This window comes from Vreelandella indica (assembly GCF_037070225.1).
Lineage (GTDB): Bacteria > Pseudomonadota > Gammaproteobacteria > Pseudomonadales > Halomonadaceae > Vreelandella > Vreelandella arctica.
This window is the reverse complement of record NZ_JBANSO010000011.1, coordinates 57,672-115,342: the sequence shown is the minus strand read 5'-3', so window position 1 is coordinate 115,342 and position 57,671 is coordinate 57,672. Positions and strand designations below refer to the sequence as shown.

Genomic DNA, 57,671 nt, shown 5'->3' with positions numbered 1-57,671 from the left:
GCGACCAGCGGAAAATTCCAGAAACGCTCAGCTTCTGGGCGATCAGCGTGTTTTGTTACGCCCTCTTTTAAATAGTTGCGATTAATGTAGTCCAACGCCGTACGGGTTATGCGCCCCAGCGGGCCCTTGAATATTTTCTCTTCAAAATGGTCGCCACCCGCACCGTCTGGAAAATACACCACACCTATCTGAGTCGCCGGGAAAAACTGCTCGGGTTGCTCGTTAAAGAACAACAGCCCCACATTTTTGGGAAAGGCCATCTCGCTTGGCCCACCGACCACATTCATTCGGCGGCCCAGGGTTTCAATATCCAGCTCGCGGGCTTCAGGTGCCAATTCGCTATTAATATCGTGGAGAAAGTCGCGCATCAAATAGGAGGAAAGGTCATTTAATGTCGCGGTTTGTCGATAGCGATCATCAAACGGTACCGTAGCCGCCAAACTTAACAGCTCACGCTCATCCCGCCCCGATGCTTTCACCGTGCTGGTATGTTTACGCAGGTAATAGGCCCAATCACTCTTCTTGCTCAAGCTGGTTTTAGCTTTATAGGGCCGTGTTTCACCGCCCGGCGCCCATAGCACCAGAATGGTTTTGCCCTGAATCTCATAGGTCGCGGTTAATGGGTGGTAGTGCGGCGCAAGCGCTGAGTGCCCTAGATTTAATAACTCTTTTTGAACGGCATCGATTTGCTCCGGCAATAAACCGGCAGGCGGCAATTGCGGTTGACCATTCTCTTCAGCAATACCAACCAGGACATACCCGCCACCCAAATTGTGGAAGTCATTAGCGAACGCACACAAAGTATGCAGGATGGATTCAGGGTTCCAGCCTTCTTTATATTCAATGCGTTCACTTTCCACCGTGCGGTGATGAAGCAAGTCATCGATGTTGATGGGGAGTTTAGGTGTCATGCCGTTTTTTCAGCCGTTTGGTTGACGTCATATCGCACTAGTCAGGCCTTATAACGTTTAAGTTAACCTAATAATGTAGAACGATGCCTGCAAATGCAATTCTCGGAAAGCAGGCTGTGGCTAAAGCGCTAGCGGCTCATTTCTTTTTCATACCCATCCCGCCTGATTTTCCTGTCGGGGTTTTGTTTTGAGCGTAACGGCCCCATCAATAAGGGAATGACATAGTCGTTGGCGTTAACTAGTAAACTGGTCTATTCTGTAGCGTACTATTTATCGAAGCATTCAAAAGGAGCTTACTTGATGGCTTTCGAAACACTATTTACACCTACATCGCTTGGTAGCCTGACGATTCCTAACCGCGTTATCATGGCGCCGCTGACTCGTGCGCGTACGCCTGATAGCGTGCCGGGCAAGATGCAGGAAGCCTACTATGGGCAACGTGCTGGATCTGGGTTGATTATTAGCGAAGCCACCAATATCTCCGCGACCGCCCGTGGCTATGTGTATACGCCAGGCATCTGGACCGATGAACAGGAAGCTGGCTGGAAAGACGTCGTGGATGCTGTACATGCCAAAGGTGGTCGTATGGCACTGCAGCTTTGGCACGTTGGGCGCGTTTCACACGAAATGGTTCAACCCGATGGCCAACAGCCGGTAGCGCCAAGCGCGCTGAAAGGCGAAGGCGCGCAGTGTTTCGTCGAGTTTGAAGACGGTACCGCTGGTCAGCACCCCACCAGCACACCGCGTGCGCTGGAAACCGATGAAATCCCCGGTATTGTCGAGGACTATCGCCAAGCGGCCGAGCGTGCCAAGCGCGCGGGCTTTGATATGGTCGAAGTTCACGCAGCTAACGCTTACCTGCTTAACCAGTTCCTGGCGACCGGCACCAATAAGCGTACCGACCAGTATGGCGGCTCGCTGGAAAACCGCGCTCGCTTCCCGCTGGAAGTAATTGATGCGGTGATTGAGGTTTATGGTGCAGACCGAGTCGGCATCCGTATGACGCCGTTTATTGAGCTATTTGGTTTGACCGACGATGAGCCGGAAGCAATGGCATTTTACATGGCCGAGCAGCTTTCCAAGCGTGGTCTTGCCTACCTACACTTGAATGAACCCAACTGGGCCGGTGGCGACATTACCTTCCCTGACGGTTTCCGCGAGCAGATGCGCGAACGCTTTAGCGGCAGCCTGATCTACTGCGGCAACTACGATGCCGAAAGCGCCGAGACACGCATCAGCGAAAACTCCACTGATGCCGTCGCCTTTGGCCGCCCTTACATCGCTAACCCGGATCTACCGGAGCGCTTCCGTGTTAATGCGCCGCTCACCGAGCCGAACCACGAAACGTTCTACGGTGGCGATGAGAAGGGCTACACCGATTATCCGTTTATGGATAATGGCTACGACCGCAAAGGGTAAGCTAATCTAACTTTAGCCCATGGCTGAATCCTTTCCTCAGAAAAGCATCACTTAGGTGATGCTTTTTTATGTCTGATTATTATCAAACGCTGCTAGGCTATTGATTCTTTCGTTTTAACGAAAAGGTGATACATGGTTGGTTCCTTGTTTTCTCTACTGGTGTCGCTCTTGCTGGTTGGCCTAACCGCCAGTACCGGTGCGCGTTTTCGCCCTGATAGCTGGTACCGAGAGTTACGCAAGCCGACCTGGACACCACCGGATATCGCCTTTCCTATTGCGTGGGGCATACTGTATTTATTGATGGCTATCGCTGCGTGGCGGCTTTACATGGCCGATGACTCGGCGTGGCGCACCGCCAGCTTAGCGGTTTACGTGCTACAACTTTTCGCCAATGCGGCGTGGTCCTGGCTGTTCTTCGGACGCAAACAGATTGCCATCGCACTGATCGATATTGTGGTATTACTAGGATTAATTATTATCGCCATTGCGCTGTTTTCCCAAGTAAGCACGCTAGCTGCGTGGCTAATGGTGCCTTATGGGTTGTGGGTAGCGTTGGCGCTGGCATTGAATGCGACGATTTGGCGGCTCAATCCAAATCCAAAAGAGGCTACGAGGAGGTAGAGGAGATGGAAAATTCATCAATGGTGACCCTGTTGGCGGGCGGATCCTTGCTCTTAGGGCTGATCGCAGCGGCGCTATTCTTCTACTTCATGCTCTCTCAGCGCCGGAAACGTTCAGAAAAAAAGCCCCCTTCTGTGACGGAAACCAAGCAGGCGGCGCCAGCCCCGGAGCCAACGTCAGTACCAGCGGCTAGCGAAAGAGAGCCTCAAAAAACGCATAAACTGCACTCTTTGTTTGTGATATTTGCTAACCCTTCGCCTGAAACCACGCAACAGCTAACCGATTGGCTACGCCAGGTAGAGGCCATCTACGACCCGGTAACCAAAGTTTACCATGTGCCGGGCAAACAACCTTCCAATCCGGTGACGATAGCCAATGCTTTCCTACCTGGCGAAATGCCTGACCTCTACCGTGATTCCAATCACGAAGTAAAAGGCATAAGCCTGTTGGTAAAACCCCCGCTGCATAAGCGGCGCAATCAGCAAATGATTGTGTTTGTGGATCTTGCCAAACAGGCCGCTGAGGTTTTTCAGGGCAAGCTGCTCAATGCTGAGCGTGAACCTGCCACTGACGCCACTTACCAACGCATCATCGGTTAAGCTTGTTTACACGACCCCTTGGCTGCGCAGGTAGTCGTCATAACTGCCGCTGAAATCGACAATACCTTCCGGCTGCATATCAATAATGCGCGTCGCCAGTGAAGAGACAAACTCGCGGTCGTGGCTGACAAACAGCAGCGTACCGGGGTAGTTCTCCAAAGCCAGGTTCAACGCTTCGATAGACTCCATATCCAGGTGGTTGGTCGGCTCATCCATCAGCATGACGTTGGGCTGAGTAAGGATTAACTTACCGAACAGCATGCGCCCCTGCTCGCCACCGGAAATCACCTTCACCGATTTGCCAATATCATCGCTGGAAAACAGCATCCGCCCTAACGCGCCCCGAACAACCTGCTCGCCGCCGGTGGTCCAGCTCGACATCCACTCAAACAGCGTGGCATCGACGGCAAAATCATCGCTATGATCTTGGGCGAAAACCCCGACATCAGCGGCTTCTGTCCACTTCACTTCACCGACGTCCGGGTGTAACTCGCCCGCCAGGGTTTTCAGCAGCGTGGTTTTACCGATGCCATTGGGGCCGATGATGGCAATACGCTCGCCGGCTTCCACGGTCATGGAGAGGCGCTCAAACAGCGGCTTCTCGCCGTTATAGCTTTTAGTGATGCCATCTACGTTGACAGCATTACGGTGAATTTTCTTGGCCTGATCAAAACGAATAAACGGACTGACACGACTGGAAGGCTTGATATCTTCCAGCTTGATTTTGTCGATCTGACGCGCTCGCGAAGTAGCCTGTTTGGCCTTCGAGGCATTGGCAGAGAAGCGGCTAACGAACTGCTGCAGCTCGGCAATCTGGGCCTTTTTCTTGGCGTTATCCGAGTGCTGACGCTCGCGAACAGCGGTGGCGGCGGTCATGTAGTCATCATAGTTACCCGGGAACAGGGTGATTTCACCGTAATCCAGATCCGCCATATGAGTACAAACGCTGTTCAGGAAGTGGCGGTCGTGAGAGATGATGATCATGGTGCTGCTTCGCGCTTTGAGAATATCTTCCAGCCAGCGGATGGTGTTGATATCCAGGTGGTTGGTCGGCTCATCCAGCAACAGTACATCCGGGTCAGCGAATAGCGCCTGGGCGAGCAGCACACGCAGCTTCCAGCCGGGAGAGACTTCGCTCATCGGGCCCGTGTGTTGCTCAATGGGGATGCCCAAGCCCAGTAGCAATTCGCCGGCGCGGGGCTCGGCGGTGTAGCCATCCAGCTCGGCGAAGCGCACTTCTAGATCAGCGACGGCCATGCCGTCCTCTTCGCTCATCTCTGCCAGCGAGTAAATACGCTCGCGCTCGGCAGCCACCGACCAGAGTTCGACATTGCCCATGATCACGGTGTCGATGACGCGCTCGTTTTCAAACGCAAATTGATCCTGACGCAACTTACCCAGCCGTGTACTGCTATCCAGCATCACCTGGCCAGAAGTGGGCTCCAAATCGCCACCGAGAATTTTCATAAAGGTGGATTTGCCGCAGCCGTTCGCGCCAATCAGGCCGTAGCGATTGCCGTTATTGAATTTAACGGAGACATTTTCAAACAGGGGCTTGGCCCCAAACTGCATGGTGATATTGGCGGTTGCGATCACAAAAGGAGCCCGGTTAGCGTGTTATTTACAATACGAAAGGCTCGCGATTCTACGCGCTATTGGGCAGGCATTCATCCATCATCCGCTAGGGCATTCAGTTGATTGCCGGGATATCGAGAAGAAAGCGTTCACCATCAAGCGCTTGGCGCAATCGAGTAGCAAGAATATCGACAATATCTGGATGTTCGCCCACCAGCTTGGTCGTAGTAACGGAAAGCTCTGGATGCTGCTGTTCAGCCGCCGCGCATATTTCAGCGATATCGCCTCCCTCTCCCGCATGGCGACCCGGCGAAAGAAACAGCATCGCCAGGATGACCGGGCCTGCATTGAACTCGGGTGACAACAGCAAGTTTTCCAGCAGCGGCTCGTTAAAACGGTACTCATCACCCTCGCGGCGTTCCATAGAAGCAGCAGCAACACACGCTACGTCATCGGCTAACAGCACACTAAGCTGCCCCGCTAAGCGGTTACGCACGGCGGTGACGTCAGGAATCGGGCTGCCGTGATCGACCAGCGCCACATGGGGCTTAGTACCTAGCCGAAGCTTCTCGCGCACGTTATCTGCCAGTAAATGGGCTAGGCGCAGGTCGTTATCCCCCAATTCATCCACCAAGGGCTGGGCCACACGCACCTTCACGTGGGGAAAGCGCTCTTGCAGCGTGGCCATGCGCTCAGGCAGGTAGCCGGTCAGTGCTTTGCTAGGGCCAAAAAAGAACGGCAGGATCAAGATCTCTGTCGCCCCTTGTTCGGCACTGCGTTCAGCGGCGGGGCCAAGCGTGGTGGCGGGAACACCATCAACCTCTTCCACGGGAATCTTATTGGAGTGCAGTAGTGAGGCCGCCTGTACGGTTTCACCCATAAGCTCACTAAGCGACGCCGCCACGCGACGTAAATTAAGCGTTGCCTGCGCTCGTAGCGAGCCGTTATCGACCAAAAAAATCGCGCGCATGGCAGCCTCCTGTTGTGGCCTTGGCGATCAAGTAGGTGATCATCCATGACATGTTAAGATGGTGGTTTTACACCGTCGTTGCCCACCATGTTACTTGAAAAATGTGACTTAAAAACGTTGCCTGATACCGATGCTTGATACCACTACGCTTAACCAGCAAAGAAATTTCTTCGATGGCCATGCCGAGATTTGGCTATTTGGCTATGGTTCGCTGATCTGGAAGGCGGACTTTGCCTATTTAGAGCGCCGCCCGGCGTTTATCACCGGCTGGGAACGGCGATTTTGGCAAGGCTCCCATGACCATCGCGGTACGCTTGAATCACCGGGACGGGTTGCCACCTTAATTCCCGCTGAGGGAGCGGTGTGCCATGGCATGGCCTACCGGATTACACCGGAAGTACTGGCACCGCTGGATGTTCGGGAGAAAAACGGCTACCTACGGGAGAAAGTGCCGCTGACGTTTACCGATGTCAGCAGCGAAACGCCTGAACAGAGCGAAGGGCTTATTTATCTCGCCAGCGAAGATAACCCGGCCTTTCTAGGCGAGGCGCCGCTGGACGAAATAGCGTTACAAATAGCTAACGCACACGGCCCCAGCGGACCTAACCGTGAGTACCTGGTCAATCTGGCTGCCGCTCTACGTGAACTAGGGGCAGAGGATGCCCATATATTCGCACTGGAGCATCAACTCAGCCGCGTATGACCTCACCAGTAACGGGGATAACGACGGTGCCGAGCAAGGTTATTGACCAAAACAGCGATGATCAGCATCACTACACTGCCTGCGCCAATCGGTAACAGCGGGTACCACCAACCCAGTTGGTGAACGCTAGCTCCGCCGCCTACCGCAATCAGTGCAGCCGCGGCTCCCGGTGGGTGAACCGTGTGGGTTATTTGCATAACAAGTATCGACAGCGATACAGCCAGAGACATCGAGAGCGGTGTCGCCCCCAGCAGCTGGTAGCAAGCGACACCGATACCCGCTGATAACACGCTGCCAAACAGCACATGGCTTGGCTGAGCAAAGGGGCTTTCCGGTGCCGCATAGATAAGAACGGATGTCGCCCCGAAGGAGCCTACGATCAGCAGCTGTTGCGAGAGCCAAGCCGAGCTTAACCAGCAGATAACCGCCATACCGCTAAAGGCGCCAACCCATGACCACACCGCATCCTGCCAACCCACTCGGGTGCGCTTAATGGGCTGCCCTCGCATCTTGCCTAGATAAGTTTTCATTGCACTCGCTTTGCACAAAATGAGTGCAGATGATGGCAAAATGCACCAAATAAGCAAATGACAATCCATCATGCCTTGGATGAAGCTGACTCAAGAAGACAGGTTAGGCGGAAACGGCTTCTCTACATCATTAACCACGAAAGAATGAACAGTCCTAATAAGGTACGAAATATCCCCCCAATCAGCGAACCACGCAGGAATGCTCGCAAGCCGCCCCACAGGATCAGCAACCCCACTACGAGCACGGCAATGCTAAAAAACGAATCGTTGATCCCCAGCGAGCGGGTCAGGCCATCAATAAAATCGCCGAACGCGCCAAAAAAGTTGGTAAAGATACCCAACAGAAACTCCACCACCACGCGGATGGCTTCACCGATAGTTTCGCCTATTCCGTCAAAAAAACCGTTTGCCTGCATTGCATTTGGTTGCATCGATAGTACCCAAAGCTGAGAAGGATAAGCAGCATTGTCGGTTAAATACGCTGACTGAGCAAAGCAGAACAAATCCCGCTTCTTTTTACGCTAAATTTTTAGCGCCTTCCTCACCAAGCAACTACTATAAAAGACATAAAAACGATCGTTTAAATAAATATAATTATCTGACACTAGGTTCTCACCATGACGCACCACTATCCACTTGCCGACAAACTCCAGGCTAATACCCATCAGGTGGAAAACCAGCCACCAACGCTGGAAAACTACAATAGCTACACCGCTGACCGCGCACTTCAAGAGGGCGTTAAACGCGAAGGTGGTACTAACGATAGCGCTCTCAAGACGTTTGGGCAGTGGGCGGGCTCCGCCGAGGCCATTGCCCTGGGCTTTGACGCCAATCGTTACGCACCTCAGCTGGTCACCCATGACCGGCAAGGGCATCGAGTTGATCTGATCGAGTTTCACCCTGCCTACCATCAGCTTATGCAAACGGCGGTAGAGCACGGTTTGCATGCTAGCCCCTGGCGAAACCCTCAGCCCGGTGCGCATGTTAATCGGGCCGCCAACTACTTTTTACAGGCCCAGGTAGAAGCGGGCCATGGTTGCCCCATCACCATGACGTTTGCTGCCCTGCCAGCTTTGCGCCACCAACCCAGCTTGCTTGAGAGCTGGGGAGACAAAATCACCGCGCCCCATTACGACCCGCGCAACGTGCCTTATTTTGAGAAACAGGGCGTCACCATCGGCATGGCAATGACCGAAAAGCAGGGCGGCTCCGATGTGCGTCAGAACACCACTCGCGCCTACCCGATGGGCCAAGGCGGGCCGGGTGAGGCTTACGAGCTGGTGGGGCATAAGTGGTTTGTCTCGGCGCCGATGTGCGACGCCTTCCTGGTACTCGCTCAGGCGCCCGGTGGTTTGAGCTGTTTTCTACTGCCACGCTGGCGGCCCGACGGCAGCAAGAACCCGCTTCATATTCAGCAGTTGAAGCGCAAAATGGGCAACGTGGCGAACGCCTCCAGCGAGACGGAACTGCGCGGTGCCTTTGCCTGGATGGTGGGCGACGAAGGCCGTGGCGTGCGTACGATCATTGAGATGGTCGCCATGACCCGCTACGACTGCATGATTGGCTCAGCTGCAGGAATGCGCCAAGCCACCGCCCAGGCGATTCACCACGCCTCTCATCGGCATGCCTTTGGGGCGCGCCTAAGCGAGCAGCCGCTGATGCAAAATGTGCTCGCCGACCTAGCTATCGAGAGCGAAGCCGCCACCACCCTGATGCTGCGCATGGCCCGAGCCATGGATCATCAGGACGATGAGCATGAGCGCCTGCTTTCGCGAATCGCTACCCCTGTGGGCAAGTACTGGATCTGCAAGCGCACTCCCCACCACGCTTACGAGGCAATGGAGGTGATTGGCGGTAGCGGCGTGATGGAGACTCACATAATGGCGCGCCTGTTTCGCGAGTCGCCCATCAACGCCATCTGGGAAGGCAGCGGGAATGTCCAGTGTTTGGATATCCTGCGCGCAATTGAAAAGCAGCCCGAAGTGCTCGACGCCTACTTCGCCGAGCTTGCCAAAGCGCAAGGTGCCAATGGGCATCTTGACCGCTTTATCCACCAATTACAGCGGCAGATGCAGGATACCCAAGCGCTCCAGTATCGCGCCCGCCAGTTGGCGGACGGCATGGCCCTGGCGTTACAGGGTGCCCTGCTGGTCCAACACGCCCCCGCTTATGTGGCCGATGCGTTCTGCGCTGGTCGGCTTACCGACCGCAGTGGCCTCAATACAGGCACGTTGCCCACCGGGCTGGATTGCGCGGCGATCATTGAACGTGCCCGGCCCGTGGAATAAAACCCTTGGAATGAGCCCCGTGGAATAAGCGTTCACGACCATGGTCGACTTCCATGCTAAAACTGATCGCGTTAGAACTAATGCTGTAAAACAATAAGCAGCAACGTGATAGCGGGAGAGCTTGGAGCATCAAATTATGATGACGCCAGCGCCGAAGGAGCAACAGCCCCGGAAACTCTCAGGCAACCGGACCGCTATCACCATCACTTTCCGAAGAGCGGCTGATGACTGCGTCACTCAGCCCACCGAAGGAGCAAGCGCACCCAACGGATGCGTGAATCTCTCAGGTTCCATGACGGAAGGGGTACGCCAACAGCTACGCCGTTAGGTGGTATTCCCGACGCTCATACACTTTGGAGAGACTCATGCAACGCATTGCCGTTATCGGTGGCGGTATCACCGGCATTACCAGTGCCTACGCCTTGGCCAAACGTGGCTATCAGGTCACCGTCTTTGAAAAACATCGTTACGCCGCCATGGAGACTTCGTTCGCCAACGGTGGTCAGCTTTCGGCTTCGAATGCCGAAGTGTGGAACCACTGGCCAACCGTAATTAAGGGCATGCGCTGGATGCTCCGAAACGATGCCCCGCTGCTGGTCAACCCTCGTCCCAGCTGGCACAAGCTCAGTTGGTTTGGCGAATTTATCGCCTCGATTTCCCGCTACTCTGAGAACACTACCGAGACCGCGCGGCTGGCGATTGCGGCACGCGAGCATCTGTTTCATTGGGCGCAGGAAGAGCAAATCAATTTTGATTTAAAACAGAAAGGCATTCTGCATATTTACCGCGATAAAGCGGGCTATGACCACGCCGCCAAGGTCTCCAGGCTGCTCAGCAAAGGCGGCCTGGAGCGTCGCGCGGTAACCCCTGACGAGATGCGCACTATCGAGCCGACGCTGGCGGGCAGCTACTATGGTGGCTTCTTCACCGAAAGCGATGCCACGGGTGATATTCATAAGTTTACCCACGGCCTGGCTCAAGCCGCCGAGCGCCGTGGTGTAACGCTTAAATATGGCCACAGCGTGCAGGATCTCGGTGCGGACGAACAGCACGCATGGGTCACCGCCACCATTGAAGGCGAGGCCGACGGTGAACCGGTGCGTGAAACATTCGATAGCGTGGTGGTCTGCGCCGGGGTGGGCAGCCGTGCCCTGGCTGCCAAGCTGGGAGACCGGGTCAATATCTACCCAGTCAAAGGCTACTCCATTACCGTGCAGCTTGACGATGCCGCCTCCCAGCAGGCCGCCCCCACCGTAAGCCTACTCGATGATGAAACCAAACTGGTGACCAGCCGCCTGGGCGATGATCGCTTTCGCATCGCGGGAACCGCCGAATTCAACGGCTTCAATCGCGATATCCGCGACAACCGCATCCGCCCGTTGATCCGCTGGGTGGAAGAGTGCTTCCCCGGCGTCAGCACCCGCCGCGTAGTGCCCTGGGCAGGTCTACGCCCGATGCTCCCTAACATGCTGCCCAAAGTCGGCCCTGGCAAATTACCCACCGTGTTCTACAACACCGGCCACGGCCACCTGGGCTGGACGCTCTCTGCGATTACCGCCGATATGCTGGCGGATGCGGTGCAAGCGGCGGAAGAAGCATCGGCACCAGCGAGAGCATCACACTCAGTGTGACGTGCTGGCATAAATCAGGAGGGGCATTCCCTCCTTTTTAATTAAACGGCGGGTGCTTTGGCAATAATGCGCTTGGCTGCTTCACCGCGGGCAAGGTTGGCATGGGCGGGTGCAATGGTACACAGGCTGGCGACCTGGGCTTGAATCGCGCTCACCACTTTCGTGTGTTGGTGACCGACATTGGTATTCACTAATTGACTACTAAAATCCAAATACGACTGTCCTGCATAATCCCATACCCGGCAACCTTGAGCGCCCGCGATAACCATGGGATCTAAACTGCCTTGCTGTGCCCAGGAGTGGAACACATACTGACGGTCCAGGCTGTGTACATAGCGGTTATCCGCATCCTGTTGGGTTGGGTAAGAAGCGGCAAGATTGGCATTCATAACAAGCACCCTGTTTAATCCATAAGTAAATAGCGTGCTTGCCAGCCTAGAGAGTTCGACCCATTAAGCTGTAGGGCCAATCATCACGTACCCAGGGGACAGATGCGATGTCACACCGGCTATTGCCAACTGGCTCTAGAGGCTTGAGTCAGCGTTGCTTACAGTGAACACTGTTGTTTTAAATGTGTTTATAAACATGGAGATATTGTAATGCCTAGCGTACTTATCACAGGAGCTACTTCAGGGTTTGGTAAAGCGGCAGCACAGCGCTTCGCCAAAGCAGGCTGGTCGTTGATCCTCACCGGGCGCCGCCAGGAACGCTTAGATGCACTGGAAAAAGAGCTAAGCCAGCAGGTTCCAGTACTTACACTGGCACTGGATGTTCGCGACAGCGACGCTGTGACTGACACTATTAGCAACCTGCCGGAAAGCTTTCTGCCGCTGACGTGCCTGATTAACAATGCAGGGTTAGCATTAGCGCCGGAGCCAGCGCAAAAAGTCGCGCTGCAGGATTGGCACACCATGATCGATACCAACATCACCGGGTTGGTCAACGTCACCCACGCGGCATTGCCGCTACTGCTCAAAAACAGCGAAGGTGCGAGCATTCTTAATTTAGGCTCAGTCGCAGGCCAGTGGCCGTATCCGGGCGGGCATGTGTATGGGGCGTCAAAAGCGTTTGTTCAGCAGTTTAGTTATAACCTGCGCTGCGACCTGCTAGGAACAGGTGTCCGCGTGACCGATCTTGCCCCCGGCATGGCAGAAACCGAGTTTACGCTGGTAAGAACCAAGGGCAATCAGGCCGCGTCAGACGCACTTTATAAAGGAACAACGCCACTTCAAGCGGAAGATATTGCCGAGCAGCTTTTCTACCTAGCGACACTGCCCGCCCATATCAATATTAATCGGTTGGAAATCATGCCGGTGCGGCAAGCGTGGTCAGCATTTGCCATTGACCGCGACCCGGCTTAAGCCTGCTTCGCTGAAGACAACAAGCCGCCGGTTGATACCCGATCACGCCCTTTATTTTTAGCGAGATAAAGGGCGTTATCGACTCGCTTCATGACGCTTTTAACCGATTCTTGCGAATGAACCTCTACCACCCCAAAGCTTGCCGTGACGCTGCTTTGAAGCGGAAAAGCGGTATGTTTGATCGCGCCTCGGATTTTGTCGGCAAGCCGTACAGCCTGTTCAAGCGAGGTTTCAGGAGCTAAAAGCATAAACTCCTCACCGCCCCAGCGCGCGCAGCAGTCTGCTTTACGCAAATTACGCTTCAGCAGATCGGCAAGCTCCATTAGTACTTGGTCACCGACATCGTGCCCATAGCTATCGTTGATATCTTTAAAGTAATCAAGATCAAGCATGATTAAGGAGAGAGGGCGTGAGTAGCGGTGCTGTCGGTTGAACTCATTTTTAAGCACCATATCGAACTGCGATCGATTAACCAATCCAGTCAGCATATCGGTCGTTGCTAACCGCTCAAGCTGAGCCTCTTTTTCCATCTGCTCAGTAACATCGCGCTGCGTTAATACCAGCGTAAACTGCCCATTATGGCATGTCCCCATCGCCGTAATGCGCCACTCAACATGACGGCGTTTGCCATCATGATGGCGGGATACTTCGCGACCACTGATGCCTTCAAAAACACCGTGGGCACTGTCTTTTAGCGGGTGTAGTGCTTCATGCAGCTGTGCGAAAATCTGGCGGTTAGCGGCTTCCTGCTGCACAACCACGGGGGGAGCGCCCAACCACGCTTCGCGGCTGCCACCCCATAAACGCTGGTAGTCAGTATTGACATCGACGATGCGAACCCCTGGCGAGCCTTCCTGAACGCTCAGGATCGCCACCGCATGACCAGCCCGTTCGCCGTCTGCATCCGATCCTGGATGCGAATAGTGCTGATACATTCTATTTACTCATCCCTGTGAAATAGTCGTGCGGTCATATGGCTGAACATAGCAGCCATATTGTTAGGCATCAGCACCATTGCCATATCTATGCGGGTACTCACCTCTGCCACCGCGAGATTTCACGCCATATTTAACACCAAAGTTACTCTAATGATATTATTCATTACAATTCATTAACATAACGTAGGCTATGTCTCTCCAAAAAACAAATACCGATAGGGTCTTTTGTTCAGAACATGCTTTTCAGCAATGGCTGCGTCGAAGCAGGCATTCACCGCCAGCCTAGCGCCGCTGCTCCAATACGCCGATCACTTCAGGCACCGCCAGCGAACTATCGTCGATTGATGTATAAAGCGCATGAACGGCACCTGCAACACCGCGCTCTACCCCCAGTTCATTGGTCATGGTGTGGTAGTAACCGAGATCCTTGCTGGCGTTGGCGACCGTAAATTTGAAGCCGGAGGGGTCATTGTCAGCGATGTAGGGGCGCAACCGTTCCAGCACAACACCCCCGCCACCACCTGCGCCAAGTACTTCAAGCAAAGCAGTGTCACTGATGCCCGCTTTACGTGAAGCGGCCGTGGCCTCTGCTAATACCGCCGAAAACCCAAGCGAAACAAAATTGTGCAGCAACTTGAGGGTATGCCCCGCGCCTACATCCCCCGCGTGGGCAATATTTTCGGCAAACCCTTGCAGCAGAGGCAGTGTTTCATCGAACAGTGCCTTGGGCGCACCGACAATCAAGTTGAGCCGCCCTTCTGCGGCTTCTTTCGGCGTGCGCGTCATGGCCGCATCCATAAAGCGGCCGCCCGCGTCAGTCACTCTGGCAGCCACTTTTTCGGTTGAACTGGGCAAGGCGGTGGAGCAATCCACCACGACACAGCCGGGCTTTAATCCATCCAAAACACCGTTGGGCTCAAACAACACCGCTTCTACTTGGGGTGAGCCGGTGACGCAAAGAATCACCACATCAGACTGCTGAGCCACTTCCTGCCCTGTATTCAGCGCGGTGGCACCGGCTGCCAATAAGTCATCCACAGGCTGGTTGCCTGGATGATTAAGAAAACTGACCTGATGGCCTGCGCGTATTAGACTGCTGGCGATCCCATGGCCCATCAGGCCAACGCCGACGATGCCTACCTGGCGAGTTGTTGTCATTATGATGACTCCTTTTACTTGGTTACTGTCCTAGCCGTGTTTGATAGCGACGGTCTTGATTCGGGTATAGCTCCGCAAGCCTTCAAAGCCCTTTTCACGACCATGCCCTGAACGCCCAACGCCACCAAAAGGTAGTTCAACACCACCGGCGGCGCCGTAATTATTGATGAACACCTGACCACTGCGAATGCCTTTGGCCAAGCGCAGCTGACGTCCGCCGTCACGCGTCCAGATACCGGCACACAGGCCAAAATCGGTCGCATTAGCGAGTGCAAGCGCTTCGGCTTCGTCCTCAAACACCTGCACCACCAGTACCGGGCCAAACAGCTCTTCGCGCAGTACTTCATGCCCGTCCGGAATATCGGTCAACAGTTGAGGCAGTACAAAGTGACCACCACCCGGTGCGCTCGACGCAAGCTCGCCTATGGCCGCAACGCGAATGCCATCGGCTTTGGCCGCCGACAAACGCTCTTCCAGTTTGGCTTTTTGGCGCGCGTTGATCAGCGGGCCACAGTCGGCGTCGGCTTCACCCGCATCACAGCGTAAAGCAGCAAAGCGCTCACACAGATTAGCCATCACGCTATCGGCGATTTCACGCTGCACCAGCAGACGGCTACCCGCCGAACAGGTCTGCCCGGCGTTCTGAACAATGCCGCGCACCACTGCCGGAAGTGCCGCATCAAGATCCGCATCGGCAAACACTAGCTGGGGCGATTTCCCCCCTAGCTCCAACGTGACCGGCACATGGTGATGGGCAGCCGCTTGGGCGACATGGGTACCGGTCTCAGGTGAGCCGGTGAAAGAGAGATGATCAATTTGGGGATGGGCGGCAAGTGCTGCGCCTGCTTCATACCCAAAGCCTGGCACAACGTTGAGTGCTCCGGCAGGGAGGCCATGGCTCACCGCCAGTTCTGCCAAACGCAGCACGCTCAAACAGGCATCTTCGGCGGGCTTAAGCACCACGCAGTTACCTGCCGCCAGCGCGGCTGCCACACAGCGGCCGAATATCTGAGAGGGATAATTCCAAGGGATAATCTGGGCGCATACGCCGTAGGGCTCGCGCAGGGTCATGACCGCGAAGTCGGTCTCAAAGGGAATGGTTTCACCGTGAAGTTTGTCCGCCGCCCCACCATAAAAGCGGAAGTAGCGCGCGCAGGCAGAAATATCGCCCTTGGCTTGCGTCATCGGCTTACCGGTATCGGCGCACTCAAGCTGGGCTAACTGTTCATGATGCGCCTCAATCACATCGGCAAAACGCAGCAGCCACTCGCTGCGTTGCCGGGCAGACCAGCGAGCCCACTCGCCTAACTGGCCAGAAAAGGCCTGACGCGCTGCCTGAACGGCGGCATCGACCTCTTCCGCTTGGCTACGCGCAATACGCGCCAACGGCTCCCCCGTGGCGGGGGCTTCTACCTGTAGCGTAGCGGCGGTCTTTATCCACTCTCCACCAATCAGCGCCTGCTGTGGCGGCAAGGTCATTGAATGGGACATTAAAGGCTCCTTTTATTGTCGTTTTTTCGCTCATTTTAAATAACGACTGACTAACCATAGAAGATGTTCACCAATCCCATGGAAATCCACGGCATATAGGTAATCGCCATTAGGCAGGCCAGCACCACCAGCACAAAGCGCACCAGCCAGGGCAGCATCTGATCAATCGAAATTTTGGCGACTGCACAGGCAGCAAACAGGTTCACGCCCAGCGGTGGCGTGATCATGCCCAGAGCCAGGTTAACCACCATGACCAGACCAAAATGAACCGGATGAATACCGAACTGAATAGCAATTGGCGTTAAGATGGGCGCCAGTACCAAAATGGCTGCAGAGGTTTCAATAAACATGCCGACGATCAGCAGCAACGCATTGACCACCAGCAGAAACATCAGCGGGTCGTTGATGGTGTTGGTCACCAGAGTGGCAATTTGCGCAGGCAGCCCCGTTCGGCTGAGCAGAAAGCTGAAGAGCGAGGCGGCGGCAATAATCAGCATGACGGCAGCGGTAGAGACAACGCTCTGGCGCATAATTGGCCAGAGGTCGTCGACCTTCAGTTCACGGTAGTAGAAACCACCCACGATCAGCGCGAAAAACACGGCCACGGCGGAGGCTTCCGTCGGAGTAAATACCCCACCGTAGATACCGCCAATTACAACGACCGGCATCAGCATCGCGACCCAGGCACGCTTCACTGAGATTACAAAGCCGGTGCTGTCTTGATAGTCGTCCTTTCCGTAGCCCCGCACTTTGCAGAACAGGTAGAGAAAGAGGATCAGCGCGCTGCCAATCAATATGCCGGGGCCGATGCCCGCTAGAAACAGCTGCCCGATAGAGGTATCGGTACTCACGCCATAAAGAATCAAAGGGATCGAGGGCGGAATCAGCACCCCAAGCTCTGCAGAGGAAGCCTGTATGGAGGCGGCCAGTGGCCTGGGATAGCCATGCTTGACCATGGCCGGAATCAGAATGGCACCAATGGCAAAGGTAGTTGCCACGCTAGAACCGGAAACCGCCGCAAACATCATGCAGGTCAATACGCAGGACATCGCCAGCCCGCCCTGCACGCGGCCAACGATGGATTTAGCCAAGTCGACTAACCGCTGGGAGATGCCCCCCGCCGCCATCAAGTTACCGGCAAGAATAAAAAAGGGGATCGCCATAAGCGGGAATTTATCGATGCCGATAAACATCTGCTGCGGTACTAATAGCAGCGGCAAGCGGGTAAAAAACTCAATGCCAATAATGGATGCCAGAATAATAGAAACGGCAATCGGCACCCCGAAGGTAAATAGAATGATCAGCGACAGGCCAATAACCATATTCATGGCTGCACCTCCCGCTCAGGCCGCGGCGCATCCTGGGATGTTTCAGCCTCCGGCACGATCTCGCTATTTTCAGGACCTACCTTTTCCCGGCCAGTGAGCTGTGCGAGCAGCCTCGCCACCACGGCGACAATGGCAAAGCAGGAACCCGTCGGAATCGCCGCATACGCCCACGCCATTGAGATGTTCATTCCCGACATGGTTTGATTGCTCACCCGCATCGTCATTTGGATGCCGTAATGGATCAGCACACCAAGCACCAGCAGACAGCACACCACGATGGCGACTTCCAGTAGTGTCAGAAAGCGCGCGGGCACTACCTTATAAACCACCTCCACCGCCATCATATAGCCACCCCGAAACGTGGCAGCCGCTGCTAGGAAGACACACCAGATCATCGCCGCACGGGAGGCCACTTCCGTCCAGGTCGAGGGCGCATTGAAGACAAACCGGGTGAGCACTTGATAAAAACTGAGTGTCACCGAGATCGCCAGCATCGCCACGGCAAGCAGCATCGCGAGCCGGGTTAACTGGTGCTCAAAACGAAGAAAGACCGCTAGCATAAGAGTTCACCATGCCAAAGCGGCCTCCGGTATGCCGGAGGCCGAGGTGGGGAAGCCAGGGATACTTAACAACCGCTGGCTGCTTCCTGAACGCGCTCAAGCATTTCAGTGCCGTATTCCGAGGTAAATATCTCGTAGGCAGGCTGTACAGCCTCCTGGAAGGGGGCGATATCGATATCGGTTTTTACCGTCATGCCATTCTCTTCCAGTAGTGCCACCCCTTCACGCTCTAAGCGCGACACCTCTTCGCGGGTCGCTTCGGCAGACGCCGCAGCAGCTTCCATAAACCAACCGCGCTCCTCATCACTCAAGCCGTCCAGCAGAATGGGTGACCCCAGCACGATGGCCGGTGAGTAGACGTGCCCGGTGAGCGAGAGATAGTCCTGCACTTCCCAGAAGTTGGTAGCGACAATGACGGTAATCGGGTTTTCCTGACCATCGACGGTGCCCTGCTGAAGCGCGGTGAAGAGCTCAGGGAACGCCATCGGTGTTGGGCGGGCGCCCATCTGACGGAACGCCTCCTGATGCACGGCGTTTTCCATGGTGCGTACGCGCAAGCCCTCGGCATCTGCGGGCGTGGCGATCTCGCGTTGGCTATTGGTTAGGTGGCGAAAACCATTTTCAGACCACGCCAAACCCACCAAGTCGTGCTCGCCCATTTTTTCCAACAGCTCATCGCCCAGTTCATTATCCAACACGCAGCGAGCCTGGTCGTAGTTCTCAAACAGGAATGGCAGGTCGAGTACATAGCTTTCCGGTACGAAGTTACCCAGCGGGCCTGTGGAAGTAATGACCACATCGACCGTACCGATCTGCAGGCCTTCAATCATCTCCCGCTCGCCGCCCAGCGACCCAGAGGTGTGCTCGGTAACCGTGAACTCGCCATCGGATAATCGCTCCAGCGTCTCTTTAAACGCATCAGCACCTACCGAGTAGTGCGAGGTCGAGGAGAGTGTATGGCCCAGGTTCACTTCCGTTGCGGCGTGGGCCTGAAGTGCCATACCCGCCGTGGCAATACCACTGATTGCCGCGACCAGGACATGGCGTTTAAATACCTGTTTCACATACTGTTTAGTCATTATAGTGCCCTCTTTTATTGTTGTGAGGGTGGTCATTGAGGCAACTTACCCGATCTCGGGGGTTACCCAGGCAGTTTCCTACCGTTGCGGGTAGGAGAGGAAGTCACGGCTGTTCAGAAACGAATGCATCGATGATCTGCTTGAAGTTGTCATCGCCTACAAAGCCAAGCTGCTTGGCTTTCGTGGTTTCAAACCGGGCGGGCCAACTTGTCACAATGGCTTCAATGCGTGGGTCGGGTTCATGACGTACCAGTGAAAGCGCTTTTTCTCCCGCGACGTCACCCAGCGCTTTCAGCATTTGGGCCACCGTGACGGTGATGCCCGGCAGCATAAAGGCTCTAAAAGGCGCCAGCGCCTCACTTGGCACCTCAGCACCATGGATTAGCGCATCCACCACCTTGCCTGGCGACATCACAAACATCGGAAGCTCAACGGGCACCGGGCAAACCGCCTCTTCGCCATTGAGCGGCTCACGCAGAATGCTGGAAGCAAAGCTGGAGGCCGCAGCGTTCGGTCGGCCAGGACGAATCACAATGGTCGGTAGGCGCAGCACTAGGCCGTCGATAAGCCCACGGCGGCTGTAATCGTTGATGAGCAGCTCACACATGGCTTTTTGGGCGCCGTAGGAGTTTTGCGGATGGAGGGCCGTCATATCATCCAGTACTTCCGGCAGCTGACCGCCGTAAGCCGCCACGGAGCTGGCCATAATCAAGCGAGTATCGGTCAGTGACTGCTCCCGGCAGCCTTCCAATAGCGCCCGCGTGGCATCGAAATTAACCCGCATACCGAGTTCCAAATCGGCTTCTGCGGCAGAGCTCACTACCGCCGCCAAGTGATAAATAACGTCAGGGCGTTGCTCCAGTACACTATCCAGTGCGCCGGACTCGGTAATATCCAGCGCCCTTGATGTCACAGTGACGTTTCCGGCATTAGGCAACGGTGCTTCTATCTGATCAATTAGCGTTAGCCGAGTAATCGGCTGCTGGCGAAGCTCACCTCTAGTCAGCAGCTGTTGCACTAACCGTTGGCCTAGAAAGCCTGCCGCACCGGTAATGGCGATATGCATCGTTTTGCTCCTATGCACTGTTGTTATTGTTTGCGTTTTTCTCGTTTGTTATTTGGCCTGGCGAATATCAGTGAGTGGTTAACCCCCAAGTTTTGCCCCACCCTAGTCCCGCACGGGTTTCTGCCGTGGGGCGATACTCACAGCCGATCCAACCGGGGTAGCCCAGCGCACTCAATCGCTCAAAAATGGCGGGGTAGTGCACTTCTCCAACATTCGGCTCGTGGCGCTCGGGCACACCTGCGACTTGGATATGGCCGATGGCGCTGAACTGGCGTTCAAGGTGGCGAATCAAATCGCCATCCATGATCTGGCAGTGGTAGAGATCAAACTGTAACTTGAGTTTTTCCGCCCCCACTTCGCCCAGCACTGCCATGGCTTGCGCTTGGCGAGACAGGAAAAATCCCGGCATATCGCGGGTATTAATGGGTTCGATGAGTACCTCTCGACCGACTTTCGCCGCCTCACCCGCCGCAAAACGCAAATTGCGAATATAGGTCACCTGATGCTCAGCTTTCGTCGCGGCATCGGCACCTTCAGGTAACAGGCCAGCCATGGCATGCACGCGGGGGCAGTTGAGCGCCTCGGCATAACGCAGTGCCTCTACCACCGAGTCACGAAATTCCCCTTCTCGACCAGGTAGGCTCGCCAGCCCCCGTTCCCCGCCATCCCAATCTCCCGGCGGCAGGTTGAACAGCACCTGTTCCAATTGCGTTTCCTGCAGCGCATGGCGCAACTCTTCCGGGGAAAACGCATAGGGAAATAGATATTCGACACCTTTAAAGCCCGCGTCCGCAGCGGCAGCAAAGCGATCGATAAAGGCGTGCTCGTTAAACAGCATGCTGAGGTTGGCGGCTAATCGAATCATCGTGGTGCTCTTATTGTTAAGTACGTCATTGTTAAATGCGTCGCTAATCCCGTGGAAAGCGTGCTTCCAGCTCAGCCACCTGCTCCGGCGTTAGCCCCCGAGGGTTCTCGCCTCGCAACAGTAGATAGAGTTTGGCGGTCTCTTCCAGCTCTTCAGTGGCGTACACCGCTGCTTCGAGGGTTTTCCCCGCCACCACCGGGCCGTGGTTGGCCAGCAGTACCGCGCTATGCTTGCCCGCTAAACCCCGCACGGCATCGCCCAGTTTGGGGTCGCCGGGGATGTGATACGGCACCAGCGGCAGCTTGCCCACCCGCATCACGTAATAGGCGGTCAGCGGCGGAATGCAGTCGCAGGGATCGACTTCAGGCAAACAGGAGACGGCCACCGAGTGGGTGGAGTGTAGATGGACGATAGCGCCGGACTGCGGGCGCTCTTCGTACATGGCCATATGCAAGAACTGCTCTTTGGTGGGTTTATCGCCACTGAGCAGTTGGCCGTTGTTATCCAGATGGGAGATGCGCGACGGGTCTAGCCGCCCCAAGCAGGCATTGGTCGGCGTCATCAGCCAGCCGCCATCGTCTAACCGCACGCTGATATTGCCGCTGGAGCCCATGGTCAGGCCACGATCAAACAGCGATTTGCCCAGGGTACTGATCTGCTCCCGCAAGCTGTTCTGGGGGTGGCGATGCAAGTGGATGCTCATGCCAGCACCTCAAACGCCCGGGTAAAGAAATCGACGCCACCGAAGTTGCCGGACTTCAGCGCCAACGACAGCGGCGCATCGCGACCGGCTAGCGGGGCTTGGGTCCAGGGCACGCCGGGGTCGATCTGCTCGCCGATGCGCAGAGTGGTAATGCCCAACGCCGAGACTACCGCACCGGAGGTTTCGCCCCCGGCGACCAGTAACCGGCCTACGCCTTCGTTCACCAGCGTGACTGCCAGTTGGCTCAGCGCCTCTTCCACCAGCGCGCCCGCACGTTCTACCCCTAGGGCTTGCTGGGCATCATTCACCTTGTCAGGATCAGCCGAGGCGTAAAGTAGTACCGGCGCCTGTTCAGATAAGCGCTGTCGCGCAAACGCCAACGCATGCGTTTGCTGTTGTTCGTCTTTCGCCAGCGCCAAGGGGTCCAGGGCAAAACTGCCATTAGGATGCTTGACCAGAAAATCCGCCACCTGGGCCAGCGTGGCGCGGGAACAGCTGCCGGAGAGCACCAACGCCCCGCCCGAGGCAGGCGATAAACGCCCCGGCTCCGTGATGGTGTCTAACCAGCCCTGGGCACGGTACTGGGCAGGCAATGCCTGCCCCAGGCCAGACCCGCCTGTGACCAAGGGCATTAATACGGTGGCTTCGGCCAGTACGTCCAGATCCTGCTCATCCAGGGAGTCACAGATCACATGGCGAACGCCTTGTGCTTCCAGCGCAGATAAGTGAGCACGGGTGGCCGTTGATCCTTGGGCAAGCACTGCGCGGTTGGCCAACCCCACCGGGTGCCGCGTTTGGCGGGCAAGTACGCGCACTAAGTCCGCGTCTTGCATGGGATTAAGCGGGTGGTGCTGCATGCCGCTGTCGGTAAGCAAGCGATCACCCACAAACAGATGGCCCTGGTAGACCGTACGGCCGTTAATCGGGAAGGCAGGCACCATCACTGTTTGGTGCGCACCCAGAGCTTCCAGCAACGCATCCGCCACCGGGCCGATATTGCCCTGGTCGGTGGAGTCAAAGGTGGAGCAGTACTTGAAGAACAGCTGACGGGCACCCTGCTTTTGCAGCCAATCTAACGCAGCGAGCGAATCATTCACCGCCTCATCCACCGGGCAGGAGCGGGACTTTAACGCCACCACCACCGCGTCGATCTCTTGCAGATCAATTTCTTCCGAAGGCACACCAATCACCTGCAGGCAGCGCATGCCGCCGCGCACCAGGTTATTAGCAAGATCGGTGGCCCCGGTGAAGTCGTCGGCAATAGCGCCTAATACGATGTTCGATCCCATACCCATTTTTATCAGGCTCCCTGGGCATCGTTGGCGGCTTCCGGCAAGGCGATGCCGGAGAGCCGCTGATAAACCTTGATCACCGCTGAATCATCTTCACGGCCAAAGCCTGCACCGCTGGCAGCGGTAAACTGCTGCAGTGCACTGGACGCCACCGGCGTTGCCAAAGCCAGCTCGCGGCCGGTTTGATGCACGATATTGAGATCTTTAACGAAGATATCCACAGCGGAAAGCGGCGTGTAGTCACCACTCAGAATGTGCGGCACGCGGTTCTCGAACATCCAAGAATTGCCCGCTGAGTGGGTGATGACGTCATAAATAACCTCGGGGTCGAGCCCCATACGAATACCCAGCGCCATGGCTTCGGCAGCGGTGGCAATATGCACGCCAGCCAACAACTGGTTGACCAGCTTCATACTGGAGCCCACCCCGGGGGCATCGCCAAGGCGATAGACCTTGGCGGCCATGGCATCAAGCACTCCCTGCGCATACGTGAAGGCTTCTGGTGCGCCGGAAGCCATGACCGAGAGCTCACCGCTTTTGGCTTTCGCCGCGCCGCCGCTAATCGGCGCATCCAGCATCATTAAACCCTGCGTCGACAAGCGCTCACCTAGCTGTTTGGCTTGACTAGGCGCCACCGTAGCACACTGCATAATCAGGCTTCCCGGTGCCAATTGGCTGGCCACGCCCTGCTCTCCGAACAACACCTGCTCAACCTGTAGGCCGTTAACGACAACCACCAACACAATATGGCAGTGAGCAAGCTCGGCAGGTGTTGCAACACTTCTGCCCCCTGCCGCCACGAAGGCATCGCGAGCGTCTGCAGAAATATCGCAGCCCGTGACGTTAAACCCGTGTTGGAGCAATACCGTAGCAGTGCCCATGCCCATGGCACCCAGGCCAATAACGCCTACTTGAAGTGATTGTTGATCGTGTTGACTCACCTGCCGACACCTCGCTTTGTTGAAAGTGTTGTTGTTTTTGTTGCTATCGTCGCGGCGCTGTTCTCCTAATTCTAGCCCGTTGCTGAAAGCCAAATGGTAGCGCTGTCATGATAGCGCTACCATTTGTTTTAGATTATTCTCTGCGTAACGACAAGCTGAACATTAGGGCCCTGCGACCAATGTCTAAAGACTCACCTAACGCTGGCTCGCGCGCCAAAAATGTGAAAACGCCTGCCCTGCCTAACAACGCTAGGCAGCGACGAAGCTCAGACCAAGTCACGCTCAGCCAAGTGGCACAAGCGGCTGGGGTATCGCCGATCACCGCATCGCGGGCACTGAACTATCCCGATAAAGTTAGCGATAGCGCAAGGCGAAGCGTTCTTCAGGCCGTGGAGAACTTGGGGTACGTACCCAACTTGGTTGCCGGTAGTCTGGCCTCATCCCGATCACGGCTGATTGCCGTGATCGTGCCATCACTGATCAATAGCGTGTTTGTGGAAGTCATCAAGGGGCTGCAGGAGACACTGGAAGCCGAGGGTTATCAGATACTGCTGGGTAACACCGACTACGATCTAGACCGTGAGTATCAGTTGGTACGCACTTTTCTAGGCTGGTCATGTTCGGCGCTGGTGACGGCAGGGCTGCGCCACAACACGGCGTGCCATACGCTGCTGGCGAACTGGGATCACCCCATCATGGAAGTGATGGAGCTAGGACAAGGCATGGATCTTAACGTCGGGCTGGATCACGTGGCCGCCGGCCGCTGTATGGCTACCCATCTGATCGACAAAGGCTACCGCCATATTGTTTATGTAGGCGCACGCCTAGCTCAGGACTACCGCGCTGGCATGCGTTTTGATGGACATAAAGCGGTGCTAAAGGAGAAAGGGATCGACGCCCCACTACTGGAACTAGACACCCTGGGCAGCCTGCAAGCGGGCGCGGAAGGACTGGCCCAAGTGCTCGCGCAATATCCCCATACCCAGGCCATTCACTTTGCCAACGACGACCTAGCGGCAGGCGCCCTGCTGGCTGCTCAGCGCCAAGGGCTAAACGTGCCCGAGGATATCGCCATTGCCGGGTTTAACGGCCTGCCGCTTGGACAGCACGTGACGCCTCAGCTCACGACCATTCTCTCACCTAGAGAAGAGATGGGCCGCCTCGCCGCCAAGGAGCTTATCCGGCGACTAGGCGGCAAAAACGTCTACCGCCGCCAGCACGATGTGGGCTTTACGCTTCAAATCGGCGGCAGTACTTAGGCTCAAGCACAATAGACAGCGCTGGAGCCAGACAGATGTTCATATATCGATGTCATTAAAATATGAACTCACCCCTCCCGAAAAGCCTCCACCACCCGCTCGGCCAACACTTCGCTGGCATCGCCACTGCCAGGCCGTTTAACCAGCGCTACCTGATAATCACCCAATGGGGGTAGCGATTCGTTAGTGAGACGTTTGAGCGGGGGGCGAATCAAGCTTTTCGGAAACGGTGAAATGGCCAGATCTGCCAACATAGCGGCTTCCTGCCCGGCACAGTGGTCGCAGGAGTAGGCAATGCGGTAATTCATCCCGGCGCTATCCAGCGCATGGAGTGCAATTCTACGCCATGCACACCCCTGTTGAGCCAGTGTCACCGGTAGCGGCGAACGTTGTACGGCAACACCATCCTCCCGGCCCGCCCATACCAGCGGCTCGCTATGCACGATCTCGCCACGCGTCGCCTGCCCAGGTTCCCCCGCCATCACCAGGGCCAAGTCAAGTTCCGCCTCATCCAATCTAGCAAGCAGCTCTATGCTGCGGCCAACAACGACATCGACCTGCACGGCCGGATGTGAGCGCGCAAATTGGGCCAGTACGGTGGGCAGTACACGCCAGACAACGTCGTCGGTGATTCCCAGCCCTACACGCCCTTCCAATGTTGGCGCCAAGAATTGTGTCACTGCCTCGGCATTGAGTTTCAGCAGCCGTCGGCCATAACCAAGCAGCACTTCCCCCTCTGCCGTCAGTCGCACATGGCGCGCTTCGCGTACAAATAGCGTCTGTCCCAGTGTCTCTTCCAGGCGTTTGATCTGCATGCTCAGTGCGGAAGGGGTCCGAAACAGCTGCTGGGCAGCGCGAGTGAAGCTGCCACTTTCCGCAATCGTTACAAAGCTGCGCAGCACTTCACTATCCAGTAGCGGCAAGGCAGCCCGGCTGCTCACCACATTCGTTAGCTGATTCATCACGCCACCTTTCAGAAAAACTTAAGGCACAGTGTAGTTCTTTTCGTTTGATTGATCCAAGGTTGTGCACCAAGCTAATTATCAGAGGTCGCGACCCTCCTTCTTATTAACGATAAATGACACCCACTTCAGCAGGCGTGCAGGCGCTGTGGCTTAGGAGCAGGTGTACGATGGAGGTGTGTAATGAATCACGACAACCCTACCCGACATGCTCAGTATGCTTGGCAGCAAGCCAGCCAACTAACTCCGCCACCTAAACCGCCCCGGCTGGAGTTTTATATGCCAGCGATGCCGTCGCTGACCTTGATTCACAGGCTTGAAATGCGTTGGTGGCGCTACCGGCGTCGGCAGCTTTTTCGCCGCCATGTAGTGCCTCTATTGGCCTACGATGACCACGTACTACAGGATATTGGTCATTGCCGTGAAAATATTCACTGGGCCAATCAGTTGCCCCTGAGCGTCGATGCTGTGCAAGCGTTAGAGGAAAAAGCCAACATTGGCATTAAAACTTAACTTATATATATTTATCGCCCCTACATTCCTTGCTAGCTTTAAACCGTCGCATGGATTTGCGACGGTTTATCTTTTTATCAGCATGGAGCAAATCATGATTATTAAAAACGCTAATGAGCTTTTCGTTCGGCTACTTTCTGAAACAAATAGCGCAGAAAAGCAAATGACTCGCGCGCTGCCCAAAATGGCGCGTGCCGCGGATGACCCCAAGCTGGTCGATGCTTTTAAACATCACCTTGATGAAACCCAAGGACAGGTAGAAAGACTAGAGCAAGTCGCTGATAGCGTGCCTGATATCCGTATCAAACGGCTGAAGTGTTACGCCATGGAGAGCTTGATAGAGGAAGCGCAGGAACTGATTGAAGCGACCGAAAAAGGCGCTGTACGTGATGCTGGCCTGATTGGTGCTGCACAAAAAGTAGAACACTATGAAATCGCCACCTATGGCACGCTGTGTTCTCTTGCAGAACAGTTAGGTTATACCGAAGCTAAAAACATCCTGGCCGAAACGCTGAAGGAAGAAAAATCCGCGGATGATAAGTTGAATATGTTAGCGAAAGAGAACGTTAACAAGAAAGCTGGTTAACTTTTTATAAAATGCTTTTATAAAGTGTTTTTATAGGGTGGGCTTAATTAATCAAGCCCACCCTTTCCCGCTCGTTTTAGCAATTGGCACTATTGGCTAAGCGCTAGTGCTATCACTACGTTATGCATTAGCAACTTAATAGCTTTTACACTCCCACCGGGCCGCCGTCACGCTTCTGTATCACCACGGTCGCTGCGCGGGGGCGCACTTGACCACTGGCGGCAACTGTAGCGTCTTGCACCAAGGCGCTTGCGTCGGCTGGCCAATTGCCCGGATGCTGAATGTTGATAAACAGCGCGGTTTTATCAGGTGTGGCAAAGATGCCGGTCACTTCGCAGCCGTTCGGCCCCACCGCAAAACGTTTGAGCTGCTGCTGGTTGCTACTGTTAATGACGGGTCCGGTGCCTTGAATATCATCGAGACCGTTAGGCACGACCGCAAGCAACTGGTCGTTGGTGTACTCGGTGATACCTTCATAGCCGTTATCCGTCTGGATCCAGAGAATACCCTGCCCATCGCCGCGCTCGTCGAACCATAGCCCGTCGGGGCTGGCAAACTGGTTCATTTCCGTCAGGCCAGAGTGGTTATCCGCATCATCGGTCGCCGCACCAAACACGAAAACCTCCCAGGTAAAGGCATTCGGCAGACGACTTTCACGCCAGCGGATGATGTGTCCCGCCTCATTATTGGCACGTGGATTGGCCGCGTTGGTCGGTGCCAGATCGTAACCGACGCCATTCTGCTCAAGACGCTCGCCGTCGTTCGTGTACGTCGGCGTGGAGTCCTCAGCGGTGCGCTGGCTATTATTGGTTAGCGTGAGATAGACATCGCCTGAGGCAGGGTCAACAGAGGCCCACTCAAGACGATCCATCGGTGTGGCGCCCAACAAATCCGCCGCGTCACAGGTATTGATGATAATGCCTGCTTGATCATCGCTGGCAAGCCCCAGCGCCGCGGCCAATGTGCGGCCATCACGCGTTTGAGCACTGGGTGTTAGCGGCAGCCATTCACCGCTGCCATCAGCATGGAAACGCGCCACGAACAGCGTGCCGTTGTCCAGGTATTTGCTGCCGATGACAAGACGGTCATACGCTTCGCCGGGGCGATTGGCATCGGCGGGATCCCAGGCAGCGTCGGAGACGTATTTATACACATACTCGTTGCGGGCATCGTGTCCCGAGTAGTAGACCACCGGCTGACCGGCTTCCAGCTTGCCTAACCAGCATCCTTCATGGCGGAAACGCCCAAGCGCTGTCCGCTTGACGGCCCGCACTCCGCTATAGGGATCAACCTCCACCTGATAGCCGAAGGTGCGTGCCTCGTTGCGATAATCATCCTCCGCCCGCTCGCTACGTGGGGTGATATCAAAGCGGGCGAACTCACCATTCTCCTCGGAGGCATCGCCTGCGGATGTGTCCCAACCATAGCGGCTTTTGTCCGTGGGGATGCCGATGCGGGCGTCGTCCTGAAAGCGTTCGCCACGATTGACGAAGATATCGGGCCAGTTCTCTTCACAGGCAATATAGGTTCCCCAGGGGGTTACCCCATTACCGCAATTATTGTTCGTGCCGCGGGTTTGCATGCCTGTCGGAGAGAACTGTGTCTTGACGTAGTCACTGCCAGCCACGGGCCCGGAAAGCTCCATCACCGTTGCGCTGGTGAAGCGGCGGTTATAGCGCGACCCCGGCACATGCGACCATTGGCCATTGGCGTCTTTTTCGACTTCGACAAGCGTGACACCGTGAGCGTTGATCTCGGTGCGCGACTCATCTGCTGGCCGCTGGCCCTCTTCGGCATTGGTGGGGCCGCCCTGAGGTGCCCATAGTGCGGCTTGGTCGATATATTCGTTATTGAGCGCCAGCACGAAACGACGCGAGGCGTTGTCGGCGTCCAAGGCAAAACCGGCCATGCCATCATGGTGCATGCCGACACTTTCCGCCTGCCGCTCAGGTGTCATGGTTTGGTCGGCCTGCCACGCATCGCCTGTGCTCAATGGCGTGCCCCAAGGCACCAACACCTGGGCCACATAGCCTTCCGGCACCACAATCGCTTCGGTAAGGGATCCGCGTACCGCTTCAAAGGCGAGCGTCAGGGGTGTTTTCTGCGCACCACTGGAAGCCAACGCCTGGGCAGCGCCACCAAAACTGAGCATCGAGGCAGCAGCGACTCCCAAGCCGCCGCGCATCACATCACGTCGGGATACGTGCCGCGCTAATACCTCAGCAAAAGGCTGATTGCTACTGCGGTTAAACAGGCGATGATCTTCGATCTCTTTACTCATGGTGGTCTCCCCCTGATCGTTTGTATGCCAACGATTGAACGTTAGGAGACACTAAAGAGGCTAAATGACAGGACGATGACGGAGTGTCTGCATTTATATGAAGACTAACCACCTGCATGGCGAAGCCGTGATATAAGACCATACTTATTAACACATAATGCAATGCACTGAGTAACAGCGAGCCAATCGGGAGCAAGGATGAGACTGATCAGCATCATATGGGTGGCGTTGGCGGCTATTAGTTTCAGCCTGGGGCTGGTGGGTATTTTTTTACCGCTAATGCCCACCACTATTTTTATGCTGATCGCTGTTTACTGTGCCTCCAAAGGCTCACCGCGCTTTGAAGTCTGGATCCGCTCCCGCCACTATGTCGGGCCATTGCTGATCACCTGGGAGCAAGAGCGCGCCATTCCCCGGCGTGCCAAGCTCGCAGCCGTCAGCATGATCGCGTTGAGTGCATTGATCGTGGTCTGGTCACTCGACCAGGGCTGGCTGCGCTGGGGTGTGGTCGCTTTCCTTATAATGATCGCTCTGTGGTTAGCTACCCGTCCTGAGCCCTCTTCTTCGCCTTAACACATCACTAAATCGGCACCTGATGGGTCGAGACCACTTCCCGTAGCCCCCAATGGTCACGAGCAAATACTGCGTATCGCCCGCGATACGGCTAAGCTAGTGGGGATGAAAGGCTCAACTAGGCGGTATCCCAGCTTCTGAAGCCTGTCACTACTCTCTGCTATCTTTGTCACTGCCATCCTCGTCCCTACCTTCCTCGCCCTTGCCGCATATCAGAACTCAACGCCTCCCGACGCAGAAAATGCCGTGCAAAAAAGCCGGGATGGCTTTCAACCAAGCCTGCCGATAAGATCCATGGTGAGCCATCACGAGCTTTCAAGTGGTTGTGTTAAAAATGAGTGTTTATAAGGATGGACTCTATGCGCGATGATGAAAAATATACCAATACCGAGGAGCAACTGCTGTATCTTCAAAAGTTATTAGATGAAGAAGATACCGCTGCCCTCAAAGAGCTATTCACAGAGCTCGATATATTAGCGATTGCGCGCACGCTTGAGTCGTTCCCCGCTAAAACCCGTGATTTACTTTGGGACTACATTCCGGACGACGTGCTTGGTGAAGTCCTAGCAGAAGTCGATGAGGGTATTCGCGCTGACTATATTGAGGATCTTTCTGCCAGCGATGTCGAACAGATCGTCAGAGGCTTGGATGCCCAGGAAGTCGCCGAAGTTCTTGATGTCGCCGACGAAGAGATCAAAACCACCGTCTATGCCAGCTTGGACCAAGAGATACGCGCCCAGGTTGAGAACCTTCATGCCTATGAAGATGATGTGGTGGGTCGATACATGGACCCCGAGACGGTCAATGTAAAACAAGGCGTGTCATTAGAGGCTGTACAACGCTATATCCGGATTCATCACCTGCTCGATGATGAATCACAGCAAATCATGATTACAGACAAGGATAAACGCCTACTCGGCACCCTGAGCCTGATTGATTTAATCAAACAGCCACAAGAAGCCGTGGTTGATGATTTTATGGATGATTTTTTCACCCTAAACGATCAAATGAAAGTGAGTGACGCCGCTGCATTATTGCGCTCTAAAGAACTCCACTTTGTGCCAGTGTGCGATAGCGATGGGTTATTGGTCGGCCAGCTAAACGCTGCCGACGTATTAGAAATCACCCAAGATGATGCTGACATGACGTTGAAACACATGTCAGGCGTTAGCGACGAAGAAGAAGTGTTTACCCCCATTGCGCGCAGCGCAAAAAGTCGCGGTATTTGGCTGGGTATTAACCTGCTGACCGCCTTTTTGGCGGCCTTTGTGATTGGGCAGTTTGAAGCCGTGCTGGATCAAATCGTTGCGCTCGCCATTCTCATGCCTGTGGTCGCCAGCATGGGCGGAATTGCAGGTAGCCAAACCTTAACGGTGGTCATACGCGGCTTGGCGCTTGGGCAGCTTGCCGGTAACAATAAACGCTGGCTGTACAATAAAGAACTATGGGTGGGGATGAGTAATGGCCTGGTATGGGCCCTGGTGGTCGGCGGCATTTCCTACCTGTGGTTTAGCGACCCGCTGATTACTCTGGTCATTACTCTGGCGATTTTCATCAACATGAGTCTCGCCAACCTATCCGGCGTCCTCATTCCCCTGGTGTTGAAACAACTACAGATTGACCCTGCCCTCTCCGGCGCGGTAATTCTCACCACCGTCACAGATGTGGTGGGCTTTCTATCGTTCTTGGGGCTCGCGACGCTGATTATTTTGTGATCAAAGCCATTGAATGGTGCAAGCGGCGTCGCCACTCACTTCGCCCGCTAACGTTTATCTAATGCTATGCTGATGAGCCCCGCTAATGCGGGGCTTTTTTTGTGGTTCACTTTTTTGAATATCCAGAGGCGTTCATGCTCCCCGACTATACCGTGATTGCTTGGCTGTTAATCGTATTTTCCGTTTACCTGACCGGCGTATCAAAAGGCGGCTTTGCGGGTGGCTTCGGCACGCTTTCAGTGCCCTTGATGGCGCTGGCGATTAGCCCGACCCAAGCAGCCGGATTACTGTTGCCGCTATTGCTGGTGATGGATGTGTTTGCGGTAAAAGCGTGGTGGAGTAAACACGATAGCGCGGAAGTGTGGCGCTTTGTGCCAGGGTTATTCATTGGCGTCACGGTGGGAACGCTGCTGTTTGGCAGCCTGAGTGAGCAAGGAGTGCGGCTGGTGCTGGGCCTTCTCTCGGTAGTGTTTGCGGCCTATATGTTGCTGAAACCCGTGGCCAAGAAACCTATCTCTTCCCGATGGGCGCTACCTGCCGCCAGCGTTTGCGGGTTCACTAGTTTTATTGCCCATGCGGGCGCACCGCCGATGAATATGTACTTGATGCCGCGCAAGCTCTCCAAAGAGACCTTTATTGCCACCTGCACGGTGACCTACGCAGTCGTGAACTCCATCAAACTGGGGCCTTATGTGTGGTTAGGCGAGGTCAACATGACTAGCGCCTGGGCCTCGCTGCTGCTGGTACCCGTTGCTTGGATCGGTGTACGTAACGGTCTTTGGCTGCAGAGCCGCGTCAATGAAAAGCTGTTTTACCGCCTAGTGATCATCGCCATGTTCTTAGTGGGGATTAACTTGGTGTGGCAGGCGCTCTAGTTTAGAGAGCGAGCAGGCGGCGCGACTACAGTGCCACCATGATCAACCCCGCCAGCATCACCAAGGTGCCAAGTGTTTTAGCGGTGGAAGCAGGCTCTTTTAGCCATAGCACGCCCATCAACACACCCACCGGAATCGATAGCTGGCGCAGAGCGACTACATAGCTCACTTCATCGGTCATCGCCATGGCCATCAGCACGAGGCCGTAGGTGCAGGTCATCATCAGCCCGGTGGTGATTAGCATCGTTAGGCCCTGCTGGCGAAGTGCGGGCAGGCGGCGGCGCTCGGCAGGCAGCAGTGACAGCAGCGGTACCGCCCAGGTCAGCGTCATCACCGCTTGCAGCACCATAAAGACGGCTCCAGCGGTGAGTCCGCTGTGACCAGCGCCCTGCATGAGGCCTAAAGCCTGCTTATCGATGAGCGAATAGCCCACCGTTCCCGCCGCCGCCAGCAGCGCAAACCCCATGGCGGGCGTGAAATAGGTGGAAAAACGACGCGCCTCCGGATGGCTTAGCGGCAGACAGAGTGCGCCAGCTACTACTAGCATCATTCCCAAACCGTCCCAGGCATCCAACACACGGCTGCCCAGCAGCGCGATGGAAACCAAAGGCACCAGCACCACGGGCAGTGCCCTGGCGATGGGGTAAAGCACGCTCACTTCCCCCCGCGCATAGGCCCAGGCCAGGCCGCCCATATAGAGCATCTGGCACAGTCCAGAGAGTACCAACCAGCCCCAAAAAACACTGGGTAACGACGCTAATGATGGCCCAAGCAACACTAGCGGCAGCATTAACGCCCCTCCCGCACCATAAGCCAGAGCAAATGAGGCCAACGACGGCTCGTTGCGCTTACCTAGCACGTTCCATCCAGCGTGCATACACACCGACACCAGCACTAGCGCGAGGGCGGCTGGGCTCAAGGACGCTCTCCTTGTTGAAGTCGTGTATTAATAACATCAGGCATGCGCCGATTTTCCTGGCAAAGCGTTGGGCGACGAAGCGCTCACAGGCGCTGGCGCCCGCCAGTCTAAGCGCCGCCACCCTTCAACGCTAGCCACCTCGGCCAACACCGCGTCGGGGTTGACCGCAACCGGGCAATCCACGTACTGCAGCAGCGGAAGGTCGTTGCGGGAATCGGAGTAAAACGTGGTGTGGCTGGGGGTGATCTGCTGCTCGACCAGCCACTGCTTCAAGCGCAGCACTTTGCCGCCGCGATAGGAAAAAATACCTTCACTACCACCGGTATATCGCGCGTCTTCATTGATGCCATGTTCGATGCTCAGCTCTACCGCCAGCACGTGCTCGATCCCCAAAGTAGCCGCAATGGGCTGAACCAGATGCCGCGCAGATGCAGAAATCAGCAACAGGGTATCGCCCGCCTGGCGATGCGCTTCCAGGCAGGCCCAGGCCTGAGTGAAGATACGCGGCTGAAGGTGTGTGGCGACAAACCGCTCGACCTCTTTTTGCACATCCGTTACCCGGCGCCCGCGCAGTGGCGCCAGGGTCATGGCTAGATACTCTTCGAGCTTTAGCTTGCCCGCATGATAAGCCCGCTGCATCTGCTCGGCACGCGCCATGAAGGTCTCGGCATCGCTGACCCACCCTTGGTCTATCATCCATAAATTCCAGCGGTCGCTGCAGTCTCCATCTAGGAGGGTGTCATCAAGATCAAACAGGGCCAGGCGCATGGGAGCACTCCTTTCATCGCAGGTTGGCGGCGCGTAGGGTATGCCAAAGGTGATGACAGGACGATGACGCTGGCGGTGATATTGCGTGGTTACTTGTTCAACCACGCTGCAGCAAACTCATTGGCTGGCAACGGTCGACCGAACCAGTAGCCCTGGGCTTCATTACAGCCCATGTCGGCCAGCAGGCGGGCCTGCGCTGGGGTCTCTACCCCTTCTGCCACCGTTTTCATCTCTAGCGCTTTCGCCATGGCAATGATGGTCTGCACAATGGTGCGGTCGTGATGGTTATCGAGCATCTCGCGCACAAAAGAGATATCGATCTTCAGTGCGTCGGCGGCGAAACGCCTCAGGTATGAGAGTGAGGAGTAGCCTGTGCCAAAGTCGTCAATAGAGAGTGCGTAACCCGCCTTACGCATGGTGTGAGTAATTTCTACCGCTTGATCAGGATCGCGCATAAAGTCGCTTTCGGTAAGCTCCAGAGAAATGGCATTCGGTGGTACGCCAGCCATTAGCTGCGCAATATGCTGAGTTAACTCGGGGTCAGCAAACTGCTGGGCAGAAATATTGATCGACAGCCTACCCGGCAGTGCCTGCTTGTTTTGCGTACCCCATGCCATTAATTGCCTAGCCGACTCCTCCAACACCCAGTCTCCCAAGAGGCGTATCAATCCGCGCTCTTCGGCCAGCGGAATAAACTCACCGGGACTCACCCACCCCCACTCCGCGTCATGCCAGCGGCAGAGAGCCTCAGCGCCTGTCAGCTGCCCGCTGGCAAGGTCCACCTGGGGCTGAAAATAGAGTGCCAGTTTGTTTTCGCTGATAGCCACGCTGAGCCGCTCGGTCATCCGCTGGCGGCGCTGTAGCGCGTGATGCATTGCTTGGGTATAGGGGCAGGTACTGTTGTCGCGGCGTTTGGCGTGGTGAAGCGCAATACTGGTGGCATTGAACAGCTCACTCGCTTGCTTCACATCGTGGGGATAACGGGCATAACCGATGCTGACATCAAGGTTAAACACACGGCGCTCCAGCTGCAGCGGCTGAGTCACAGCTGAGCGCAACTGCTCGACGAGATCATTTATGTTTCTGATATCAGCGTCGGCCACCAGCATGGCAAACTCATCGCCAGATAAACGCGCCAATGGGCCATAGGCGTGGCTGATCTTCTGCAAGCGGTCCGCGACTGACACCAGTAGTTGATCACCTACTTGGTGGCCGTGCAGGTCATTCACCTCCTTAAAGCGACGAATATCCAGTAGCAGCAGCGAAAGCCCCTGCCCAGTATGATGGGCCTCTTGCCACATCTGCGCTAACAGCTCCATGAAGCGGGTACGGTTAGGTAGCCCGGTAGTGCTGTCCGTGTAGGCCAACTGATGCATATGGCGGTGGTCCCGGCGGCGTTCAAGCTCTGCCGCGGCACCAGTAGAAAGGATTTGCAACACCGAGGTGGCGAACGCATTAGTCGTCAGCGGTTGGCGGTAAAACACCATCATCACGCCAATGGTTTCGCCGTTGGCGTTATCTAAGCGGCGACCAATCCACGCCCTGACCGGTAGCTGCGTGCCCGCTAATAGCAGCGGCGGGCCGTCATGCATCACCGCTTCACGCTCCAGCACCACCTGCTCGCTAGGCGACCCGCGCAGTGCGAAAGCGTGCTGCTCACGCTGTTCGCCACTGACCACCATACTGACCGTGGTTGCCTGGCCATAGACTTCTTCCTCGCCCTGAGGGGAGGTATGCAGTAATGCAATGAAGCCTGCGTCGGCTTCCAGCACTTCAACCAGCGTGGCAATCAGCTGCTGAAAATAACCGTCACCCACCCGCGTAGTGACCGTCGAAGCAACCTGAAGCACGGCGTTTTGTACCCGTTGCGACTCTTGCTGATCGGTCACATCCGAGATAAAGCCTTCCAGGCAAACGATCTCACCGTCAGGACCCATGACCGCCTGGCCCTGCTCCCACATCCAGCGACTCTCCCCGTCGCGATGCTTCAACCGATACACCACCCGGTAAGGCCGCTTGCTGACAATGGCCAACTGCACCTCGTCGAAGAGTTTTTCCTGGTCATCGGGATGAATCAACGCGGCGAAGCTGGTCACCCGGTTACCTTGCAACTCATCCGGACGGTACCCGGTCAGTGCCTCGGCCCCTTGGCTTACCACCTGCATAGTCCAGTCACGGTCATTGAAGCAACGGTAGGCCATGCCAGGCAGGTGATTCAGCAGCGTATCCAGGCGTCGCTCACTCTCCCGTGCGACTTCTTCGCTTGCTCTTAATGCCTGCTCTGCCTTTTGGCGACCTAGCTCCGCGCCGGCCTGAGCGGCGGCAATTTGCAAAATTTCATTGGCTAGCTCATCCAACTGCATAGGGGAGTTCTTAAGCACCGCCAGCAGGCCAATCAGCGCGCCATCGGCAGCGTAGAGGGGGCGCCCCATATAACTCTCGGCGCCGAGCTTGCAGAGCAGCTTATCGTCTGGAAAGAGCAATTGAACATCACACGCATACAGGCAGGAACCGCGCCCTAGCGCAGTTTCGCAAGGGGTGCCGGACAGCGAGTAGGTGATATTGCCAAGCAGACCGCCATTGGACCAGACCGCTAACGTCTTAGCCTGATGCAACTGGGTTACATCGGCCATCAATACATGATCAACGCCCAGTAAGGCTGCCAAGCGCTCTACCAGCGTGGCGTAAAAGTGAGAGCTCCCACTGTGACCCATGCCTTCGGCCAACTGTCGAAATATCTCTGTAGCGTCATTCCTCGTGCGCATGGGTGGAGCCACCTATTCCCGCTTTTTCTGTAGCTTAGCGCGAAGCGAAGCGACAAAGAAGCACCCAATCAACATCCAGGCCTGCATGACAGCCGCCTGGATGATTGACCGTGGACGATAGTGAGCGTTAACGGGTCATCGCCTGGGGCAGGTAGAGCGCGATACCGGGAAAGAGATGCATTAAGGCAATCGCCAACAGCATCAGCAGGAAGAACGGCAGCGTGGCCTTGGTAATGGTCAGAATATCCTTACCCGTCAGCCCCTGAATCACGAACAGATTGAAGCCAACCGGCGGCGTAATCTGCGACATTTCGACGACGATCACCAGATAGATGCCAAACCAGATCAGGTCAAACCCGGCGGCGCTCACCAGTGGCATGATAATCGCGGTAACCAGCAGAATCAGCGAAATACCATCAAGAAAGCAGCCCATGATCAGCAGCAGCAAGGTGAGTGCGATCAACAGCATGGTGGGTGAAAGCCCCATTTCACCAATCGCCTGAGCAAGCTTCATCGGCACCTGGGTGAAGCCCATGGCCGAAGTCAGGAAAGACGCCCCCGCAATAATGAAGGCAATCATGCAGGCGGTACGCACAGCGGCAAACAGCGAGCTCTTGAATATCTCGCGGTCAAAGTGACCATTGAAGCGGGCAATCACGATCGACAGCACCACACCGACCGCTGCTGCCTCCGTGGGTGAGGCCAAGCCACCATAGATCGAGAAGATGATGCCGCCGATCAGCAGCAGAATGGGCACCAGTGACCAGGTGTTGCGCAGTTTTTCCCCAAAACTCATGCCTGACTCATCTTCACCGGTCAGGCCTTCGCGGTTACCTTTCAATAGCGCCCACAAAATGAGATAGCTCATGAACATCGCCAGGATCATCAGGCCGGGGCCGATGCCCGCCATAAACAGTCTGGAGATCGACTGCTCGGTAACCACGCCGTAGACGATCAGCACGATGGAAGGCGGAATCAAAAGTCCCAGCGTAGAGGCACTGGCCAGCGTGCCAATCGCCATGTTGCTATCGTAGCCCCGCCGCTCGAGCTCCGGCAGGGTCATCTTGCCTACCGTTGCGCAGGTGGCAGCCGAAGAGCCGCACACCGCGGCAAACATGCCGCTGCCAATGATGTTGGTATGCAAAAGGCGCCCCGGCAGGCGGTTTAACCAGGGAGACAGACCGCGGAACATATTATCGGCGAGCCCCGAACGAAACAGAATTTCGCCCATCCAGATAAACATGGGCAGCGCGGTAAGGTCCCACCCATAGCTGGCCCCCCAAAAATCAGAGGCCAGGATAGAAGCTGGTGAAAACGAGCTGAAGAATTCGAGTGCTATCCAGGCAGTACCAATCAGCGCGAAGGCGATCCAAACCCCGCTCCCTAGTAACAGTACAAGCGTAAAAATGGTGGCGAGACTTAGTAGCAGCACGATGAGCTCTCCAATTTAGAGGGCAGGTGAGTGAAGGTCGCCATTTAGTGGCCCTCGCTTTCATCTGGGGCCGTCGCTTCGCGAAAACTTGAAGGGTCGCGAATAGCGATACGCACCGCCATGAACAACGCTTCAGCCAGCGCCAGACAGAACAGCCCTACACTGGTCGCAAGTACCAGCTGGGGAATCCAGAGCGGAATCGACACAAATCCTGAAGACACATCGTTGTATTGAATGCTCTCTCGCGCCAGCCCCACCAGGCCATAACTGAGCATCAGGCTGATCGCCAAGGCGATGATGAGACCAAACACTTCAAACCACACACGAATGGCCGGGGGCAAACGGGTAATCAACAGCGTCACGCGAATATGGGCGTGATGCACAAAGGTGTAGGCCAAGCCCAAAAAGGTCGCGCCGACTAATAAGTAAGACGCAATTTCTGAAACGCCGGTAATACTCAGGCCTAGCCGGCTCAAACCTACCAGCACCAGCAGGGCATCTACCAAGCGGAAGGTTACCTGGAGCGCGATCAGCGCACAGATAGCCACCATGCACGCCGCCGCACCCCAAGCACCGAGGCGATAGAGTTTGTCGAATTTAAACGTCATGTTCGCAGCCTCATAAAGCGCGCGGAATAAGCAGGGGCGGTGGCATTGCCCCGACCCTGCAAGAGCCATTGAAACTGGAGATTAGCTGTCGCGTTGCTCGCGGTAGTCTTCCAGCGCCTGTTTGGCTTCGTCGTCGGCACGCGACTGCCAATCTTCAAACAGCTCATCACCGGCTGACTGCAGCGCCTCTGAAATCGCATCGTTAGGCTCTGAAACAGCGATACCGTTTTCTTGCAGAGCTTCTAAGCTCGCCTGGTTATCTTCGCGGCTCATCTCCCAACCACGTTTTTCAGCCTCAGCGGCGGCTTCCATTAGGGCTTCCTGGGTCGCTTCATCCAGGCCATCGAAACTGCGCTGGCTGATGAAGACAATGTTCTTGGGCAACCACAGGTTAGCGTCGGTGTAGTCGGTGACATAGTCCCAAGCCGCCATGGAGTTCCCAGTGGAGCTTGAGGTAATCATGGCGTCCACACGGCCAGTGCTGAAGGCGGTGGGGATATCAGACTCTTCGGTTTCAGTGGGGCTGCCGCCCAGGTTGTCGACGAAGCGCTGGGTATTGATGTTCGGGGCACGCACGCGCAGGCCTTCAAACTGCTCAGGGTCGGTGAGCGGCTCTGATGTGTAGATCCCTTGTGCAGGCCAGGCGACCGCGTAGAGCGGAATCAACCCTTCATAGGCGAAGAGCTCGGTGATCATGGGCTTGGTGGCTTCCCACAACGCGTAAGCATCGTCGTAACTGCCAGCGACCCCTGGCAGTGTGTCCACTTCGAAAATGGGATCATCATTGGAAAGTACCGACAGGAAGACTTCGCCCGCATCGATAGTGCCGCGACGCACAGACGGTTTGATCTCTCCGTGTGCCACAAGAGAGCCACCGCTATGCACGGTAATGGTTAATTCGCCGTCCGTCGCCTCGGCGACATCTTCGGCAAACTGCTTGGTATTTTGGGTGTGGAAGCTGGCATCACCGTACGGCGTGGCCATGGTCCACTCTGCGGCGTGCGCCGTGACCGTTAAACCGCAGGCGGTGGCTAGAAGCAGTGTGGAAGTTAATGTCTTGCGCATTGTGAGAACCCTCTTATTTCTATTAATAGTATTGTGCTAACCGTATGGTGCTAACAGTGTGGTGCTTTGGTGGTACCAGAGGAGGCGCGGGTGGCAACCCAACGCCCGGAGAAAAGTGTTGTGGTCATATCGGCACGGCGCGCCTGCGCATAGCCGCAAGCGCACTCTTGGGCCAGCCGAGCCACACCGCGACAAAAGCGCGGATGGTTAGCGTGGCGCCATATCACATCATAGTGCATCGCCGGTAACGGCACCGGCAGTTCAAGCCGGTAAAGCTCCCCTCGCTGCCACTCTTCCAGCACGGTCGCCACCGGCAAGGCACCAATCCCCAGCCCTTCCGTGGTCATGCGGACTATCGTCATCAACGTGCTGACGCTATGAATTCGGGGGCTGGCCACGCCCTGCTCTGCCAGGTAATTCACTAATTCTGTATAGGGACGCGCCAGCTTGCCGAAGGAAATAAACGGCAGTTGCCTACCCCAAATGTCGGCGCTTTCGCTAAGTAACGGCGCATGCCGGGGGGAGACGAACATCCCCATCTCATAAGGGCTCAACGACTCATAATCGATCTGCTTCTGAGGTGAATAACCATTCATCGCCAGCACGATATCCAGCTCGTTGCCGCGTAGCCGCTCATTGAGCACCGGTGAGTAATCCACCGTTAGCTCGATAGTCAGACGTGGGTAGCGCTCGGTGAGCCTGCGCATAAACTCGGGAAACCAGCTATGGGCAATCGTTTCAATCGTGCCGAGCCGCAATGGTGCAGAAAACGCCTCTTCATCATCGAAAAGCCTCATTGCCTCGTCACGCTGGTGCAGCATTCGTTCAGCGTGCACAAAGAACTCGCGGCCCCGCATGGTGGGCTGAACGGGCCGGGCGGCACGCTCTAGCAGCAGCTCCCCCACGGCGGTTTCAAGACGTGAAATACGCTCAGAAACTGAGGGCTGGGTCAGGTGCAAACGGGTCGCCGCCTTACGGAAGGAGCCAAGCCTCACCGCCCATACAAATGCCTCAAGTTCCTTAAAATCGAGCATAGTGACACGCCTACGAATGACTTTTGAGAGTGACTAAGCGCCGTCTTGCTGGCACGCAACGCTGATTGCTTTGTGCTGATGCTCGTGAACACAAGATCACTATGCAACTTCGAGACCATCTTCGGCAGCGCTGTTTCATCAACGTTATTATCACGCCTCGCCCTTACTGTGATAAGCGTATCGTGCCCAAGCGTCAACCATTTTTCCACCAAATAACAATATGATAGAAGCACCCGATAGTTAGTATCGTCAAAAACGATTGGCACTGAGCTTGCCGTGTTCATATATTGGTGGTGGATTACAAATTAGCTTCAGCCAAGTCAACGCATCCACTGCATCAACGACAGGAGTCGCTATGGCCATCCCCCTGCTTAATTGCGATATGGGCGAAAGTTTCGGCAACTGGACTATTGGTTTAGATGCTGAGGCGATGCCTTATGTCGATTGCGCCAACATCGCCTGCGGCTTCCACGCGTCTGACCCCCATGTAATGCGACGCACCGTCAAGCTGGCGGTACAAAATGACGTACGCATTGGCGCGCATCCTGGTTACCCGGATTTAATGGGGTTTGGGCGCCGTTCCATGGCCTGCTCGGCCGAAGAAGCGGAAGACATGGTGCTCTACCAGGTCGGCGCCCTGGCAGGCATTTGCCAAGCCGAAGGCGCACGGCTCAGCTACATCAAACCCCACGGGGCGCTGTATAACGACATGGCTGCCAACCCGGCGCTGCTTGAAGGCGTCATGCGCGCCGTGCGTGCATATGACGCCAGCCTGCCGCTAATGATCATGTCGACCGCCAATCCCGAGCCGCACCGCGAGCTAGCCGCTAAATTGGGTATTACCCTGTGGTTTGAAACCTTTGCCGACCGCGCTTACGACGCCAACGGCCACCTGGCTTCGCGCCGGTTACCCAACGCCGTGCACCACGACCAGAATACCATCGTTAACCAAGCGGTAATGCTGGCCAAAGGCGAGCCGCTCACCGCACTCGACGGCACACCGCTACAGTTAGCCTGCGACACGCTCTGCGTTCACGGCGACAACCCGGAGTCCGTGGCGGCCGTGCGCGCCATTCGCGAGGCCTTTCAGGCGCTGGAGAAAGCGTGAAACCAGGCATTGAAACAACACAAATTGAAGCGATCTGCATTAAAATTCGCATTGAAACCGCCGCCATGGATGCCTTGATGGTGCGACTGTTCGACACCATCGACGAGGCCAACATGGCTTGGGTGATCGCCGCCGACCAAGCGCTGCGTGGTGCTTTCGGGGCTACCTTGATTGATTTAGTGCCCTCCTACACCACACTGCTAGTCCATTACGACTGCCAGCAAATGAATCACGCCGAGGCGCTCGGTCTGATCAATAAGATGCTTTCGGGCCTCGAACCTGCCGACACCCAGGCGGGGGAGCTGCACGATATTCCCGTGTGGTATGACGAAAGCGTGGGCCCCGAGCTGCCTCTAGTCGCCAAGCGCGCAGGTTTAAGCGTCAACGAGCTTATCGAGCAGCACTGCAACCACGATTACTGCGTGTTCGCGCTGGGCTTTGCCCCCGGCTACGGCTTTATGGGCTTGGTAGATGAATCACTCGCTGCGCCGCGCTTGAAAACGCCGCGCCGCAAGGTGGCGGCAGGCAGTGTAGGTATTGCCGATCGTCAAACCGCGATCTACCCACTACTCTCGCCGGGCGGCTGGAATATTCTAGGGCGTACCAACGTGCCGCTATTCGAGCATGCCAAACGTGGCGATCCACTGTTTCGCCCCGGCGATAAGGTGCGCTTTAGAGCGATCTCCCGCGAAGAGTTCGAAGCGGACGGTGGTGACACCACGCCCATGGAGGAGCGGCCATGAGTCACGCGGTTAACAATGATGCATCAAAAGGGCTCGTGGTTAAGCAGGCGGGCCCACTGGCGCTGATTCAAGATGCCGGGCGGTTTGGCGTTGGTCATTTAGGGGTTACCCAGGGCGGCGCTGCCGACTGGATTTCATTTCGCTGGGCCAACTGGCTCTTGGGTAACGCACCCAACAGCGCCGCGCTGGAAATCGTCATGGGCGGCGGTTTGAGCTTTGAAAGCGAAAGCGAGGTGCGCCTGGCGCTAACCGGTGCTGACCTAGACGCCCAATTGGATGGCAAGCCGCTCGCGCCCAATAGCAGCTTCAAACTGCTACCCGGTCAGCGCCTGGCATTTCGCCAACCGCGCCAGGGTTTACGTGCTTATCTCGCCTTCCCCGGCGGGCTAAATGCGCCAGAAGTGCTGGGTAGCCGCGCCTGCACCGCCCGTGAACAGTTGGGCGGCCTGCATGAAGATGGCAAACCGCTAAAAGCGGGTGACCGCTTGACCTGGAAAGGCACCGCCCCGGCGGTTCGCCGTATTGCGGAAGGGCAAGGGCCGCAGATGCCGGTGTCAGGCTGCCGTCTACCCATCGTGCTCGGTTCGCAAGTCGCCGCCTTCAGCGGCCGCTCTCTTTTCCAAGCCTTCAACCAACCGTGGACCGTAGATAACCGTGCCGATCGTATGGGGGTGCGGCTGACAGGCCCCGCCCTGCACGGCGCCCTAACGGGCATCATTTCCGAAGGTATTCCGCTGGGAGCGGTACAGATCCCGCCAGACGGCCAACCCATCGTGCTGATGAACGACCGTCAGACGATTGGCGGCTACCCGCGCCTTGGAGCCATCACCCCCATCGCCTGCGCTACGCTGGCCCAGTGCCTGCCCGGCACCCAGGTGTGGCTGACGCCGGTCAGCGCCAGCCAGGCGCAAGATGATTACCGCAAGCAGTTAACGGTTTGGCGTTAAACCTGAAAAGCCCCGAGCGGGGGCTTTTGTCATGAACGTACATTACAAAAAACGACTTTACGAATTCGCCTCTTTAGCAGGCTGACGCGTTGAATAGCAGCGCTTTTTACCCAGCTCCTCCGCGATGGCGGTAAAGAAGGCATCCGCCGTGGCCTGATGAGGGTTGGTCATGAGGCTAACGCCCACAAATAGAACGCTGGCGACCAAAATCCCCCAGACACCGGCGGGCAGACCCAGCAGCGAATTGCCGGTAGCGTACATCAGCAGTACAAACGCGCTGGTGCCCATCACACTGGTCAATACACCGGCAGCGGTGCCACGTTTCCAGTAGAAGGCGCCGATCAGGGCAGGCACCATGGCCACTAGGCCAGAGGAAGCCGCCACCGACAGCACTGCAATCAGGTCAAGCTGCAGCTCGGCAAAGGCCAGCGCCATCAATGCAATCACCGGCACCACGAACTTACCCACCAGCAATTGGCGTTTTTCACTAACATTCGGTTTGACGTTCGCATAGACGTCGCGGGACACCATGGACGCCAGGGTCAGCATGATCGAATCGATAGTAGATACCGCAGCCGCCATGATGCCGATCATCACGATCACCCCTAATACAGGCGGAACAAACTCCGAGGCCAGCAGCGTGGGCGTTGCCAAATCAGCGCTTGCCAGGCCGGGGAAGGCCGCCAGAGCTGAGAAACCCCAAAGTACGGAAACCATGGTGTAGATGAAACCAAACACCAAGAAACCGATCAGCATGTGGCGCATCGAGCGCAGCGACGAAGGCATGAAAAGGCGCTGGCTGACCTGCGGATTGGAGAGACTAAAAAAGAACCAGGGAATGGTAAGTCCCAGGAAGGTGACAAAGCTGAACAGCCCGGGGCCGGGTACCGTCAGTGACTGCGGGTGTTCCGTTGCCAGCGTATCGAAGAGCGTGCTAAAACCGCCCAAGCCCTGAATCACAAAGAGCGCCACCAGGGTGGAAGCCACAATCATCATGATGGCCTGGAGCGAGTCGGTCCACATCACCGAACGAATGCCCGCGATATAGGAAAAGAAGATGGCGATCACCGTGGCCAGCAATACCCCGGTGGTAAAGGAAATCGAGCCGTCAGTAATCCCCTGCAACAGGTAACCGACGCCAGCGAGCTGAACGGCCGAATAAGGAATCAGAAAGATACAGCTGGCAATGGAGACGGCCATGGCCACCTGCTTGCTATGGTAGCGGTGTCCCAGCATCTCGCTGGGCGTCACATAGCCGAACTTCTTGCCGACGGCCCAGAATTTGGGGCCGAAAACGGCCACCAGAGACACACCGGCGAAATAGATGATTTCAAAACCCAGCGCCCCAACGCCGCCCGCATAGGTAAGACCTGCCAAGCCCACCATCATAAAAGCGCTATATGTCGTGGCACTGTAGCTCAGCGCCGAGACAAAGCCATTCATTTGCCGGTTGCCCAAAAAGTAGCCCGACATGCTCTCCGAGGCCCCTTCTGCCGGGCGTTGGCGAGACATCAGCGCAATGCCGATCGCGATCAGTAAGTAGATAGCGATAGACCACCAAATCAGCGACTCAGTCATCGCCATGTTCCTTAAAGTCTTGAGTGATATATACGTTCAGAGCAATGATGACTAACCCAGCCAACGCCCAAAACAAAAAGCTGCCGTACCATCGCGAGATACCATTTAACAGCGTATAAGGCACTAAATAGCAAAGTAAGACCACCGCCCATACTAGCCATATCCGTTTACGGCGTTCCATAGCCATCCTCTTTTTGTATCATCAGGATAATGTGCATGTTGGGGTAGCAAAGCCGGCTGGCTACCCATGCCTGGGACAGGCTTCACCATCATACTGCCTAACGATATTGCTTGCTCACCCCGCCCCCACCAGCGGGCAACAGCCTATTAAAATGAAGGCCGACTGCTGTGATGGCGGCTAACTCACTTATAAACGTAAAAAGCATAAGTTTTACCCATCCGCCCTTTACCCCTGACAGCGTTCGCGAGATTCTAGAAGCCTCCCACAACCATCCCTTGGAGGCCGTTAGTTAATGCATCATCTTGATCTGCAGGTTATTGAACGCGCATTGAAATGGGCTAATGAAGGGCTGACTGTATGGCTCTGCACGGTGTTGAAAACCTTTGGCTCCTCACCCCGCGAGCCAGGGGCGATGCTGGTCGCGTCTTCTACGGGAGCGTATATCGGCTCATTATCGGGCGGCTGCGTGGAAGAGGACTTCATCGACCGCCTGCAGAGCGGCGATTTCGACAAGCCTGTTCAACAAATACGTTATGGCGACGGCGATAGCGCTGCTTCGGTTCGCTTGCCCTGCGGCGGCAGCCTGGAGGTGCTCGTTGAACAACTGGCCCCCTCTGCCGACAACCTCGTTCACCTTGAAGTGATGCATGCCACCTTGCTGGGCCAACAGCCGCTCACTCGCTGTATCTCATTGTCCGATGGGCGCAAGCGCTTCAACCCATCCACATTGTCAGAACCTGCCGTTACTTTTGATGCCACCAGCGTCAATGTCCGCATTGGCCCAGCGCTACGGCTGATCATTGCCGGCATCTCTTCGGTCACTTCGCCCTGCGCCCTGTTTGCCCAATCGCTCGGTTTTGAAGTCATTGTCTGCGACCCCAACGATGATGCTCGCAAGAATTTCGACGTGCCTGGCGTGGAAGTGCAAGCGGTACTACCTTCCGTTTTTATCGCCTCGGGCGGCTGCCATGTCAATACAGCAGTGGTCGCGTTGACTCATGATCCGCGTATTGATGACCTGGCGATGATCGAAGCCGTCCGCACTGAGGCATTTTACATTGGCGTGATGGGGTCTCAGCAAACGTCGCAACAGCGAGCAGCACGACTATTGCGCTCCGGTGGCCTGAAAGACACTCAGCTGGAAAGGATTACCATGCCGATTGGTCTCAATTTAGGCAGCAAAACACCGTCCGAGATTGCATTAGCAGTCATGGCCGATATTGTGCGCCTCTACCGTGGCAAAACGCGACATGAATTGTAAACGTTGAGTTGTAACAACAGCGCGTCGCCGAGCGACGCCTGAAATCTCGCGAGTCTTATTCCATATGCAAAAGCGTATAAAGCGCTTCGCTGGCATGGCGTTCATCACGCTCGTCGATGCTGCCCACGCCCATTTCACGGTCATTGTCGTACACCACAAAGACACGCTCATGATCCAGCACCGCCAGCCCTTCTGCCTTGTGCTCGAATTCAAAAGGAGTGCCGTCCATCCCGAGTATCAAGGCAGGCGGCTCGCCAGTGGTGAGGTTATCCAGCTCCATCAGCCATAGGTAGCCGCCAATGCGTGCGACGTTATCAACCTCCGTTTCAAAGCTGGTCATCAGATAAAGCCGATGGTGGTAAGGGTCATACTCAAGACTCGACAACCCGCACTCAATCGCTACTCCTTCATGCTCAGTCGGTTCAAAAGCGTAGAGTTCGCGCAACTCATCGATAAACTCGAGATTGCCAGACGCATTCACCACATAGTGGGCACCTACCACACGGCTCACATAGGCGAAGTCATCATGGCGCTGTCCCTGCTCGCGTACGCCGAAAAGCAGTAGCCCATCGCCTAGTTCGCCCGGTACTGCGGCAAGTCCTTCAATCTTGTAGTAAGGCAAACCAATCGCATTATTCAACTTGTTGCGTAACTCCAACGACCCTTCAACCCCGTCACGCGGGTCAGGGTCCACCGCCTGCACCTTTTCAGGCTCCCCCAGCGGCCAAATCAATAAATGATTGTAGGCATTTAGATCATGGGTCACGTCATCAATCCGATCAAAACCGGTCGTGGCCAATACATGCTTACCATCGGCGGTCAGGGCGAAGTCTTCATACTTCACCGCCCGCTTGATCAGCGGCGTTGTAAAATACTCAAGCTGCGAATCATCCGGCCCGTCATCCGTCATGGGCAAGGCAAAGACCGCGGAACGATGCTCACCAGGAATCGGCTTATCGCTGGCCAACAGTAACCGCTCACCGTCGTACATAACCGCCGACACTTCGGCATTGGCGAGTTTGCCCTGCTCATCGCGAAGGCCAACGGGGAAGCAGTGAATACTGCCCTGCTGCAAGATTCTGGCTTTCTGCATCGTTATGCTCCTTTAGGAAGTCTTTAACAGAGACAGTGCTTATGCTGAAAAACTCCATTACTCAAATAGTCGCTGCTGTGAGATGGGTGGCGATTACCCACGATACCCCTCCCACACTACTCAAAACGCTCATAAAAAAACCCGCATCCTGGGATGCGGGTTATTTGCTAGCACTAACGTGTTTAGTGCTTACGCGACATCAAAGCGATCCGCGTTCATCACTTTCGTCCAGGCAGCAACGAAGTCTTTGACGAATTTCTCGTCGTTGTCGTCCTGGGCGTAGACTTCCGCGTAGGAACGCAGCAGCGAGTTAGAACCGAACACCAGGTCAACGCGAGAAGCAGTCCACTTAACGGCATCCGTTTGACGATCACGGATCTCGTAAGTGTTTTTACTCACCGGCTTCCAGGTGTTGCCCATATCGGTCAGGTTAACGAAGAAGTCGTTGGTCAACTGGCCTTCGCGGTCGGTGAATACGCCATGCTTGGTGCCACCATAGTTGGTGCCCAGCACACGCATGCCGCCGAGTAATACCACCATTTCAGGCCCTGTTAGCCCCATCAGTTGAGCGCGATCCAGCAGCAGCTCTTCCGGCTTCACGACGTAGTCTTTCTTCTGCCAGTTGCGGAAACCGTCGGCCAGCGGCTCTAGCGGCTCGAAGGATTCGCCGTCAGTCATCTCGGCAGAAGCATCGCCACGGCCTTTCAAGAAAGGTACGCGAACGTCATAGCCTGCGGCTTTAGCGGCTTTTTCGATCGCTACACTGCCGGCCAGAACGATGACGTCGGCAAGGCTAGCGCCGGTGTCAGCAGAAATTTTCTCGTACACGGCTAAGACGCTGGCGAGACGCGCAGGCTCGTTGCCTTCCCAATTCTTCTGGGGCGCCAAGCGAATGCGCGCACCGTTGGCACCGCCGCGCATATCAGAGCCGCGGTAGGTGCGGGCGCTGTCCCACGCGGTGCTAACCATATCGCTGATGCTCAGGCCAGCGTCGGCGATTTTCTGCTTAACCACTTCTTCGCTGTAGTCGGTGCTGCCAGCCGGAATCGGATCCTGCCAGATCAAGTCTTCAGCGGGCACTTCCGGGCCAATGTAGCGTGCTTTCGGACCTAGGTCACGGTGAGTCAGCTTGAACCACGCCTTGGCGAAGGTCTTCTTGAAGTACTCCGGATCCGCCATGAATTTTTCACAAATGGCGCGGTAGGTCGGATCCACCTTCATGGCCATATCCGCATCGGTCATGATCGGATTGTGGCGAATGGAGGGGTCGCTGGCGTCAACCGGCTTATCCTCTTCCTTAATGTCGATAGGTTCCCACTGGTGAGCACCGGCCGGGCTTTTGCGCAGTTCCCACTCGTGGCCGAACAACAGGTCGAAATAGCCCATGTCGAACTTGGTGGGGTGAGTGGTCCAGGCACCTTCAATGCCCGATGTAACGGCATTGCTCGCCTTGCCACCCATGGTCGGGTTGCCCCAGCCAAAGCCCTGGTTCTCAACATCAGAGGCTTCTGGCTCAGCCGCCAGCGCTGCCGCGTCGCCGTTACCGTGGCACTTACCCACGGTGTGGCCACCGGCAGTAAGGGCAGCCGTCTCTTCGTCATTCATTGCCATGCGGGCAAAGGTTTCGCGAATCTGCTGACCGGTTTTCAGCGGGTCGGGCACACCGTTAACGCCTTCCGGGTTGACGTAGATAAGCCCCATCTGAACCGCAGCAAGCGGGTTTTCCATGGTTTCTGGCTTTTCAACATCGCCATAGCGCTCGTCAGAAGGCGCCAGCCACTCTTTCTCATCGCCCCAGTAGATATCTTTTTCGGGTTCCCAGATATCCTCACGGCCAAACGAGAAGCCGTAAGCAGGCAGCCCCATGGATTCATAGGCAACGGTACCGGCCAGGATCATCAGATCGGCCCAGCTAATTTTATTGCCGTACTTCTTCTTGATTGGCCACAGTAGACGACGCGCCTTATCAAGGCTGACGTTATCCGGCCAGGAGTTGAGGGGTGCAAAACGCTGGCTACCGGTACCGCCGCCGCCACGACCGTCGGCAAGACGGTAGGTACCAGCAGAATGCCATGCCATGCGGATCATAAGACCGCCGTAGTGACCCCAATCAGCTGGCCACCACGACTGGCTGTCAGTCATCAGCGCGTGGACGTCTTGCTTGAGCGCGTCAAAATCGAGTTTTCTGACCTCTTCCCGATAGTCAAAATCCGCATCCATCGGGTTCGACTTACGGTCTTGCTGGTGCAAAATATCCAGGTTGATTCCTTCAGGCCACCAGTCTTTATTCGACGTACCTGTGGAAGTATTACCACCGTGCATTACAGGACATTTACCACTCATCACGCTCTCCCATCACTTTATTTTGTGTTAGCTACTTTTTTCTTGGTGGCGCTCGCTTTCGAACTACCAAGTCAACTGACGTTGAGCGTCCCGAACAGTGCCTTTGCTACTAGTACGGACGCATCATGAACTTGGTACTTTTTAAAGCAGTTCCCTTATAGCCACAATTTACTTTTTGCGACTGCTCCAATAGTTTTTACCCATCGCACTCTGCTTCACCTAACTAAACGGTGAATTCTTCTGTATCGATATCCGCCTGCTGCGCCTCGCTATAACGGGCACCCACGACTTGGTCGGGCGTCATCATGGCATCCAACTGCTGCATTGCGGTGACATCCAGGCGCAGCGATTCCGCCGCTAAGTTTTCCCGCATATGATCAGGCGAGCGGGTACCCGGAATGGGAATAATGTCGTCGCCTTTGGCCTTCAACCAGGCCAGTGCCAGCTGCCCCGGCGTTCCGCTCAAGGCCTGCGCCAGCGCCGCAAGGCGTTTAAATAGTTTTATATTATGCGGGTAGTTCTCGGCGCTGAAGCGCGGCATATTACGGCGCATATCGCCCTCTTCAAGGCGCGCAGGATCTTGAATGGCGCCGGTTAAGAAGCCTCGCCCCAGAGGACTAAATGCGACCATGGCCGCGCCCACCTCTCGGCACGCATCGATCAGGGCGATTTCAGGGTTGCGCGTCCACAATGAGTATTCCGACTGTACGGCTGCGATAGGATATTCAGTTGCCGCACGGCGCAATGTTAGCGCAGAGATTTCCGACAACCCCACGCCTCCAATTTTGCCCTCTTCCATCAAGCGCCCTAGCGCGCCGACGCTCTCTTCAATGGGGACCTGGCGATCCAAGCGGTGCAGGTAGTAGAGATCCAAATGATCGGTACGCAGGCGCGCAAGGCTTGCTTCGCACTGTTTGCGCAGTGTTGCCGGGCGGCCGTCAATAACGCGTTTGCCTGACTCAGGGTCCATCGCCATGCCGCATTTACTGGCCAGAAAGAGCTGATGCCGCTTGCCCTCCAAAGCGCGCCCGACCACTTTCTCATTGGCTGTGGCGCCGTACAGGGTGGCAGTGTCAAAGTGGCGATAGCCCATCTCAAACGCCTCATCCAACGCTCGTATGGCCGCGTTTTCAGGCACGATGCTGCCATAACCGTGGGAGAGGTTCATACAGCCCAGGCCAATAGACGGGGCATTAACAGCATTAAGGCGTTGGAAAAAACTCGTCATAGCAACTCCTGGTGTTAACAAAATAGTTTCATCATCTTTCACCGCCAAACTGCAGCGCAGCTAAGTGGCGATAGAGTGGGCTGGTGGTGATCAATTCGTCGTGGGTGCCCGCCGCGATTAGCTTTCCACCATCAAGCACTAGCAAGCGGTCGGCAGCAATAACGGTAGCGAGCCGATGGGCGATCACAATACTGGTGCGCCCCACCATCAGCCGATCCAGCGCCTGCTGTACCAGCCGCTCGCTTTCCGCATCCAAGGCGCTGGTGGCTTCATCCAGCAGCAGCACCGCCGGATTTTTGAGCAGCGCTCGGGCGATAGCGAGCCGCTGACGCTGGCCACCAGAAAGCTGCACTCCGCCAGGGCCAAGAGGCGTATCAAAGCCCTGGGGCAGCGCTTCGATAAACTCGAGGGCGCTGGCATCCTGAGCGGCGATGCGCAGCCGCTCATTGTCCGCTTCAGGATCGCCATAGCGAAGATTATCGGCCACCGAGCCACTAAACAGCACCGGCTCCTGGGCTACCAACCCCATGGCGCGCCGTAATGCAGCAAGGTCTAAGTCACGGACATCGATCCCATCCAGCGTTATACGCCCTTGACTGGGGTCATAAAAGCGCAGCAGCAGTGCCAACAGGGTGCTTTTACCCGCGCCTGATGGGCCCACCACCGCTACCCGTTCTCCCGGCTGAATATGCAGATCAAAGCCGTCGAGCGCTGGCGTTTCCCGGCCGGGGTAGGTGAAGCTGACGCTCTCCAGCACGATGTCACCTTTTGATGGCATCGGTAGGTGATGGGGATTCGCCGGTGACTGGATAGCGGGCTGAGTATCGAGCAGCTCCAATAAGCGTTCCGCCGCCCCTGCCGCACGCTGCACATCTCCCGCGACTTCAGCCAAGGTGGCGATAGCCCCCGCTGCCAGCACGGCATAAAAAATAAACGCCGACAGCTCGCCCGCACTCATGGAGCCATCTAACACCGCCTGTCCACCCTGCCAGAGCATTAAGCCAACCGCCGTAAACACCACTAGCATGGCGATCCCGGTCAACCAGGCGCGTTGCTGGGTTCGCTCGACGGCGCTGCCGAATGCCTGCTCCACGCGCTGACCGTAGCGGGTTTTATCCGCCGCTTCGTGGGTAAACGCCTGAAGGGTTCGAATACCGCTCAGCGCCTCTTCGGCATAGCGGCCCAGTTCAGCCACACGGTCCTGGCTGGTGCGGGAAAGTCGCCGCACCCGGCGGCCGTACCACACAATCGGTAACAGCGTGGCGGGGATGCCAATCAACACCATCGCCGAGAGCCACGGCTGCGTCACCAGCATTAACACCACCGCCCCCACCAGCATGACCAGATTGCGCAGCGCCAGCGACACCGAAGAGCCAAACAGGCTCTGCAGTACGCTGGTATCGGCGGTTAATCGTGAAGCGATTTCCCCCGCAGCGCGCCCGTCGCTTGCGCTCTCAAAAAAGCTGGGTTCCAGGGTGATCAAGTGATCGAACACCCGCTGGCGCAAGTCGGCAGCCAAACGCTCGCCAATCCAGGTGACTTGGTAGTAACGCAGCGCGGAAGCGAACGCCAACACCGTTACTACCACCAGCATCAACACCAGCGCTTGGCCTAGCGCCTGTGCATCGGCATCTAAAAAGCCGCGATCAATGACTAAACGCAGCCCGTTGCCTAGCAGCAGTACGCTGCCCGAGGCCAATAACAGCGCCAGACCTGCCAGGGCCAAACGTAGCCGATAAGGACGTAGTAGCCCCAGCAAGCGCAACAGCACGCGGGGGTTAGGGCGTTGATTCATGGAAATAAATGCTCAACAAAGAGAGGCAGTACTCGACCATAGCAGGAGTGCCATTGCCATGCACAGAATCAAAAAAGCCCGCGATCTCTCGCGGGCTCAGTACCGAATGGTTAGGCCTAGACCTAATCAATCAGCGGCAACAGCGTATTCAAGCTATCCCGGGCATCGCCGTAGAACATGCGCGTGTTCTCTTTGAAGAACAGCGGGTTCTCGATACCCGAGTAGCCGGTGCCCTGGCCGCGTTTGCTGACAAACACCTGCTTGGCCTCCCACACCTTCAATACCGGCATACCGGCGATGGGGCTATTGGGATCTTCTTCGGCCGCAGGGTTCACGATGTCGTTGGAGCCAATCACGATCACCACGTCGGTGGTGGCGAAATCGTCATTGATTTCATCCATCTCCAGCACGATGTCGTAAGGTACCTTGGCCTCCGCCAGCAGCACGTTCATGTGCCCTGGCAAGCGGCCCGCGACCGGGTGGATACCGAAGCGCACGGTCTTGCCCGCCGCACGCAGTTTACGCACCAAATCGCTCACCGCCGTTTGCGCCTGGGCCACGGCCATACCGTAGCCCGGTACGATGATCACGCTGTCGGCATCGTTCAGGGCGCTTGCTACGCCACCGGCGTCAATCGCCACCTGCTCGCCTTCGATCTCCGCCGCAGGCCCTTGGCTGCCACCAAAGCCGCCCAAAATGACGTTGATAAAGTTGCGGTTCATCGCCTTACACATAATGTAAGAGAGAATCGCACCGGAGGAGCCCACCAGCGCGCCAGTCACAATCAGCAGGTCGTTGGAGAGCGTGAAACCGATAGCGGCCGCCGCCCAGCCGGAGTAGCTGTTGAGCATTGAAACGACCACCGGCATGTCGGCGCCGCCAATGCCCATGATCAGGTGGTAGCCGATAAAGAAGGCCAGCGCCGCCAGCACAATCAGCGTCCAGAAGCCCGCACCGTTCAGGTAGAGAATGGCCAGCAGCAGCGAGAGTACCGCCGCCCCGGCATTCAGCATATGCCCACCGGGCAACTGGCGTGGTTTACCATCGACCTTGCCAGCCAGCTTACCAAAGGCAATCACCGAGCCGGTAAACGTCACCGCGCCAATAAAGATGCCTAACACCACCTCGACTTGCAGGAACATCAGTTCGTCGGGGGCTTTGGTGGCGACCAGCGCGGCGAAGGCGGAGAACTGATCCAACGATGCCTCGGCGGCACGCGCGGCCATCACCCGGCGGCGCTCTAAATCCGCGCTCCAGGCCACCAATACCGCCGCCAAGCCCACAAAGCTGTGGAGTGCGGCCACCAGCTGAGGCATTTCGGTCATCTCGACCTTGCCCGCCACGTAGGCGCCAATACCAGCGCCAATCAGCATCATCGGGATCAGCCACCAGTAACCGCCAATGCCTGGGCCGAGAGCAGTGAAGAACACCGCCACCGCCATGCCCACGATGCCATACCATACGGCCCGCTTGGCTTTCTCCTGGTTACTCAAGCCGCCCAGCGACAGAATAAACAACACACTTGCCGCAATTGCCGCGGCAGATACGAATCCTTGCTCTAACATATCGTCTCTCCGCCGCTTAGGATTTTTGGAACATGGCCAGCATCCGGCGTGTCACCAGGAAGCCACCCACGATATTGATTGATGCGATCAGTACTGAAATCGCCGCCAGCACGCTCACCACTGCGCTGCCGGAGCCAATCTGTAGAATCGCCCCCAAAATAATGATGCCCGAGATCGCATTGGTCACCGCCATTAGCGGGGTATGCAGCGAGTGGCTCACTTTCCAAATCACCTGGAAGCCGATAAAACAGGCCAGTACAAAGACAATAAAGTGCTGCATAAAGGACGCTGGCGCAACTTGGCCCAGCAGCAGCATCAGCACACCGCCAACGGCTAACAGACTCACTTGGCGCTTGGTCTGCGCTTTGAAGGCGGCTAGCTCAGTAGCCTTTTTTTCTTCCGGCGTGGGCTCTTTCTCTTTCTTCTTCGGCTTAGCGGCAGCAATCGCTTTTACTTTGGGCGGCGGCGGCGGGAAGGTGATTTCGCCCTGATGCGTCACTGTGGCACCACGAATCACGTCGTCGTCCATATTGTGATTGATCACGCCCTCTTTGTCGGGCGTCAGGTCAGTCAACATATGACGGATATTGGTGGCGTATAGCAGCGATGACTGCGTTGCCATGCGCGAAGGGAAGTCGGTATAACCGATCACCACGACGCCGTTATCCGATACCACGCGCTCATCAGGCTTGGTCAGGTCGCAATTACCGCCCTTCTCGGCGGCCAAATCGATTACCACCGAACCCGGCTTCATCGCCGCGACCATATCTTCCAGCCACAGCTTGGGCGCAGGCTTGCCAGGAATCAGCGCCGTGGTAATCACGATATCCACATCGGCTGCCTGCTCGCGGAAGCACGCAAGCTGCTTTTCTCGAAACTCTGGGCTTGAGGGTGAGGCGTAGCCACCGCTTTCAGAACCGTCCTGGCTATCCTCGAAATCGAGGAACAGGAATTCGGCGCCCATGGATTCAATCTGCTCAGAAACCTCGGGGCGCACGTCAAAGGCGCGTACGACGGCACCCAGGCTGGTGGCCGTGCCGATCGCCGCCAAACCGGCCACACCGGCACCAATCACCAGCACTTTGGCCGGCGGCACTTTACCCGCCGCGGTTACCTGGCCGGTGAAGAAGCGACTAAAGTTATTACCCGCCTCGATCACCGCACGGTAGCCGGCAATATTGGCCATGGAGGAGAGCGCGTCCATCTTCTGCGCCCGTGAAATCCGCGGCACCATATCCATGGCGATGACAGTAGCGCCCTGGGCCTTGCATTTCTCCAGCAGCGCTTCGTTTTGCGCTGGCCAGAAGAAGGAAATCAGCGTTTGACCTTTACGCAGCCGCTCGGCCTCTTCATCAGAGGGCTCGCGGACTTTAATGACCACCTCAGCGTCGCGCCAGAGCGCGTCAGCCCCGTCCACCACGGTAACGCCAGCATCGCGATAAGTGTCGTCATTAAAGCCCGCGGCCAAGCCAGCGCCGGTTTCCACTAAGCACTCGTGGCCTAGCTTCTGAATCTGTTTGGCGCTCTCAGGGGTCAGCGCGACACGCGCTTCCCCCTGGGCACTCTCCTTCGGTGCACCTATTTTCACTCGCGTTCTCCCATTATTGATAGTTCTGCCCCGCCACTACCCAGCTGGGCGCGACACTATAACGACGTCATTCATAACGCCTTTTAGCAGTCTAGGATCTAACGGGGTGACTGCCAGATACTATTCAACCTTTGATACAACAGCGTTGTTTAATTACAACATGGGTAGTGTGCATGATGGCTAACCTAACGTCTAAACTCGTTAGCAAACTCAATAAGCACTTGATAGAGCCACACGTTAGCAGGATCGTTGGCATACAGCCCATGCTGAATCAGGGTCATTTTCAACGATGGTAGCTCCTTGGGTGGCTCCACCAAGCGCACCGGCAGCATGGTCACAAAGCGCTCCGCCATTTGCCGCGGCAGCGTCATGATCGCTTCAGTCAGCGCCACTACGCGGGCCGCCGCAATGTAGTTAAGGTTTTTAGAGATCACCCGCCGGGTTAAGCCGTGCTGCGCTAAACAGCTATCAATGTTGCTGGGCAGCAGGCCGCTGATATCAGCCAGTTCCACATGGGGCTCTCGGGCAAACTGCGCAATATCCAGCGACTCTCCTACGCGCTCGTTATGGCTAGCGGCTAGGCAGACCAGTTCCTCGTCCATCCACGGAGTCTGAATCACGCCGCTGGGTAGCACGCTTTGACTATCCAGCCCGACAACCATATCCGCTTGGCGCTGCTCTAACCCCTCGCTCAACACTTCCTGGGTAATGAGCTCAATGGAAAAACTGATACCCGGCGCATAGGCCAGCAGTTGACTAAGAAACGTTGGGTACATCACTTCTTCAAAATAGTCCGTCGTCGCCAGCGTAAAACGACGGGTGCTATTGGCGGGTGAAAACAGCGCAGGCGGCGCCAA

Annotated in this window: 52 protein-coding genes and 1 riboswitch (2 of these 53 cut by a window edge); of the genes, 17 read left to right on the top strand and 35 right to left on the bottom strand. The window is 56.2% G+C overall.

Annotation, left to right across the window (positions count from 1 at the left end; all coding sequences use genetic code 11):
• Nucleotides 1–911: the 5' portion of an RNA/DNA-binding domain-containing protein gene (locus tag V8L71_RS09790; protein ID WP_336274007.1), read on the bottom strand. It extends 646 nt beyond the left edge of the window; 911 of the gene's 1,557 nt are visible here — the first part of the coding sequence; the start codon lies at nt 909–911; its stop codon lies beyond the left edge, outside the window.
• Between the two features lie 300 nt (nt 912–1,211).
• Between V8L71_RS09790 and V8L71_RS09785 the strand changes: the two genes are divergently transcribed.
• The 3 genes from V8L71_RS09785 to V8L71_RS09775 all read left to right on the top strand — a co-directional run bounded on the left by V8L71_RS09785 (nt 1,212) and on the right by V8L71_RS09775 (nt 3,550).
• Nucleotides 1,212–2,330 (top strand): alkene reductase, encoded by a 1,119-nt coding sequence (locus V8L71_RS09785; protein WP_101145520.1) that lies wholly within the window; start codon nt 1,212–1,214, stop codon nt 2,328–2,330.
• A gap of 132 nt (nt 2,331–2,462) precedes the next feature.
• Nucleotides 2,463–2,951: a TspO/MBR family protein gene (locus V8L71_RS09780; RefSeq protein ID WP_336274006.1), complete on the top strand. Its 489-nt coding sequence runs from the start codon at nt 2,463–2,465 to the stop codon at nt 2,949–2,951.
• 5 nt (nt 2,952–2,956) lie between these two features.
• Nucleotides 2,957–3,550 carry a cell division protein ZipA C-terminal FtsZ-binding domain-containing protein gene (locus tag V8L71_RS09775; protein WP_101145519.1) on the top strand — a complete coding sequence of 198 codons (594 nt, stop codon included), beginning with the start codon at nt 2,957–2,959 and terminating at the stop codon, nt 3,548–3,550.
• A gap of 6 nt (nt 3,551–3,556) precedes the next feature.
• Here V8L71_RS09775 and V8L71_RS09770 read toward each other — a convergent pair whose 3' ends face one another.
• Nucleotides 3,557–5,146 (bottom strand): ABC-F family ATPase, encoded by a 1,590-nt coding sequence (locus V8L71_RS09770; RefSeq protein WP_336274005.1) that lies wholly within the window; start codon nt 5,144–5,146, stop codon nt 3,557–3,559.
• A 94-nt stretch (nt 5,147–5,240) separates the two neighbouring features.
• The gene (locus tag V8L71_RS09765; RefSeq protein WP_336274004.1) at nt 5,241–6,095 is read right to left on the bottom strand and encodes a sirohydrochlorin chelatase; all 855 of its coding nucleotides are present in this window, start codon (nt 6,093–6,095) and stop codon (nt 5,241–5,243) included.
• A 130-nt stretch (nt 6,096–6,225) separates the two neighbouring features.
• Here V8L71_RS09765 and V8L71_RS09760 point away from each other — a divergent pair, with 130 nt between their 5' ends.
• On the top strand, nt 6,226–6,798 hold the full coding sequence (locus V8L71_RS09760) for a gamma-glutamylcyclotransferase (protein WP_336274003.1): 573 nt from the start codon (nt 6,226–6,228) through the stop codon (nt 6,796–6,798).
• 2 nt (nt 6,799–6,800) lie between these two features.
• Here V8L71_RS09760 and V8L71_RS09755 read toward each other — a convergent pair whose 3' ends face one another.
• Entirely contained in the window at nt 6,801–7,328 is a 528-nt protein-coding gene (locus V8L71_RS09755) for an HPP family protein (RefSeq protein ID WP_336274002.1), read from the bottom strand.
• Nucleotides 7,329–7,450: 122 nt separating this feature from the next.
• Nucleotides 7,451–7,744, bottom strand: coding sequence for a hypothetical protein (locus V8L71_RS09750; RefSeq protein ID WP_336274030.1), 294 nt, complete (start codon nt 7,742–7,744; stop codon nt 7,451–7,453).
• 201 nt (nt 7,745–7,945) lie between these two features.
• On the opposite strand from V8L71_RS09750, the gene V8L71_RS09745 reads away from it, so the two are divergent.
• Nucleotides 7,946–9,616, top strand: a complete 1,671-nt coding sequence (locus V8L71_RS09745; RefSeq protein WP_336274001.1) for an isovaleryl-CoA dehydrogenase — start codon at nt 7,946–7,948, stop codon at nt 9,614–9,616.
• 102 nt (nt 9,617–9,718) lie between these two features.
• Nucleotides 9,719–9,820: riboswitch (glycine riboswitch) on the top strand.
• A gap of 161 nt (nt 9,821–9,981) precedes the next feature.
• Nucleotides 9,982–11,247, top strand: a complete 1,266-nt coding sequence (locus V8L71_RS09740; protein ID WP_336274000.1) for a D-amino acid dehydrogenase — start codon at nt 9,982–9,984, stop codon at nt 11,245–11,247.
• A 41-nt stretch (nt 11,248–11,288) separates the two neighbouring features.
• Here V8L71_RS09740 and V8L71_RS09735 read toward each other — a convergent pair whose 3' ends face one another.
• The gene (locus V8L71_RS09735; RefSeq protein ID WP_336273999.1) at nt 11,289–11,636 is read right to left on the bottom strand and encodes an aminotransferase class III-fold pyridoxal phosphate-dependent enzyme; all 348 of its coding nucleotides are present in this window, start codon (nt 11,634–11,636) and stop codon (nt 11,289–11,291) included.
• Between the two features lie 210 nt (nt 11,637–11,846).
• Between V8L71_RS09735 and V8L71_RS09730 the strand changes: the two genes are divergently transcribed.
• Entirely contained in the window at nt 11,847–12,608 is a 762-nt protein-coding gene (locus V8L71_RS09730; RefSeq protein WP_008959273.1) for an SDR family NAD(P)-dependent oxidoreductase, read from the top strand.
• On the opposite strand, the gene V8L71_RS09725 is transcribed toward V8L71_RS09730, so the two are convergent.
• The 11 genes from V8L71_RS09725 to ltnD form a co-directional block, all read right to left on the bottom strand.
• Nucleotides 12,605–13,543 carry a GGDEF domain-containing protein gene (locus V8L71_RS09725; RefSeq protein WP_336273998.1) on the bottom strand — a complete coding sequence of 313 codons (939 nt, stop codon included), beginning with the start codon at nt 13,541–13,543 and terminating at the stop codon, nt 12,605–12,607. The genes V8L71_RS09730 and V8L71_RS09725 overlap by 4 nt on opposite strands.
• 285 nt (nt 13,544–13,828) lie before the next feature.
• Nucleotides 13,829–14,704 (bottom strand): NAD(P)-dependent oxidoreductase, encoded by an 876-nt coding sequence (locus V8L71_RS09720; RefSeq protein WP_336273997.1) that lies wholly within the window; start codon nt 14,702–14,704, stop codon nt 13,829–13,831.
• 30 nt (nt 14,705–14,734) lie between these two features.
• Nucleotides 14,735–16,195, bottom strand: coding sequence for an aldehyde dehydrogenase family protein (locus tag V8L71_RS09715; RefSeq protein ID WP_336273996.1), 1,461 nt, complete (start codon nt 16,193–16,195; stop codon nt 14,735–14,737).
• A 50-nt stretch (nt 16,196–16,245) separates the two neighbouring features.
• Complete coding sequence (locus V8L71_RS09710) at nt 16,246–17,523, bottom strand: TRAP transporter large permease (RefSeq protein WP_336273995.1); 1,278 nt, start codon at nt 17,521–17,523, stop codon at nt 16,246–16,248.
• The gene (locus tag V8L71_RS09705; protein ID WP_336273994.1) at nt 17,520–18,083 is read right to left on the bottom strand and encodes a TRAP transporter small permease; all 564 of its coding nucleotides are present in this window, start codon (nt 18,081–18,083) and stop codon (nt 17,520–17,522) included. The genes V8L71_RS09710 and V8L71_RS09705 overlap by 4 nt, the downstream gene beginning before the upstream one ends.
• Nucleotides 18,084–18,148: 65 nt before the next feature.
• On the bottom strand, nt 18,149–19,162 hold the full coding sequence (locus V8L71_RS09700) for a TRAP transporter substrate-binding protein (RefSeq protein ID WP_336273993.1): 1,014 nt from the start codon (nt 19,160–19,162) through the stop codon (nt 18,149–18,151).
• Nucleotides 19,163–19,265: 103 nt separating this feature from the next.
• Entirely contained in the window at nt 19,266–20,228 is a 963-nt protein-coding gene (gene denD, locus V8L71_RS09695; protein ID WP_336273992.1) for a D-erythronate dehydrogenase, read from the bottom strand.
• A gap of 67 nt (nt 20,229–20,295) precedes the next feature.
• The gene (gene otnI, locus V8L71_RS09690) at nt 20,296–21,093 is read right to left on the bottom strand and encodes a 2-oxo-tetronate isomerase (protein WP_336273991.1); all 798 of its coding nucleotides are present in this window, start codon (nt 21,091–21,093) and stop codon (nt 20,296–20,298) included.
• Between the two features lie 43 nt (nt 21,094–21,136).
• Nucleotides 21,137–21,796 carry a 3-oxo-tetronate 4-phosphate decarboxylase gene (otnC, locus tag V8L71_RS09685; RefSeq protein WP_336273990.1) on the bottom strand — a complete coding sequence of 220 codons (660 nt, stop codon included), beginning with the start codon at nt 21,794–21,796 and terminating at the stop codon, nt 21,137–21,139.
• Entirely contained in the window at nt 21,793–23,091 is a 1,299-nt protein-coding gene (otnK, locus tag V8L71_RS09680; RefSeq protein WP_336273989.1) for a 3-oxo-tetronate kinase, read from the bottom strand. Before otnK ends, otnC begins: the two co-directional genes overlap by 4 nt.
• Nucleotides 23,092–23,096: 5 nt before the next feature.
• Nucleotides 23,097–24,029, bottom strand: a complete 933-nt coding sequence (gene ltnD / locus V8L71_RS09675) for an L-threonate dehydrogenase (RefSeq protein ID WP_336273988.1) — start codon at nt 24,027–24,029, stop codon at nt 23,097–23,099.
• Between the two features lie 179 nt (nt 24,030–24,208).
• On the opposite strand from ltnD, the gene V8L71_RS09670 reads away from it, so the two are divergent.
• Complete coding sequence (locus V8L71_RS09670) at nt 24,209–25,288, top strand: LacI family DNA-binding transcriptional regulator (protein WP_336273987.1); 1,080 nt, start codon at nt 24,209–24,211, stop codon at nt 25,286–25,288.
• A 68-nt stretch (nt 25,289–25,356) separates the two neighbouring features.
• Here the strand turns inward: V8L71_RS09670 and V8L71_RS09665 are convergent, their stop codons facing one another.
• Nucleotides 25,357–26,250 carry a LysR family transcriptional regulator gene (locus V8L71_RS09665; RefSeq protein WP_336273986.1) on the bottom strand — a complete coding sequence of 298 codons (894 nt, stop codon included), beginning with the start codon at nt 26,248–26,250 and terminating at the stop codon, nt 25,357–25,359.
• Between the two features lie 183 nt (nt 26,251–26,433).
• On the opposite strand from V8L71_RS09665, the gene V8L71_RS09660 reads away from it, so the two are divergent.
• Both V8L71_RS09660 and V8L71_RS09655 read left to right on the top strand, forming a co-directional pair.
• Complete coding sequence (locus tag V8L71_RS09660; RefSeq protein ID WP_336273985.1) at nt 26,434–26,763, top strand: hypothetical protein; 330 nt, start codon at nt 26,434–26,436, stop codon at nt 26,761–26,763.
• A 94-nt stretch (nt 26,764–26,857) separates the two neighbouring features.
• Nucleotides 26,858–27,349, top strand: coding sequence for a YciE/YciF ferroxidase family protein (locus V8L71_RS09655; protein WP_176304068.1), 492 nt, complete (start codon nt 26,858–26,860; stop codon nt 27,347–27,349).
• Nucleotides 27,350–27,494: 145 nt separating this feature from the next.
• On the opposite strand, the gene V8L71_RS09650 is transcribed toward V8L71_RS09655, so the two are convergent.
• The gene (locus tag V8L71_RS09650; protein WP_336273984.1) at nt 27,495–29,630 is read right to left on the bottom strand and encodes a PhoX family protein; all 2,136 of its coding nucleotides are present in this window, start codon (nt 29,628–29,630) and stop codon (nt 27,495–27,497) included.
• A gap of 198 nt (nt 29,631–29,828) precedes the next feature.
• Between V8L71_RS09650 and V8L71_RS09645 the strand changes: the two genes are divergently transcribed.
• The 3 genes from V8L71_RS09645 to V8L71_RS09635 all read left to right on the top strand — a co-directional run bounded on the left by V8L71_RS09645 (nt 29,829) and on the right by V8L71_RS09635 (nt 32,793).
• The gene (locus V8L71_RS09645) at nt 29,829–30,203 is read left to right on the top strand and encodes a YbaN family protein (protein ID WP_008959256.1); all 375 of its coding nucleotides are present in this window, start codon (nt 29,829–29,831) and stop codon (nt 30,201–30,203) included.
• 359 nt (nt 30,204–30,562) lie between these two features.
• Entirely contained in the window at nt 30,563–31,918 is a 1,356-nt protein-coding gene (gene mgtE / locus V8L71_RS09640) for a magnesium transporter (protein ID WP_336273983.1), read from the top strand.
• 134 nt (nt 31,919–32,052) lie between these two features.
• On the top strand, nt 32,053–32,793 hold the full coding sequence (locus V8L71_RS09635) for a sulfite exporter TauE/SafE family protein (RefSeq protein WP_101146456.1): 741 nt from the start codon (nt 32,053–32,055) through the stop codon (nt 32,791–32,793).
• 25 nt (nt 32,794–32,818) lie between these two features.
• Here the strand turns inward: V8L71_RS09635 and V8L71_RS09630 are convergent, their stop codons facing one another.
• From V8L71_RS09630 to V8L71_RS09600, 7 genes are all read right to left on the bottom strand, one after another.
• Entirely contained in the window at nt 32,819–33,712 is an 894-nt protein-coding gene (locus V8L71_RS09630) for an EamA family transporter (RefSeq protein WP_336273982.1), read from the bottom strand.
• A gap of 36 nt (nt 33,713–33,748) precedes the next feature.
• Nucleotides 33,749–34,480, bottom strand: coding sequence for an HAD family hydrolase (locus V8L71_RS09625; protein ID WP_336273981.1), 732 nt, complete (start codon nt 34,478–34,480; stop codon nt 33,749–33,751).
• Nucleotides 34,481–34,569: 89 nt separating this feature from the next.
• The gene (locus tag V8L71_RS09620; protein WP_336273980.1) at nt 34,570–37,245 is read right to left on the bottom strand and encodes a bifunctional diguanylate cyclase/phosphodiesterase; all 2,676 of its coding nucleotides are present in this window, start codon (nt 37,243–37,245) and stop codon (nt 34,570–34,572) included.
• Nucleotides 37,246–37,372: 127 nt separating this feature from the next.
• Nucleotides 37,373–38,677: a TRAP transporter large permease gene (locus V8L71_RS09615; RefSeq protein WP_336273979.1), complete on the bottom strand. Its 1,305-nt coding sequence runs from the start codon at nt 38,675–38,677 to the stop codon at nt 37,373–37,375.
• 44 nt (nt 38,678–38,721) lie between these two features.
• Nucleotides 38,722–39,285: a TRAP transporter small permease gene (locus tag V8L71_RS09610; protein WP_336273978.1), complete on the bottom strand. Its 564-nt coding sequence runs from the start codon at nt 39,283–39,285 to the stop codon at nt 38,722–38,724.
• A gap of 81 nt (nt 39,286–39,366) precedes the next feature.
• On the bottom strand, nt 39,367–40,350 hold the full coding sequence (locus V8L71_RS09605; protein WP_336273977.1) for a TRAP transporter substrate-binding protein: 984 nt from the start codon (nt 40,348–40,350) through the stop codon (nt 39,367–39,369).
• A 50-nt stretch (nt 40,351–40,400) separates the two neighbouring features.
• On the bottom strand, nt 40,401–41,384 hold the full coding sequence (locus V8L71_RS09600; RefSeq protein ID WP_336273976.1) for a LysR family transcriptional regulator: 984 nt from the start codon (nt 41,382–41,384) through the stop codon (nt 40,401–40,403).
• Nucleotides 41,385–41,739: 355 nt separating this feature from the next.
• Here V8L71_RS09600 and V8L71_RS09595 point away from each other — a divergent pair, with 355 nt between their 5' ends.
• From V8L71_RS09595 to V8L71_RS09585, 3 genes are read left to right on the top strand one after another with little or no spacing between them, the layout of a single operon-like run.
• Nucleotides 41,740–42,492, top strand: a complete 753-nt coding sequence (locus tag V8L71_RS09595; protein WP_176304077.1) for a 5-oxoprolinase subunit PxpA — start codon at nt 41,740–41,742, stop codon at nt 42,490–42,492.
• Nucleotides 42,493–42,530: 38 nt separating this feature from the next.
• Nucleotides 42,531–43,235, top strand: a complete 705-nt coding sequence (gene pxpB / locus V8L71_RS09590; RefSeq protein ID WP_336274029.1) for a 5-oxoprolinase subunit PxpB — start codon at nt 42,531–42,533, stop codon at nt 43,233–43,235.
• Nucleotides 43,232–44,182 carry a 5-oxoprolinase subunit C family protein gene (locus V8L71_RS09585; RefSeq protein WP_336273975.1) on the top strand — a complete coding sequence of 317 codons (951 nt, stop codon included), beginning with the start codon at nt 43,232–43,234 and terminating at the stop codon, nt 44,180–44,182. Before pxpB ends, V8L71_RS09585 begins: the two co-directional genes overlap by 4 nt.
• Before the next feature lie 57 nt (nt 44,183–44,239).
• On the opposite strand, the gene V8L71_RS09580 is transcribed toward V8L71_RS09585, so the two are convergent.
• Both V8L71_RS09580 and V8L71_RS09575 read right to left on the bottom strand, forming a co-directional pair.
• The gene (locus tag V8L71_RS09580; protein ID WP_336273974.1) at nt 44,240–45,760 is read right to left on the bottom strand and encodes a sodium:solute symporter family protein; all 1,521 of its coding nucleotides are present in this window, start codon (nt 45,758–45,760) and stop codon (nt 44,240–44,242) included.
• Nucleotides 45,753–45,941, bottom strand: a complete 189-nt coding sequence (locus V8L71_RS09575) for a hypothetical protein (RefSeq protein ID WP_336273973.1) — start codon at nt 45,939–45,941, stop codon at nt 45,753–45,755. Before V8L71_RS09575 ends, V8L71_RS09580 begins: the two co-directional genes overlap by 8 nt.
• A gap of 292 nt (nt 45,942–46,233) precedes the next feature.
• Here V8L71_RS09575 and V8L71_RS09570 point away from each other — a divergent pair, with 292 nt between their 5' ends.
• Nucleotides 46,234–47,202, top strand: coding sequence for an XdhC family protein (locus tag V8L71_RS09570; protein ID WP_336273972.1), 969 nt, complete (start codon nt 46,234–46,236; stop codon nt 47,200–47,202).
• A 55-nt stretch (nt 47,203–47,257) separates the two neighbouring features.
• Here V8L71_RS09570 and V8L71_RS09565 read toward each other — a convergent pair whose 3' ends face one another.
• The 7 genes from V8L71_RS09565 to V8L71_RS09535 form a co-directional block, all read right to left on the bottom strand.
• On the bottom strand, nt 47,258–48,295 hold the full coding sequence (locus V8L71_RS09565; RefSeq protein ID WP_336273971.1) for a hypothetical protein: 1,038 nt from the start codon (nt 48,293–48,295) through the stop codon (nt 47,258–47,260).
• A 189-nt stretch (nt 48,296–48,484) separates the two neighbouring features.
• A complete protein-coding gene (gene katG / locus V8L71_RS09560; protein WP_336270656.1) occupies nt 48,485–50,638 on the bottom strand; it encodes a catalase/peroxidase HPI in 2,154 nt (717 codons plus the stop codon).
• A gap of 223 nt (nt 50,639–50,861) precedes the next feature.
• Entirely contained in the window at nt 50,862–51,866 is a 1,005-nt protein-coding gene (locus tag V8L71_RS09555) for an aldo/keto reductase (protein WP_336273970.1), read from the bottom strand.
• A gap of 31 nt (nt 51,867–51,897) precedes the next feature.
• On the bottom strand, nt 51,898–53,661 hold the full coding sequence (locus V8L71_RS09550) for an ABC transporter transmembrane domain-containing protein (protein ID WP_336273969.1): 1,764 nt from the start codon (nt 53,659–53,661) through the stop codon (nt 51,898–51,900).
• 122 nt (nt 53,662–53,783) lie between these two features.
• Nucleotides 53,784–55,226: an NAD(P)(+) transhydrogenase (Re/Si-specific) subunit beta gene (locus tag V8L71_RS09545; protein ID WP_336270545.1), complete on the bottom strand. Its 1,443-nt coding sequence runs from the start codon at nt 55,224–55,226 to the stop codon at nt 53,784–53,786.
• Between the two features lie 16 nt (nt 55,227–55,242).
• Nucleotides 55,243–56,814, bottom strand: coding sequence for a Re/Si-specific NAD(P)(+) transhydrogenase subunit alpha (locus tag V8L71_RS09540; RefSeq protein WP_336273968.1), 1,572 nt, complete (start codon nt 56,812–56,814; stop codon nt 55,243–55,245).
• Nucleotides 56,815–56,999: 185 nt separating this feature from the next.
• On the bottom strand, nt 57,000–57,671 hold the 3' portion of the coding sequence (locus V8L71_RS09535) for a LysR family transcriptional regulator (RefSeq protein WP_336273967.1). Its footprint extends 252 nt past the window's final position; 672 of the gene's 924 nt are visible here — the last part of the coding sequence; the start codon falls outside the window, past its right edge; the stop codon is at nt 57,000–57,002.

Bases quoted from the DNA above. Each gene is read 5' to 3' on its own strand.
- V8L71_RS09725 (WP_336273998.1), bottom strand. From the start codon at position 13,543: ATGTATCAGCACTATTCGCATCCAGGATCGGATGCAGACGGCGAACGG.
- V8L71_RS09760 (WP_336274003.1), top strand. From the start codon at position 6,226: ATGCTTGATACCACTACGCTTAACCAGCAAAGAAATTTCTTCGATGGC.
- V8L71_RS09715 (WP_336273996.1), bottom strand. From the start codon at position 16,195: ATGTCCCATTCAATGACCTTGCCGCCACAGCAGGCGCTGATTGGTGGA.
- V8L71_RS09580 (WP_336273974.1), bottom strand. From the start codon at position 45,760: ATGACTGAGTCGCTGATTTGGTGGTCTATCGCTATCTACTTACTGATC.
- V8L71_RS09555 (WP_336273970.1), bottom strand. From the start codon at position 51,866: ATGACGAGTTTTTTCCAACGCCTTAATGCTGTTAATGCCCCGTCTATT.
- V8L71_RS09755 (WP_336274002.1), bottom strand. From the start codon at position 7,328: ATGAAAACTTATCTAGGCAAGATGCGAGGGCAGCCCATTAAGCGCACC.
- V8L71_RS09620 (WP_336273980.1), bottom strand. From the start codon at position 37,245: ATGCGCACGAGGAATGACGCTACAGAGATATTTCGACAGTTGGCCGAA.
- V8L71_RS09655 (WP_176304068.1), top strand. From the start codon at position 26,858: ATGATTATTAAAAACGCTAATGAGCTTTTCGTTCGGCTACTTTCTGAA.
- V8L71_RS09600 (WP_336273976.1), bottom strand. From the start codon at position 41,384: ATGCTCGATTTTAAGGAACTTGAGGCATTTGTATGGGCGGTGAGGCTT.
- V8L71_RS09660 (WP_336273985.1), top strand. From the start codon at position 26,434: ATGAATCACGACAACCCTACCCGACATGCTCAGTATGCTTGGCAGCAA.
- V8L71_RS09665 (WP_336273986.1), bottom strand. From the start codon at position 26,250: ATGAATCAGCTAACGAATGTGGTGAGCAGCCGGGCTGCCTTGCCGCTA.
- katG (WP_336270656.1), bottom strand. From the start codon at position 50,638: ATGAGTGGTAAATGTCCTGTAATGCACGGTGGTAATACTTCCACAGGT.
- V8L71_RS09745 (WP_336274001.1), top strand. From the start codon at position 7,946: ATGACGCACCACTATCCACTTGCCGACAAACTCCAGGCTAATACCCAT.
- V8L71_RS09705 (WP_336273994.1), bottom strand. From the start codon at position 18,083: ATGCTAGCGGTCTTTCTTCGTTTTGAGCACCAGTTAACCCGGCTCGCG.
- V8L71_RS09545 (WP_336270545.1), bottom strand. From the start codon at position 55,226: ATGTTAGAGCAAGGATTCGTATCTGCCGCGGCAATTGCGGCAAGTGTG.
- V8L71_RS09650 (WP_336273984.1), bottom strand. From the start codon at position 29,630: ATGAGTAAAGAGATCGAAGATCATCGCCTGTTTAACCGCAGTAGCAAT.
- V8L71_RS09765 (WP_336274004.1), bottom strand. From the start codon at position 6,095: ATGCGCGCGATTTTTTTGGTCGATAACGGCTCGCTACGAGCGCAGGCA.
- V8L71_RS09565 (WP_336273971.1), bottom strand. From the start codon at position 48,295: ATGCAGAAAGCCAGAATCTTGCAGCAGGGCAGTATTCACTGCTTCCCC.
- V8L71_RS09575 (WP_336273973.1), bottom strand. From the start codon at position 45,941: ATGGAACGCCGTAAACGGATATGGCTAGTATGGGCGGTGGTCTTACTT.
- denD (WP_336273992.1), bottom strand. From the start codon at position 20,228: ATGCATATCGCCATTACCGGTGCGGCAGGCTTTCTAGGCCAACGGTTA.
- otnI (WP_336273991.1), bottom strand. From the start codon at position 21,093: ATGATTCGATTAGCCGCCAACCTCAGCATGCTGTTTAACGAGCACGCC.
- V8L71_RS09605 (WP_336273977.1), bottom strand. From the start codon at position 40,350: ATGCGCAAGACATTAACTTCCACACTGCTTCTAGCCACCGCCTGCGGT.
- V8L71_RS09780 (WP_336274006.1), top strand. From the start codon at position 2,463: ATGGTTGGTTCCTTGTTTTCTCTACTGGTGTCGCTCTTGCTGGTTGGC.
- V8L71_RS09645 (WP_008959256.1), top strand. From the start codon at position 29,829: ATGAGACTGATCAGCATCATATGGGTGGCGTTGGCGGCTATTAGTTTC.
- V8L71_RS09750 (WP_336274030.1), bottom strand. From the start codon at position 7,744: ATGCAGGCAAACGGTTTTTTTGACGGAATAGGCGAAACTATCGGTGAA.
- V8L71_RS09595 (WP_176304077.1), top strand. From the start codon at position 41,740: ATGGCCATCCCCCTGCTTAATTGCGATATGGGCGAAAGTTTCGGCAAC.
- V8L71_RS09570 (WP_336273972.1), top strand. From the start codon at position 46,234: ATGCATCATCTTGATCTGCAGGTTATTGAACGCGCATTGAAATGGGCT.
- V8L71_RS09585 (WP_336273975.1), top strand. From the start codon at position 43,232: ATGAGTCACGCGGTTAACAATGATGCATCAAAAGGGCTCGTGGTTAAG.
- V8L71_RS09670 (WP_336273987.1), top strand. From the start codon at position 24,209: ATGTCTAAAGACTCACCTAACGCTGGCTCGCGCGCCAAAAATGTGAAA.
- V8L71_RS09700 (WP_336273993.1), bottom strand. From the start codon at position 19,162: ATGACTAAACAGTATGTGAAACAGGTATTTAAACGCCATGTCCTGGTC.
- otnC (WP_336273990.1), bottom strand. From the start codon at position 21,796: ATGAGCATCCACTTGCATCGCCACCCCCAGAACAGCTTGCGGGAGCAG.
- V8L71_RS09610 (WP_336273978.1), bottom strand. From the start codon at position 39,285: ATGACGTTTAAATTCGACAAACTCTATCGCCTCGGTGCTTGGGGTGCG.
- V8L71_RS09550 (WP_336273969.1), bottom strand. From the start codon at position 53,661: ATGAATCAACGCCCTAACCCCCGCGTGCTGTTGCGCTTGCTGGGGCTA.
- V8L71_RS09740 (WP_336274000.1), top strand. From the start codon at position 9,982: ATGCAACGCATTGCCGTTATCGGTGGCGGTATCACCGGCATTACCAGT.
- V8L71_RS09735 (WP_336273999.1), bottom strand. From the start codon at position 11,636: ATGAATGCCAATCTTGCCGCTTCTTACCCAACCCAACAGGATGCGGAT.
- V8L71_RS09785 (WP_101145520.1), top strand. From the start codon at position 1,212: ATGGCTTTCGAAACACTATTTACACCTACATCGCTTGGTAGCCTGACG.
- V8L71_RS09775 (WP_101145519.1), top strand. From the start codon at position 2,957: ATGGAAAATTCATCAATGGTGACCCTGTTGGCGGGCGGATCCTTGCTC.
- V8L71_RS09730 (WP_008959273.1), top strand. From the start codon at position 11,847: ATGCCTAGCGTACTTATCACAGGAGCTACTTCAGGGTTTGGTAAAGCG.
- V8L71_RS09720 (WP_336273997.1), bottom strand. From the start codon at position 14,704: ATGACAACAACTCGCCAGGTAGGCATCGTCGGCGTTGGCCTGATGGGC.
- mgtE (WP_336273983.1), top strand. From the start codon at position 30,563: ATGCGCGATGATGAAAAATATACCAATACCGAGGAGCAACTGCTGTAT.
- V8L71_RS09635 (WP_101146456.1), top strand. From the start codon at position 32,053: ATGCTCCCCGACTATACCGTGATTGCTTGGCTGTTAATCGTATTTTCC.
- V8L71_RS09625 (WP_336273981.1), bottom strand. From the start codon at position 34,480: ATGCGCCTGGCCCTGTTTGATCTTGATGACACCCTCCTAGATGGAGAC.
- V8L71_RS09710 (WP_336273995.1), bottom strand. From the start codon at position 17,523: ATGAATATGGTTATTGGCCTGTCGCTGATCATTCTATTTACCTTCGGG.
- otnK (WP_336273989.1), bottom strand. From the start codon at position 23,091: ATGGGTATGGGATCGAACATCGTATTAGGCGCTATTGCCGACGACTTC.